This window comes from Terrilactibacillus laevilacticus, from assembly GCF_006517395.1.
GTDB lineage: Bacteria > Bacillota > Bacilli > Bacillales > Sporolactobacillaceae > Terrilactibacillus > Terrilactibacillus laevilacticus.
The window spans coordinates 346,029-403,699 of record NZ_VDCY01000002.1; the positions used below are offsets into that span (position 1 = coordinate 346,029).

49 protein-coding genes (2 of these 49 cut by a window edge) are annotated in these 57,671 nt (G+C 36.6%); 17 read left to right on the forward strand and 32 right to left on the reverse strand.

All coding sequences use genetic code 11. From position 1 onward, the window contains the following. The 12 genes from FG390_RS04610 to FG390_RS04665 all read right to left on the reverse strand — a co-directional run. Positions 1-84, reverse strand: partial view of an SDR family NAD(P)-dependent oxidoreductase gene (locus FG390_RS04610; protein ID WP_141189855.1) — the beginning only. Its footprint begins 687 nt before the window's first position; only the first 84 of its 771 coding nucleotides appear in the window; its start codon is at positions 82-84; its stop codon lies beyond the left edge, outside the window. Between the two features lie 30 nt (positions 85-114). Next, entirely contained in the window at positions 115-885 is a 771-nt protein-coding gene (locus FG390_RS04615) for an ABC transporter ATP-binding protein (RefSeq protein WP_141189856.1), read from the reverse strand. A gap of 33 nt (positions 886-918) precedes the next feature. After that, entirely contained in the window at positions 919-1,683 is a 765-nt protein-coding gene (locus FG390_RS04620) for an ABC transporter permease (protein ID WP_141189857.1), read from the reverse strand. Positions 1,684-1,800: 117 nt separating this feature from the next. After that, a complete protein-coding gene (locus tag FG390_RS04625; RefSeq protein WP_181406374.1) occupies positions 1,801-2,772 on the reverse strand; it encodes an ABC transporter substrate-binding protein in 972 nt (323 codons plus the stop codon). Between the two features lie 70 nt (positions 2,773-2,842). Beyond that, positions 2,843-4,159, reverse strand: a complete 1,317-nt coding sequence (hisD, locus tag FG390_RS04630; RefSeq protein WP_141189859.1) for a histidinol dehydrogenase — start codon at positions 4,157-4,159, stop codon at positions 2,843-2,845. 149 nt (positions 4,160-4,308) lie between these two features. Further along, entirely contained in the window at positions 4,309-5,295 is a 987-nt protein-coding gene (locus tag FG390_RS04635; protein ID WP_141189860.1) for a zinc-dependent alcohol dehydrogenase, read from the reverse strand. Positions 5,296-5,757: 462 nt separating this feature from the next. Next, positions 5,758-7,833 (reverse strand): catalase, encoded by a 2,076-nt coding sequence (locus FG390_RS04640; protein WP_141189861.1) that lies wholly within the window; start codon positions 7,831-7,833, stop codon positions 5,758-5,760. A gap of 182 nt (positions 7,834-8,015) precedes the next feature. Continuing rightward, complete coding sequence (locus tag FG390_RS04645; RefSeq protein WP_141189862.1) at positions 8,016-9,023, reverse strand: aldo/keto reductase; 1,008 nt, start codon at positions 9,021-9,023, stop codon at positions 8,016-8,018. Between the two features lie 329 nt (positions 9,024-9,352). After that, positions 9,353-9,832 carry a DUF697 domain-containing protein gene (locus FG390_RS04650; RefSeq protein WP_141189863.1) on the reverse strand — a complete coding sequence of 160 codons (480 nt, stop codon included), beginning with the start codon at positions 9,830-9,832 and terminating at the stop codon, positions 9,353-9,355. A 245-nt stretch (positions 9,833-10,077) separates the two neighbouring features. Then, positions 10,078-11,145, reverse strand: coding sequence for a dual-specificity RNA methyltransferase RlmN (gene rlmN, locus FG390_RS04655; protein ID WP_141189864.1), 1,068 nt, complete (start codon positions 11,143-11,145; stop codon positions 10,078-10,080). Between the two features lie 109 nt (positions 11,146-11,254). Continuing rightward, a complete protein-coding gene (locus FG390_RS04660; RefSeq protein WP_141189865.1) occupies positions 11,255-12,307 on the reverse strand; it encodes an AI-2E family transporter in 1,053 nt (350 codons plus the stop codon). A gap of 407 nt (positions 12,308-12,714) precedes the next feature. Beyond that, on the reverse strand, positions 12,715-13,680 hold the full coding sequence (locus tag FG390_RS04665; RefSeq protein WP_141189866.1) for a sugar-binding transcriptional regulator: 966 nt from the start codon (positions 13,678-13,680) through the stop codon (positions 12,715-12,717). A gap of 227 nt (positions 13,681-13,907) precedes the next feature. Here FG390_RS04665 and rpiA point away from each other — a divergent pair, with 227 nt between their 5' ends. Then, a complete protein-coding gene (gene rpiA / locus FG390_RS04670) occupies positions 13,908-14,609 on the forward strand; it encodes a ribose 5-phosphate isomerase A (protein ID WP_219995044.1) in 702 nt (233 codons plus the stop codon). Further along, a complete protein-coding gene (locus FG390_RS04675; RefSeq protein WP_141189867.1) occupies positions 14,602-15,570 on the forward strand; it encodes a Gfo/Idh/MocA family protein in 969 nt (322 codons plus the stop codon). The genes rpiA and FG390_RS04675 overlap by 8 nt, the downstream gene beginning before the upstream one ends. A gap of 396 nt (positions 15,571-15,966) precedes the next feature. Here FG390_RS04675 and FG390_RS04680 read toward each other — a convergent pair whose 3' ends face one another. The 8 genes from FG390_RS04680 to FG390_RS04715 form a co-directional block, all read right to left on the reverse strand. Then, the gene (locus FG390_RS04680) at positions 15,967-17,310 is read right to left on the reverse strand and encodes a C1 family peptidase (RefSeq protein WP_141189868.1); all 1,344 of its coding nucleotides are present in this window, start codon (positions 17,308-17,310) and stop codon (positions 15,967-15,969) included. Between the two features lie 142 nt (positions 17,311-17,452). Continuing rightward, positions 17,453-18,265, reverse strand: coding sequence for a sugar-phosphatase (gene yidA, locus FG390_RS04685; protein WP_141189869.1), 813 nt, complete (start codon positions 18,263-18,265; stop codon positions 17,453-17,455). 458 nt (positions 18,266-18,723) lie between these two features. After that, a complete protein-coding gene (locus tag FG390_RS04690) occupies positions 18,724-20,358 on the reverse strand; it encodes an NAD-dependent malic enzyme (protein WP_141189870.1) in 1,635 nt (544 codons plus the stop codon). A 216-nt stretch (positions 20,359-20,574) separates the two neighbouring features. Beyond that, the gene (locus tag FG390_RS04695) at positions 20,575-21,594 is read right to left on the reverse strand and encodes an NAD(P)-dependent oxidoreductase (protein ID WP_141189871.1); all 1,020 of its coding nucleotides are present in this window, start codon (positions 21,592-21,594) and stop codon (positions 20,575-20,577) included. Positions 21,595-22,043: 449 nt separating this feature from the next. After that, positions 22,044-23,924 (reverse strand): molecular chaperone HtpG, encoded by a 1,881-nt coding sequence (gene htpG, locus FG390_RS04700; RefSeq protein ID WP_141189872.1) that lies wholly within the window; start codon positions 23,922-23,924, stop codon positions 22,044-22,046. Positions 23,925-24,090: 166 nt separating this feature from the next. Next, entirely contained in the window at positions 24,091-24,696 is a 606-nt protein-coding gene (locus tag FG390_RS04705; RefSeq protein WP_141189873.1) for a response regulator transcription factor, read from the reverse strand. A 402-nt stretch (positions 24,697-25,098) separates the two neighbouring features. Further along, a complete protein-coding gene (locus FG390_RS04710) occupies positions 25,099-25,761 on the reverse strand; it encodes a response regulator transcription factor (protein ID WP_141189874.1) in 663 nt (220 codons plus the stop codon). Further along, on the reverse strand, positions 25,758-26,951 hold the full coding sequence (locus FG390_RS04715; RefSeq protein ID WP_181406375.1) for a sensor histidine kinase: 1,194 nt from the start codon (positions 26,949-26,951) through the stop codon (positions 25,758-25,760). The genes FG390_RS04710 and FG390_RS04715 overlap by 4 nt, the downstream gene beginning before the upstream one ends. Before the next feature lie 723 nt (positions 26,952-27,674). On the opposite strand from FG390_RS04715, the gene FG390_RS04720 reads away from it, so the two are divergent. The 4 genes from FG390_RS04720 to FG390_RS04735 all read left to right on the forward strand — a co-directional run bounded on the left by FG390_RS04720 (position 27,675) and on the right by FG390_RS04735 (position 33,076). Beyond that, positions 27,675-28,094, forward strand: a complete 420-nt coding sequence (locus FG390_RS04720) for a hypothetical protein (RefSeq protein WP_141189876.1) — start codon at positions 27,675-27,677, stop codon at positions 28,092-28,094. A gap of 19 nt (positions 28,095-28,113) precedes the next feature. After that, positions 28,114-29,037: an ABC transporter ATP-binding protein gene (locus tag FG390_RS04725; RefSeq protein WP_141189877.1), complete on the forward strand. Its 924-nt coding sequence runs from the start codon at positions 28,114-28,116 to the stop codon at positions 29,035-29,037. Further along, positions 29,030-29,980 (forward strand): ABC transporter permease, encoded by a 951-nt coding sequence (locus FG390_RS04730; protein WP_141189878.1) that lies wholly within the window; start codon positions 29,030-29,032, stop codon positions 29,978-29,980. The genes FG390_RS04725 and FG390_RS04730 overlap by 8 nt, the downstream gene beginning before the upstream one ends. A 63-nt stretch (positions 29,981-30,043) precedes the next feature. Next, complete coding sequence (locus tag FG390_RS04735; protein ID WP_141189879.1) at positions 30,044-33,076, forward strand: efflux RND transporter permease subunit; 3,033 nt, start codon at positions 30,044-30,046, stop codon at positions 33,074-33,076. 98 nt (positions 33,077-33,174) lie between these two features. Here the strand turns inward: FG390_RS04735 and FG390_RS04740 are convergent, their stop codons facing one another. The 3 genes from FG390_RS04740 to FG390_RS04750 all read right to left on the reverse strand — a co-directional run bounded on the left by FG390_RS04740 (position 33,175) and on the right by FG390_RS04750 (position 35,594). After that, a complete protein-coding gene (locus FG390_RS04740; protein ID WP_309147173.1) occupies positions 33,175-33,936 on the reverse strand; it encodes an SDR family NAD(P)-dependent oxidoreductase in 762 nt (253 codons plus the stop codon). A 98-nt stretch (positions 33,937-34,034) separates the two neighbouring features. Next, a complete protein-coding gene (locus tag FG390_RS04745) occupies positions 34,035-34,871 on the reverse strand; it encodes an alpha/beta fold hydrolase (RefSeq protein WP_258311556.1) in 837 nt (278 codons plus the stop codon). 315 nt (positions 34,872-35,186) lie between these two features. Beyond that, positions 35,187-35,594, reverse strand: coding sequence for a universal stress protein (locus FG390_RS04750; RefSeq protein WP_141189881.1), 408 nt, complete (start codon positions 35,592-35,594; stop codon positions 35,187-35,189). 319 nt (positions 35,595-35,913) lie between these two features. Between FG390_RS04750 and FG390_RS04755 the strand changes: the two genes are divergently transcribed. From FG390_RS04755 to FG390_RS04765, 3 genes are all read left to right on the forward strand, one after another. Then, on the forward strand, positions 35,914-37,371 hold the full coding sequence (locus tag FG390_RS04755; protein ID WP_258311565.1) for a sugar porter family MFS transporter: 1,458 nt from the start codon (positions 35,914-35,916) through the stop codon (positions 37,369-37,371). A 481-nt stretch (positions 37,372-37,852) separates the two neighbouring features. Then, a complete protein-coding gene (locus FG390_RS04760) occupies positions 37,853-38,251 on the forward strand; it encodes a hypothetical protein (RefSeq protein ID WP_141189883.1) in 399 nt (132 codons plus the stop codon). Between the two features lie 5 nt (positions 38,252-38,256). After that, a complete protein-coding gene (locus FG390_RS04765; protein ID WP_141189884.1) occupies positions 38,257-39,534 on the forward strand; it encodes an ammonium transporter in 1,278 nt (425 codons plus the stop codon). A 74-nt stretch (positions 39,535-39,608) separates the two neighbouring features. Here the strand turns inward: FG390_RS04765 and FG390_RS04770 are convergent, their stop codons facing one another. From FG390_RS04770 to FG390_RS04790, 5 genes are all read right to left on the reverse strand, one after another. Beyond that, complete coding sequence (locus FG390_RS04770) at positions 39,609-39,974, reverse strand: hypothetical protein (RefSeq protein ID WP_141189885.1); 366 nt, start codon at positions 39,972-39,974, stop codon at positions 39,609-39,611. Next, entirely contained in the window at positions 39,955-41,127 is a 1,173-nt protein-coding gene (locus FG390_RS04775) for a ParM/StbA family protein (protein WP_141189886.1), read from the reverse strand. Before FG390_RS04775 ends, FG390_RS04770 begins: the two co-directional genes overlap by 20 nt. A gap of 288 nt (positions 41,128-41,415) precedes the next feature. Then, positions 41,416-42,027, reverse strand: coding sequence for a class I SAM-dependent methyltransferase (locus FG390_RS04780; protein ID WP_141189887.1), 612 nt, complete (start codon positions 42,025-42,027; stop codon positions 41,416-41,418). A 68-nt stretch (positions 42,028-42,095) separates the two neighbouring features. Next, positions 42,096-44,477, reverse strand: coding sequence for a heavy metal translocating P-type ATPase (locus FG390_RS04785; RefSeq protein ID WP_141189888.1), 2,382 nt, complete (start codon positions 44,475-44,477; stop codon positions 42,096-42,098). Positions 44,478-44,499: 22 nt separating this feature from the next. Further along, entirely contained in the window at positions 44,500-44,877 is a 378-nt protein-coding gene (locus FG390_RS04790; RefSeq protein WP_141189889.1) for an ArsR/SmtB family transcription factor, read from the reverse strand. 434 nt (positions 44,878-45,311) lie between these two features. Here FG390_RS04790 and FG390_RS04795 point away from each other — a divergent pair, with 434 nt between their 5' ends. Further along, a complete protein-coding gene (locus FG390_RS04795; protein WP_141189890.1) occupies positions 45,312-46,637 on the forward strand; it encodes a hemolysin family protein in 1,326 nt (441 codons plus the stop codon). Positions 46,638-46,656: 19 nt separating this feature from the next. Here the strand turns inward: FG390_RS04795 and FG390_RS15720 are convergent, their stop codons facing one another. The 3 genes from FG390_RS15720 to FG390_RS04805 form a co-directional block, all read right to left on the reverse strand. Continuing rightward, a complete protein-coding gene (locus FG390_RS15720; protein WP_181406376.1) occupies positions 46,657-46,827 on the reverse strand; it encodes a hypothetical protein in 171 nt (56 codons plus the stop codon). 149 nt (positions 46,828-46,976) lie between these two features. Then, complete coding sequence (locus FG390_RS04800) at positions 46,977-48,179, reverse strand: MFS transporter (RefSeq protein WP_141189891.1); 1,203 nt, start codon at positions 48,177-48,179, stop codon at positions 46,977-46,979. A gap of 26 nt (positions 48,180-48,205) precedes the next feature. Then, positions 48,206-48,787 carry a TetR/AcrR family transcriptional regulator gene (locus FG390_RS04805; RefSeq protein ID WP_141189892.1) on the reverse strand — a complete coding sequence of 194 codons (582 nt, stop codon included), beginning with the start codon at positions 48,785-48,787 and terminating at the stop codon, positions 48,206-48,208. 391 nt (positions 48,788-49,178) lie between these two features. Between FG390_RS04805 and FG390_RS04810 the strand changes: the two genes are divergently transcribed. The 7 genes from FG390_RS04810 to guaC all read left to right on the forward strand — a co-directional run bounded on the left by FG390_RS04810 (position 49,179) and on the right by guaC (position 56,676). Then, the gene (locus FG390_RS04810) at positions 49,179-49,403 is read left to right on the forward strand and encodes a YozQ family protein (protein ID WP_141189893.1); all 225 of its coding nucleotides are present in this window, start codon (positions 49,179-49,181) and stop codon (positions 49,401-49,403) included. 165 nt (positions 49,404-49,568) lie between these two features. Further along, on the forward strand, positions 49,569-49,925 hold the full coding sequence (locus FG390_RS04815) for a DUF2512 family protein (protein ID WP_141189894.1): 357 nt from the start codon (positions 49,569-49,571) through the stop codon (positions 49,923-49,925). A gap of 453 nt (positions 49,926-50,378) precedes the next feature. After that, a complete protein-coding gene (locus FG390_RS04820) occupies positions 50,379-51,809 on the forward strand; it encodes an FAD/NAD(P)-binding protein (protein ID WP_141189895.1) in 1,431 nt (476 codons plus the stop codon). A 274-nt stretch (positions 51,810-52,083) separates the two neighbouring features. Further along, entirely contained in the window at positions 52,084-53,268 is a 1,185-nt protein-coding gene (locus tag FG390_RS04825; RefSeq protein WP_141189896.1) for a NupC/NupG family nucleoside CNT transporter, read from the forward strand. Positions 53,269-53,531: 263 nt separating this feature from the next. Then, a complete protein-coding gene (locus FG390_RS04830; protein ID WP_141189897.1) occupies positions 53,532-54,161 on the forward strand; it encodes a DUF421 domain-containing protein in 630 nt (209 codons plus the stop codon). Positions 54,162-54,397: 236 nt separating this feature from the next. After that, entirely contained in the window at positions 54,398-55,408 is a 1,011-nt protein-coding gene (locus tag FG390_RS04835) for an SDR family oxidoreductase (protein ID WP_373681526.1), read from the forward strand. Positions 55,409-55,692: 284 nt separating this feature from the next. Further along, positions 55,693-56,676 (forward strand): GMP reductase, encoded by a 984-nt coding sequence (gene guaC / locus FG390_RS04840; protein WP_141189898.1) that lies wholly within the window; start codon positions 55,693-55,695, stop codon positions 56,674-56,676. Positions 56,677-56,736: 60 nt separating this feature from the next. On the opposite strand, the gene FG390_RS04845 is transcribed toward guaC, so the two are convergent. After that, a protein-coding gene (locus tag FG390_RS04845; protein ID WP_141189899.1) for a sucrose-specific PTS transporter subunit IIBC crosses the window boundary here: on the reverse strand, positions 56,737-57,671 show its 3' portion. The gene runs 1,033 nt beyond the window's last position; the window shows 935 of its 1,968 coding nt (coding positions 1,034-1,968); the start codon falls outside the window, past its right edge; it ends in the stop codon at positions 56,737-56,739.

Sequence of the window (57,671 nt, forward strand, 5' to 3'; positions counted from 1 at the left end):
ATAGCCACGCCCTAAGCCTTTTCCAGCACCGGTAATCACAGCTACTTTACCTTTTAAATGAAATAATTCATCTATATTGATGATTTTCGCCTCCTTTCTATCTCACAATTTCTATCATTTCTTTTGACTCTGTAACTCTACTAAAATTTCTCTTTTGTACTTTAGAAATTCTTCCGAAAGCTGGACATTCCAATCCCTTGGTTTGGGTAAGTCAATCTTGATTTCTTTAGCTATTCTTCCAGGTTTAGCTGACATGACATATACACGATCTGAAAGATAGATAGCTTCATCGACATCATGGGTGACGAACAAAACGCTTGATCTCGCCTCTGTGAATACTTTAAGTACTAAATCTTGCATTTCTTTTCTCGTTTGAGCATCTAAAGCACCAAACGGTTCATCCATTAACAAAAGATTTGGTTTATAGACGAGCGCACGGGCGATAGCGACCCGTTGTTGCATCCCACCAGACATTTGAGATGGATAGGCATCCTCAAATCCTTTTAATCCAACTAACTCTAGAAAATGGAAAGCCAATTCCTTTTTCTCCTGTTTTGATTTTGTTTTATCCTTTTTTAAAGCAAAGGCCACATTTTCCCATGCGTGCAACCACGGGAGAAGACTATACTGCTGGAAAACAACTCCACGATCTCTGCCGGGTTTAGAAATTTCTTGATCTCTTAATAAGATTTGGCCCTCACTTACCTTATCCAGCCCAGCTACTAATCGTAGTAACGTTGATTTCCCACAGCCGGATGGTCCTAATAAAGAAACAAATTCATGCTCTCCAATATTAAGATTGATATGATCCAAGGCTAAAAATGACTTTTTCTTATGAGAAAATTCTTTAACGACACTCTGTGCTACTAATTCGTTTACTGCCATAAAAACAACCTCCTATAGATTTACCCTAGTTAGCTAGTTACTTATCTTTTCCCGTTCTCTCCATGGAAACATGATTTTTGCTAGATAACTAAACAGTAAATCTGTCACTAGCCCAAGGATTCCAATCACAAGAATGCCTAATATGATGGTCTCTGTTGATAAATATCTTTGTGCCTGCATAATGCGAAAACCAAGTCCTGATGAGGCTGCGACGAGCTCGGCAACAACTAAATATGTCCACGCCCATCCCCAAATCGTCCGTAGTGTATCCCAAATACTTGGAAGAGCGGCTCTAAAAATAATGTCTTTGATAATTTCGAACTTGTTAAGGCCTAATGTTAACCCTACTTCAACAACAGATTTCTTCACCGTTTTACAATTATCAGCAATCATAATGACGGCTTGAAAGAACACACCTAAGAATATAATAAAAAACTTTTGCAAATCAGATGTTCCAAACCATAAGATTGAAAGTGGAATAAAGGCTACAGCCGGCATATAACGGATAAAACCAACCAATGGTTCCCAAAAAGCATTCCAATACTTAGAGGTTCCCATTAAGACACCAATTGGAAGCGCAAAGATGGTTGAAAGAAGAAATCCCATTAAGATCCGGTAAAAACTCATCTCTATATCTAGAAATAGCGTTCCATCATCTAGTTGTTTTTTTGCTTCTAATAACACTTGCGTTGGTGTTGGTAAAAATAAAGCGTCGACAAGACCTGAATAGGTAACAATAGCCCAAGCCCCAAACACAAGCAAAATTCCGGAAGCAGAAATTAATCTTAGCTTACCCATGACACCCTCCATCTGTTATTTAATAGGGTAATCCTTACCCTTAGCTTTGGTAACGGGTTCATTCAGATAGAGAAAAACTCATCTGATCTACCGAAGTTTCAACGGACTGAAACCCCTTTACTTAATAGAAAGGATATTTTGCACGTTAACATCGTTTTTGAACTTTTCTTGAGAAGTAAGAATCTCTTTGATTTTCTCAATGTTTTTGGCTAATTCACCCGAATCCATTAATTGTTTTTGTTCATCGATACTGAAAAATTTAATACCATCTAAAATTGGCGGTAAATCTTCAACCGTGCTACCTGTTCCTTTAGCAACAATTTCATTACCTTTATCCGGATTTTCTTTCCAATAATCTAATGCTTCATCCCAAATTTTTTCTAATTTGTCTTGTACTTTAGGATTGTCTTTTAAGAAAGAGGTTTTGACAACAGTCATATCACTTATTAAACCTGGAGCATCAGATCCAGAATAGATGGAATGAATATCTTTATTTTTATTTTTTATTTCACTAATGTAAGGCTCATAGGTTACTGCTGCATCGACTTTATTTGAAGCAAGGGCAATTCCTGCATCTGCAGCCGAAGATAATACGATTTTGAAATCTTTAGAAGTTAAGTTATTGTCTTTCAACGCTTGTTTAAAGAGTAAGTCAGATGTCGTTCCTTCTTCATAAGCAACTTTCTTTCCTTTTAGATCTGCAAATGATTTATACTTTCCTGTCGTGATCATCGCATCTGCTTTTGTTGATTCATCCAAAAATACAATAGATTTAATATCTAATCCATTCTGACCTGCCATTCTTAATGCTGTGTGAGATGCAATATTGGCTAATTGAATATCATCTGAAGCAAAGGCAGCATTTAAATCTGCATCTTGTTTAAAAGATACCAATTTAACATTGATTTTATATTTCTTAAAAAGTCCTTGATCTTCAGCAATATACCATGGTGCATAGCCTGTCCAAGGTAAGAGTCCCATTTTATACGTGGGCATATCCCCACCAGAACTATTTCCTTTAGAATTACATCCTGCCAGCATGGTCAGCACTATACTTAACATTACGATAATCCCCACTAATTTTTTCATTAATATATCCCCCATATTTTATATTTTTATTAGATTAACGGTCTGCATAATTGAAAAGCAGATTCATTAATTAATTTCGTTCTCTTAACGCCTTAGCATGCGTTTCAAAGCCTTCAATATCCGCAAACTTTGCTGCATAATCTTTTATCGTATGAAAGCCGCTTTTTGTCACATAACCTATTGAACTACGTTTCAAGAAATCATGAATAGACACAGCTGAAATCGTTTTAGCATATTGCCCAGTTGGCAAAGTATGGTTAGGTCCTACTACAAAATTGAATAATGACGTTGCCGAATAATCTCCGAGTAAGATTTCGCCTGCATTTTTGATTTCATTTAATATTTCAAATGGCTTTTCAACCATCAGCTCGATGTGTTCAGGTGCATACTCATTAGCAAAACGAATGGACTCTTCTAAATTATCAGTAATAATAATCCCACCATAATTTGTTAAGACAGTTTCTACAAATTGCCTTCTGATGTCACTTTCCAAAGATGCTATTAAATGATAAACCTGTTCTTCGACCTGATCTGCTATATCTTTACAATGGGTAACCAATAAAGCGGCACTATCTGGACCATGTTCTGCTTCAATTAATAGATCTAAGGCTGCCTTCTTAGGATCTGCATGCTCATCTGCAAGAATAATCGATTCACTAGGACCCGCTGGAACACCTGAATCAATGTATTCCCTGAGAAATAGCTTAGCTGCCGTAACAAACGAACTCCCCGGTCCAATAACCTTTGAACATTTCGGAATCGTTTCCGTTCCAAATGCAACAGCCGCAATGGATTGGGCTCCGCCTGCTTTATAGACTTCATGAATATTTAAAATATCAGCGGCATATAGAATAGCTGGGTCCACTTTCCCTTCTTTGTTTGGTGGCGTTATAACGATAATTTTTTCAACTCCGGCGACAGTCGCAGGTGTTCCTAGCATAAGAAGAACGGATGGGAAACTACCTTTTCCACCAGGTACATAACATGCGACATCGGATATTGGTGTCACTTTTTCACCAGCCATGACTCCCTTTTCCATTTCCATCATCCACATTGGTTCAGGTTTCTGGGCTTCATGAAATCGACGGATGTTATGAGTGGCATATTCAATAACCTTCTTCGTTTCTTCATCTAACAGTTGCTTAGCCTCTAGAAATTCTTCTTCACTAACAGCAATTTGGTCTTTTTGAAGTTTTACACGATCAAATTTTTCAGTGAATTCTATTATGGCTTTATCGCCTTCATTTCTCACAGCTTCACAAACAGGTTCAATTAATTTTATTTGTTCCGATATATCAAAACTAGCTCTATCAAGAATCTTAGTCTTCATTTCTTCTGATGTTAGATTCCAAATAAGTTTATTTATTTTTATTTTATTAAGTACCATTTTGTCGTTTCCCTTTCCATTCATCGGATATTTTCAAACTAGTCTTTGTTGCTTTATAACTCTGCCACTTTATTGTACCAAAATATCGACATTTTTTTTATAGTTTTCTTTGAATAGACCATCTTTGTCTTATTTCTTTAAACAATCATTTAAAATTCAAATAAAATTTTAACGTCATTTTTAATCGGGAGCATCAAACTTTCAAATATTTCAGGACCGTCTTCGACATGAATGATCTGAGTAATTAAAGGCTTAATATTGATGTGATTCTTATCGATAAGTTGGCAGGCTTGTTTGAGTTCATTAAATGTATACGCACTGCTGCCTATGATGTTTAATTCTTTATAAATAATAGGATTTACATCTATCGTTAGCTCGTCTTCATACAACGCAACAACTAACATGGTACCTTTCGCTTTTAATACTTGAAGGGCCGTATTGTAACAAACACCTACGCCTGATGTTTCAATCGCTTTATCGAAAGTTTCCTGCCCTTCTACTTGATTTAATGTTTGATCTGCTCCTAGTTGCGAACAGTATTTCAATCTGTCTTCTGATATATCAACAACAGTGACTGAATGGACTTGAAATACTTGTTTTAGTAGCAATAGGATAAGCATGCCAATCGTTCCTGCTCCAAAAATAACAATATGATCATCTTGATGGATATCCGTTTGCTTTAAAACATGGAGTGCAACAGCCAATGGTTCGGATAAAGCGAGTTCCTCTAACTGATGACTCTGCTTCACTTTGATTAATTTATTTATTGGAATGGTCAGATACTCTGCGAAACAACCTGGCACCGCTTCTCCAATAAAACTAAGATTCTCACAACATTGAAAGTCGCCTTCTTTACAAGGTAAGCAAGTCATACAGTATACACGTGGATCACCGACAACAATATCTCCAACTGAAAATTCACTATTTGGCTCAATGTCAGCAATTTGACCAACAAATTCATGACCCATTGTTTCTGGTAAATGTTTTACAAACATCCCTTTTCGATAAATATGCAAATCAGATCCACAAATTCCTGCATACAAGACTTTAATCAAGGCTTCGTTCTTATGCAGAATCGGTTGCTCTATATACTCAACTTTTATATCGCGAATGCCATAATTACGTAATGCTTTCATTCTCTTCACCTCTCTTCTATTTGAATTTATCTTTAATTCTTAACTCTGTGAACATAGGTTGAGCGAAAGATTATAGATAACTGAACATGCTAAGCAAGGAGTAAAAATATAAAAATCAAAAAGGAGGCCATACCAAAAATGGTACAACCCCCTAAAATAAACTAATTTGATCACTATGGGTCTTATGTTATTTTGTTGTCTTTTCCCTTCATACTTCACTAGTCTTGCACTAATATACTAATTGAGATTGCTTTTTTATTGAACCTCTTATGACTAAATTCACGAGATTTTCGATTTAATTTGATAATATTTTATTTTCTAAATATTTTCAATAAAAATGTTAGGTTTTCTTACACATTTTTTTATCCTACATTAAAGAGTAGTAACCCCCCACTGTAGGTTCACTTAAGAGTGATTAAAAAACGTATTCTAAATTATATCTAGAATACGTTTTTTGGAAATTTACATTTGTCTTGTCCAGTGGCGATGTTCTTGAATAGCCTTCAAAAATTCTTCGTTAAATTCACTAATATTGCTATTACTCTTTGTTGTTATCACACCAGGTTGATTTATCGGTAATCCAATCGTTTCTAATAAGCCAACTGCTTCACCAACTGCTCCAATGGTCTTATAATGTTTAAAAGCTTCATGAATAAAGTCTTCAACTTCTTTTTGAGCAATCAATTTCTTTACTGACTTTGAAGAGCCAGCGATATAAATGGCGTCAAAAAGAACAGAATCACTTGTTAATAAAGTATAACTAACATCCAATTCTTGACCATCTTCATTTCTCAAAACTCCTAGACGACTACTGACGATTTGGGGTATAATTCCTGCCGAATTTAAGGCATCAAGTACTTCCTTAAGTTCCAGACTATTAAATCCATCTTCCACTAATATTGCGACCTTACTGGACTTTGCTGATTTTATTTTTGATTCTTGGCTTAATGCTGGAGAACTCATAGTTACAGTGGATACATTAACCTTTTCAGGCATCTTTGCGCCAATACTTATAGCTAATTTTTGTGCCAACTCAAGGTCGACATGGCTGATTAAATTCACGACTTGTTGTTGAACACTCTTGCTTTTTACTTTTCCTACTTCAAATTGGAAAGCAGCGATAATGTGTTCCTTCTCTACGTCCGTCATGCTATTCCAAAACATTTTGGCTTGAGAAAAGTAATCGCTAAAACTATCGCTTCGCGCCCGAACTTTTCGTCCTTCTACTTTTTCTTGATAGTGAACATACCCGCCCTCTTCTGCAGTTGCCCCTTCTGGCGCATTATTTTGGAGTGAATTTTTGTGATATGAAATAGGACTCTTATTGATTGTCATCCTATGGTAGCCATCATTTTGATTATTATGAAATGGGCAAACAGGTCGATTAATAGGTATTTCATGGAAGTTAGGGCCGCCTAGACGTATCAATTGTGTATCTGTGTATGAAAATAAGCGCCCTTGAAGTAATGGATCATTTGAAAAATCGATACCAGGAACAACATTTCCAGGATGAAAAGCCACTTGTTCAGTTTCTGCAAAATAATTATCTGGATTTCGATTGAGGGTCATTTTACCAATAATTTTAACCGGAATAACTTCTTCTGGCCACAGCTTTGTTGGGTCCAATATATCAAAATCAAAACGAAATTCTTCCTCTTCTTCTATCATCTGAACACCAAGCTCAAACTCGACTGCTTGTCCCATTTCAATCGCTTCATATAGATCACGACGGTGAAAATCAGGGTCTTTACCTGCTATTTTTTGAGCTTCATCCCATACGAGAGATCTCACGCCTAATTTTGGTTTCCAATGAAATTTAACAAAACGTGATTTCCCCTCTTTATTCACAAAACGAAACGTATGTACTCCAAAACCTTCCATCATTCGATAACTTCTGGGAATAGCCCTATCAGACATGGCCCACATGACCATATGAGCGGATTCTGGATTATTGGCGACAAAATCCCAAAACGTATCATGTGCCGTCTGAGCTTGTGGTATTTCATTATTTGGTTCAGGCTTAAATGAATGAACAAGGTCTGGAAACTTAATCGCATCTTGGATAAAGAATACTGGAATATTATTACCAACTAAATCATAATTTCCTTCCTCAGTATAAAATTTCGTCGCAAATCCACGAACATCCCTCACAGTATCCCCAGATCCTCTGGAACCAGCAACTGTAGAAAAACGGACGAACACAGGTGTTTTCACGGTAGGATCTTGAAGAAATTTCGCTTTTGTAAATTCAACCATTGATTCATAGACTTGGAAATATCCATGGACACCATATCCGCGAGCGTGTACGACGCGTTCTGGAATCCTTTCATGATCAAAATGCATAATTTTTTCTCTTAGATAAAAATCTTCTAATAACGATGGACCTCGTTTTCCTGCCTTTAGCGAATTTTCATCATCAGATACTTTAAGACCTTGATTCGTCGTCATTTTTTGACCATTATTGTCTACGGTAAAAGAATCTAATTGTTTCTTCTTGCTTGTTTCTTCAACTGGTTTACTTTCTTGTTCTTTGCTCATCTTGTTTCCTCCTTTTCGCCTTTGTTCCAAGCAATCGTAGAAATCCGTCATTAAACCCGCCTTAACGGGCAGCAAGACTCCACTGATGGAAGTTTCACTTTATCTTATATTTTCTCCCTTACCCTTCATCTTTTTATCTAAAACATGAGACTCTACCTTATTTATAGTAGAGTCTCTTTCGATCAAACATTGACTTGTTCTTTGGTTGGAGGAGCCATAAAGGTTGGTCTTCCAATCGGTTCTTCAATATATTTATTTAAAATTTTATCAATATCTTCCATATCTTCTTCCGTAAGAATCCAATCATCAATTTGATTTGGAGTCTCAAGTTGATCCGGATGACGCACACCTCTTAAAGCGATGCCCGTTACTGATTTATCAAGTACCCAGCGAACAGCCAAATCGATCACAGGACGATTAAAACGTTCTTTGGCAAATGTTTTTAATTCGTCAACTGTAGCTAAATATTGACTAAAATGAGGTTCTTGAAATTTAGGATCTTGCTCTTTTCTCATATCACCCTGATTAAACTTTCTACTCTTTGTCATTTTACCGGATAACAAACCGCGACAAATACTGCTATATAGAAAAGGTGTGATGTTATTTTGAATGCAATAAGGAATAATTTGTTTTTCTGCATCTCGCTCAAACATGTTATATGGTGGTTCAGCTACATGAAGAGGGGCGACTTTTTTAAATTGCTCCATTTGCTCGACACTAAAATTACTGACGCCTATCGCTCTAATTTTACCGGCATCATATAACTCTTTCATTGCTTCAGCCGTTTCCTCAATCGGAACTAATGGATCAGGCCAGTGTACAATGTAAACATCAAGATAGTCGGTCCCTAGACGAGTTAGCGTGTCATTAATTTCAGATGTTATTCTTTCTTTTGAGCCATCTCGAAAGATCGGTCCTTTTTTCCAGTTTAGTCCTGGTTTTCCTGCGATTAATACTTTATCTCTGTTCCCCGTCTCTTTCAGCGCTTTTCCGATTAATTCTTCAGAATGTCCTTTTCCGTAGTCAGCCGCTGTATCGATGAGATTAATGCCTTGACCGAGTGCTGCATGGATGGTCCTTATGGAATCATAATCATCAGAACCACCCCAGGAGGAACCACCGATCGGCCAACCTCCGAAACCTATGCGAGAAGCTTTCATATCCGTGTCAGAAATATTAATGTATTCCATTCATTTACACTCCTATCTTTTTATATTTCTGATTTACGAGGTCTACGGTATTCTATTGTCTTTAATACACTACCACGTGTGTTGTTGAATGAAACACATATTGGTATTTGTATCCTTTTAAAAAAGAGTGAAAGTTAACTTTACTGAAGAAGAGATGGAGGATGGAAGGCACGTTGGTTAATCTCTAGGTTAGATGATGGACCCATTTGACGAAATAAGTTATAAAAAGAACCCTTATGCCGGATTCCAAAACAGAATCCAAACAAAGGATTTTTTCTCACTTATCTTCAGCGTTTGTTATCTTTATATTTAAAATTGGTATCGAGGTATTAAACTGCACGATCCTTTTCTTCAATCATCCGTCTACATATTTCATAACATTCATCAATATGAGCATTCCCAAGGTATTTCATAGCTGCAAAGCTGATACTTGCTGAAATAGCTTGTCCAGCTATGGGTACATATTTCGTCACCTGTTTAACCGCGACACGCTTCCCAATTTTCTTTAATAACATGCTAACGGTTTTCTTTGTAATTAACTTGCCTGCTAACTGACTTCCTGCAGAAGTGATGATCACCATGATTTGCGCCTTAACCGATGCATCTAATTTACCTATTTGTTCAGGAGATAAGCCAAATTTACGATTAATTTTATTCAATAAATTCATCATAAGCGCCATATCCGCTCCAACATCCACAGCAGGCAAGGGCACCACAGCCGCAACAGCTGAAATAGACGCACGTTTATTAACTATTTTTGTACACTCATTTTTTATTTCTTCTAGTTCCTTGATCGTTCGTGGTAACATAACCTTCCACCTTTTGAAGTTGAAGTTTATCCTTCTTTAACTATCCTTTCGTTTATATTCCTTATCCTTTATTTTTTAAACCCTATTTATTCTTGTCTTGTCTAATTTCTATTGAGATCTTTTTCAACTCGTAACTTTCATTTTCAATAAAAAAAAACATATCCAAAATGTTTCTTAGATATGTTTTCACCTCTATTTATCCCACCTTAACGGGCAGTAAAGACCCCCCTGATGGAAGTTTCACTTTATCTTGCTTTTTCTTTTTTTATTTGTTTACTTCTCAATTGACCGCATGCGGCATCAATATCTGTACCATGTTCTTTACGTACCACGCAGTTAATGCCTTTCTTCTGAAGTGTTTCATAGAATGTTTGAATGGCTTCTGGTGTACTTCGTTGATATTGGTCATGCTCAAATACAGGGTTATAAGGAATTAAATTTACATAGGCAAGATGCCGTTTGTTCGCCAGTAGTTTGGCAAGCTGCAAGGCTTCTTCTTTATGATCATTGACATCTTTTAATAAAATATATTCAAATGTAATTCGACGATTTGTTTTCTGTAAATAATAATCGATCGCTTGCATCAATTTGGCCAATGGAAAGGCCTTATTGATTTTCATTATCCGTGTGCGAAGTTCATCATTTGGTGCATGTAAGGAAATGGCTAGATTCACTTGTAAATTGAGATCCGCAAACTCATATATTTTATGAGCAAGTCCACTTGTTGACACGGTGATATGTCTCGCTCCAATAGCTAGCCCTTGCTGAGAATTAATGATGTTCAAGAAATCAACGAGATGATCAAAATTATCAAATGGCTCGCCAATTCCCATGACGACCACATGACTTACCCGCTCTTCTTTTCCTTCTTGATCAAAATGATATTGGACATTCATAATTTGTTCGACAATTTCACCGCTTGTTAGATCACGGTTCTTTTTCAATAATCCGCTTGCACAAAAGGTACAGCCGATATTACATCCTACTTGCGTCGTTACACAAACAGATAAGCCATATTTTTGTCTCATCAGCACCGTTTCAATTAAATTACCATCCTGCAATTGGAATAGAAACTTGATTGTACCGTCGGCTGATTCCTGTTTGATTTGTTGCTTCAATGTATGCAATACAAAGTGATCTTCCAAAAGTTGAATACACGCTTTGTTAACATTATTCATATCTGAGAAGGCTGTCACTCGTTTAACGTAGATCCAGTCCCATATTTGCTTTGCCCGAAACGCTTTCTGTCCATGTTCGACTAGCCAATTGGTTAATTTATCAAACGTTAATCCGTAAATGGATTCTTTATTCATTCAGTAACCTCATTTCATTTAGTGCATTAATTCTATACTACTCAAAATAAAGCATGGTCGCAACATATACGGACAATAACCCACAATTAACCACATATATTAGAAGAATCTATTCCTTTTGTCGCCTAAGCCTGATCTTCTTCGCTGGCCTTTTATAGTTTACACCAAGAACATCTATAAGGAAGACAAAGACTGGAATACCTACAATCAATCCCCATATACCAAAGAAATGTTCTGAGAAAATGAGAATGACAAACGTATAAAAGACTGGTAAATCTGTCTTTGAAGACATCAGTTTCGGATTCAATATATAAGCTTCAAGAGCATGTACAATGAGGATCGTTAATACCATGTAAACAACATCTTTAAATCCGCCTATAGTATAACCAATAATGCATAGAGGTATTAACGAGATCACAACACCAGCAACAGGTATTAAACTAAGGACAAATACCATAATTATTAAACTAAATAATTGCGGGAAATGCAAAAACCATAGTACGATAGCTGTCACAGCCGTATTGACAATGGCAATAAGAAACTGCGCTTCAAGCACTTTCCCAAACGTCCCAACAAAACGCGAGCCAAAGAAAGCAAGTTCATCATACAGAAATCCAATCTTACTATCCTTAAATCCTCTTGAAAACTGTATGAGCCTTTCTTTTTCCAGGGAAAAGAATAAACTTAATAATAGGGCAAGGAAGAAACTAATAACAAGTGAGCCAAACTGCGAAAAAGAAGATAGAATAATTTTAAGGCTCGATTTCAAATAAGCATCAACATGGTATTCTTGAAGTTTGTCAACAGCCAAGTTGACCAAATTTAAAATGCCAGAATGACTGGTGTGTTTAAAATAATCCACCGTCTGATTATATAATTGTAACGTTTGCTTGGTAATAATCGGTAAATAAATGGTAACAGCAATGTAAATACCTAAAACTATTAATAAATATAAGATCACAACCACTAGTTTTCTTGGTATATTGATTGTACGATGAACGACCGTTTCCAATCTGTCAATTAAGAATGTGAAAATAAACGTTAGTAAAATTAAATCAATTAAACTCCTTAATAGAAACAATATGAAAATGAGTAAAGCAAAAATAAGCAACCGCCTTATGCCACTTTGATGTTTCTGTATATACTTAACTAACACATCCATAAAATCTTAATCTCCGTTTCTATTTTGGCATATTTACTAGATCAAAAGACTTACTATGTATTCAAATAGGACTTATTAAAAAATCATATGTGAATCTTTAAAACCTCTATGTAATTTTATTATTTCCTAATATAATAATTTTAACATAATTTTCTCTATTCATTTAGAAAATTATTATTAGTGCGTGTTCAAAAAGGTGACAAATTAGAAGCAAGAAGATCAAGGCGGCGCTGTTTTGAGGACCGGAAAAACGAGCGGGCGTCGAGATACGTAGCTTATCATTTGGTGACTTTTTGAACAACCTCTATTAGGATGATTTAGTTTTACGGAGTAACATATTATAATTAGTTTAATCCATTTTCCATGATCGAGGTACGATTTGAAACAGGTGGGATTTACCACCTGTTTCATTTATCCTCTGTTTGATTAAGAATTTCCCTTGCCGTTTCTTCGGTCGTCACAAGTGTATTCATATATCGACCATTTAATGCACCAATGATGCCGGATACCTTTTCAGGTGATTCGGCTACACCAATCGAATAGCGCACCTTTTTGATTTGATTAAGATCCATAGCAATCGTTCGATCTGAGATACTTGTTTGAATCCTTTTCCCATTTATATCAAAAAATTGTGAACAAATATCTCCCGTGACATGACTTTTCTTTAATTTTCTGGTTGTTTCTCTTCCGTAAAAATTAAGCCATGTTGAAGTCTCTGATATTTCTAATGAACCAATACCAAATACGGCAATTGAAATATTTTTCCATACGTCAGCAAACATTTTAAAATAGTTGGATTCCATAATGGCATCGCGTATCTCCTTTTGTTCCATAACGGCAGGCACATCAATCATCAGTGATTTTCCATTTAGTTTTAAAGATGCTTGATAACAGATCGTATTCACGTGATACTGAGTATCTAACTTTCCTGCAGGACCTCCAATCAATGGAACACAAAGAATATTTTGTTTCTTATCCTGTAGTCTTAGTGCTTCAACAACAGCTGCCAAACTACTTCCCCATGAGAAACCAATCATATCATCTTCTCTATTAATTCGTTCTAACAGGCTCGCACATGCCTGTCCAATCGCATTCAAACGTAAATGTTTAGGTTGGTCGGAATCAATTGGTACAACAATTGCTTCCTTCAGGTCGAAACGCTTTTTTAGCTCATTCTCAATTGCCTCATTATTCCCTGCATCATAATTGATTATAATTTTGACAATGCCTTCTTCACGACTTTTTTTTAACATTCGGCTAATGGTCGTACGGTAAATTCCGAGCTCCTTAGATATTTGGCTTTGCGTCATGTCCTGTTCATAATACATGTGGGCAATTTTTATTAATAGCTTCTTTTCATTCGAATTTGTCATAAATGTTCTCTAACCTCGCAAGGATCATTTTTAAATATTCGTCTAATTACATGGTAAAAAATTAAGTTTAATATATTTTTTGACTTTTAACTCTTTTTTTCATTGACAGGTAATATCGGTGAAGGTATACTAAAGGCAATTATTAGCACATATTATATCACAAAGCACAATTGTGCAACCACTTTTGGCCTCGACCCATTCTTTTATATCCTAAAGGAGATGATGAGGTGAGAAACATAAAACAAGAATGTGCTCAAGCTGCATCAAAGTTAATAAGAGATCACTCCATTATTGGCTTAGGTGGAGGAAGTACGATAACTTATTTAATTCAATACATTAAGCAACAAAATTTGCACGTTAACATAGTGACACCTTCATTTACTACAAAATCTCTCTGCCTCAGAAACGGCTTAAATGTCTTACATACTAGTTTCATCGATCACATTGACATCGCATTTGATGGATGTGATGAGGTGGATAAGGATTTCAATGCCTTAAAAAGTGGTGGTGGCATTCATACAAAAGAGAAATTGATTGCTAATATGGCAAATGAGTATATCTTACTTGTAGATGAATCTAAATTTGTGAGCGCATTAACTTTTAAACAACCCATTGTGCTTGAAGTATTGGAAGATGCTTTAGAATATGTAAGTAAGACTATCATTGAACTTGGAGGAGAACCTAACTACAGAAAGAGTGCTGTGAAAGATGGAGTGACCATTAGTGATAACGGCCACTTATTAATTGATGCAACTTTCGATCATGTAGAAGATATTCCAAAACTCGAAGATCAATTAAATTCTATAAGCGGTGTCATTGATACCTCTCTTTTTACAAAAGTGATTACGAAAGTGATCGTTGCTAAGGAGGATGGCATTGAAGTGTATTCAAAAAACGATCAATCATATAGGGTGAAGATTCATGAATAAATTAAATTGGGCGATACTTGGACCAGGAAACATTGCAGCAGAATTCGCTAAAGCATTAAACGAAGTCAATGGAACGATCTATGCGGTTGGATCAAGGAAGCTAGATAAAGCAAAAGAATTCCAGAAAAAGTTTCACGTAGAAAAAGCCTTTGGTGACTATAATGACATGCTACAAGATCAAAATATTGATGTCGTATACATTTCGACTCCACATTCAAATCACTATGAATATATCATGAAAAGCTTACAAAGCAACAAGCATGTTCTCTGCGAAAAAGCTATTACAGTGAATGACAAGCAATTAAGTGAAATTGTACAATTAGCCGAAGAAAAAAAATTAGTTGTTGCCGAAGCCATGACCATTTATCATATGCCTTTATACAAAAAGTTACGTAAAATTCTCCAATCTAACAAATTAGGCAAAGTTAAAATGATTCAAGTCTCCTTTGGTAGTTTAAAAGAATATGATGTAAACAACCGTTTTTTCAATAAAGATCTTGCAGGCGGAGCTCTACTAGATATCGGTACTTATGCTCTTTCATTTACACGGTTCTTTTTGTCGCAAAAGCCACATGAAGTTTTAACCACTGTTAAGGAATTTGAAACTGGAGTAGATGAACAATCTGGCATTATTTTAAAAAACAAGGCTGACGAGATGGCTGTCATTTCACTAACAATGCGATCAAAAATGCCTAAAAGAGGTATTGTTGCTTGTGAAAAAGGCTATATCACGGTTGAAAACTTTCCTCGGGCTCAGGTTGCTACGATCGCCTATCCTGATGGTCATGTCGAAGTGATCGAAGCTGGTGATACGGAAAAGGCTCTTAATTATGAAATTATCGATATGCAAAATTATTTTTTAAATAAAAGTAGCGAAGAAACATTGGAACTCTCTGTTGACGTGATGGATATCATGAGTAACATTAGACATCAATGGGGGATAACCTATCCTTTTGAATAAATAATGATAAAAATGCGTGTTCAAAAAGGTGACAAATGAAAAGGGCTACTGCCTTAGTACGCTGGCATCCTGCCAGAACGAGAGTAACTAGCCCTTCCTGGGCGCCAGAGGATAAGAGGGGCGCAGTTCCTTAGGACACCGGCATTCCACATGATGTAGTAGCGTCAAGAGCCAGCCACAGGACGTGAGCGACTTTAGCTAGCGATCCTCTTGTATCCCCACTACATGAGGACCGGAAAAACGAGCGGGCGACGAGATTCGCACTAACATTTGGTGACTTTTTGAACAACCTCTAGAAAAAAGGCTGCCACTAATCAATAGAGTAATGGCAGCCTTTTGTTATGTGGAGAGCAAAGTCAGATGTCTTCCATGTTTTTGCTGTTAGACCTATACACTCTAATATCTCAACATAGCTAGGGACCCCATAGGATCCCATGGTTTGAGACTAATTGGTTCCTTTTCCAAAGCTTTTTTCAATTCTTCGGAAAGGTATTTTTTATGAATGACCACTTGATATGTATATTCATCCATCCAATTATCGCTCATAACAAAGTATCCTTTATTTCCCCATTTTTCTCCCCAACTATTTTCCACTTTCCAGCGGTTCGGTTTGTTATCAATCAGATTGACCCCTGTTAAGACCATGGCATGCGTTAAGGCACTACCCATATAATTGAGGCGATCCGACTTACTCATGCCTGATTTGAAACCAAAGGCTTTCTCATAATCATAAAGACTCGTATCCATAATCCCATGAACTTGACTAGAATATTTACCTACATCACAACCAAACCAGACGCTCTCATTGTCTTTAATCTGCTCGACAGCAAGCGTCTTCAATGTCTCCATATCAACATTTAAGTATTGAATCTTTTTACCCCCAACCACATTACCAAGGTATTGAACGGTATAAGTTTTACCGAATGGTTTATCTTCTGTTGGAGCGTTAATCACACTGACATAATCGTTCAAATTTACGCCAATATACTTATCATAAAATTCTTTTGGTGTGATATTTAAATCCCTATGAAACTTCTTATCGTCATTTCGATATTCAAAATCAAATGTTTTAGGAGGCTCACCTAAAGCATAGGCCAGAATTCGATAGATTTCGGACAACATATGATCCTTTGTCTTATCAAGTTCTCCCGGAGATCCTTTGCCGTTAACCAATTCTCTTAACTTCAATGCATCTTCTCTTAATCTTTCATTAAGTAAAGCGTTTAAACGCATTGACTTTTCACTTTGAAAAGTTTCTGGCATGGCTTGCTTTGGTACAACGCCATATTTTTCGATCAGAGAAACGAGCATATCCCATTGTCCACCATCTTGCTGAGGCGTTGCCAGCAAAAAAGAAACTAATCGGCCATCTAGCGGCTCTTGAGCGGTTTTTATGATACTTTCTAAAAAATAATTCGATTTCTCAAATTTATCCCAGAAATTCATATAATTTTGTGATAGCTCAAACTGTTTGATATTAAATCTTTCACTTATCTTGTGACGAAAGATATTAAGGGCTGCAAACATCCAGCATCGACCGCTTTGTTTTTGATTCGATACTTTTCCAGTTTCAATCTCGTGTGAAAAAACAGGGTTCATTGCAACGACAGCCTCTTTATTTTCAATAGATGCAAGTATCCCATTTTTCATGATGGTATCTTTAATAATTTGATTTTCTTTTTTTGATTGAATATGATCTGAATATTTTTGAACCATATCCATAGAAATTTCCTTAGACACAGAATTTCCCCCTCACCCATAATAAACTGATGTTAAAAAGCATGAAAACTTTGTTTTATACGTATGTGCCAAATTTGTTATTATCACAACCTAGAACCTCTTAAGGTGTGTTCTCGGCCGGTTCATAAATAACTCTAAATCCTTATCTAGATAAAACAAGTTCATGAATCGCGTGAGCTACCCCATTTTCATTATTAGAGCGCGTTTGGTAATTGGCGATGTCTTTGACTTCTGGAATGGCATTATTCATGGCAACCCCGCACCCAGCAAACTCAATCATACTCAGATCGTTCCCATTATCCCCCATGCATATGACTTCTTCTCTGTTTATACCTAAAGTTTCGGCTAATTTACGAACCGCATTTCCTTTACTTGCCGCAGGATTAAGCATTTCATAGAAATAAGGCGAACTCCTTACCATTGTATAGTGTTCACGTAACTCCTGAGGGATGGCTGCAATAACCTCATTTAGATGCTCGGGTTCATCAATAAACATGACTTTTGGTAAAAGGATATCTTCTGGAATTTCTTCTATGGCTCGGTAATGCAGAGGAACTTGCGTCATGTAGGATTCGAGTACTGTATACTTGCTGATATCTTTATTCGGTGTATACAAATTTGCAGAGTCAAAAAAATGCATATTTGTATGTAATTTTAAACTCAAATCATAAAAACGTTTTAAATCGCTATAACCTAAAGACAACTCACTAATAATTTCATTGGTGTATGTATGCTGCACAAGGGCACCATTATAGGCGATACAATAATCTCCTTCTTGATCCAATTCAAGATCTTTAAGATAACGATGAACCCCGCCAATCGGTCTCCCTGTACAAAGCACTATTTTAACACCTTTAGCTTTTGCTGCGTGCAAGGCTGAACGAACTTCGCTAGTGACTTCATGCTGATCATTTAATAACGTTCCATCCATATCTATGGCAATTAATTTATACATTATCACACTCTCCCGGCGTCTTTTGTAGAAATACGCTCCACAAAAAATAGTCTATTCATATTCATTTTACCTTATCTCTCGGCAAATATAAAAAAGAGTGTAAGGACACAGGTTAGACCCGTTAAACTTCAAGCCGTGCTGAGGTTTTCATCCCCAAATTATGTTGGAATTTTCTGACCGTTAAACGGGACAAATTTAACTACTTTCGTTCATCTAAAAGTGCGTGTTCAAAAAAGTGACAAACGAAAAGGGTTACTGGCTAAGTACGCTGGCATCCTGCAAGAAACGCCAGTACTAGCCCGGCCTGGGCGTCGGAGGCTAAGTGCGGCCGTGCAGTTCCCGAGGACCGGAAAAACAAGCGGGCGCTGAGGATTCGCAGCTTATCATTTGGTGACTTTTTAAAGCAACCTCTAAAAAAGCGGCGTATCCTGCGAAAAATACAGGGAGTACGCCGTAGTTTATAATGCCTTATATTCTGGAGTCCAAATCGCTTGATTTATGGCTTCATCAATATCGTCGATCTCCACTTGATGATGGCCTTCTCTTAGAGTTTCTTTTACCACCGCTTTTGCCACAAGTTTGGAAGTTTCATTCAACCTTCTAACGGATGGCAGCATGGGTGCACCTGGTTTTGAAACATCAATCACATCAGCTACAGCATGTGCGGCTGCCGATAGCATATTAGCCGTTACTCGAGTTGCTTTGGCTATCGCGATACCAAAACCAAGTCCAGGATAAAGGAGGGCATTATTAGCCTGTCCTATTTTGTAAAACACACCGTTATACTCCACTGGAGCTGATGGACTGCCTGTCACAACGAGAGCCTTCCCATCTGTCCATCGTATTAAATCGTTTGCTTTTGCTTCAGCTAATCTCGTTGGGTTCGATATTGGAAAAATAGCTGGACGTTCCGTATGTTTCGCCATCTCTTTTACGACTTCTTCTGTGAAAGCACCACTTACACCTGAAGCACCAATAAGCATCGTTGGTTTAACTTCTTTTACAATATGATAGAGATTACTCACGGTTTTTCCATCAAATTTTTCAGAGGACTGTGCAAATTTAACTTGTCCAGTGGTTAATCCTTCCATAATATCTATGACTAATCCATGTCGATCAACCATATAAAATTGCTTAATGGCTTCTGCTTCGCTAAGATCCGTTGACCGAACGATTTCTTCTACAAGTTGTTCTGCAATTCCTATCCCTGCCGTCCCTGCACCAAATATTAGAATCCGTTGATCTTGCAATGGAATGTGGGAAACTTTTATCGTAGCAAGCGCCGCTGCCACCATCATAATCCCTGTTCCTTGGATGTCATCATTAAATGTACAAATTCTATCATTGTATTTTTCCAAAATTCTCGCTGCATTACTGCGTCCAAAATCTTCCCAATGAAGCAGAGCTTTTGGAAAAACCTCTTGTACTTCATGAACAAATAGCTCAATAAAAGCATCATATTGTTCACCCTCAATACGTTTATGCCTATTCCCAAGATAGTGAGGATCATTTAATAAGGTATCATTATTTGTGCCAACATCTAAAACAACAGGTAAAATGTGTGAAGGATCAATGCCTGATGCTGCTGTATAGACAGCTAGTTTTCCAACTGAAATATTAACACCATTGACTCCCCAATCTCCTATTCCAAGAATCCCTTCTCCATCTGTTACGATAATAATATCAATATCGTTTGGTTCAGAGACAGCATTTAGCAATGCCTGGTGAATATCTTCAGGCCGATTGATGGACAGAAATACAGCATCCTTAGGCGTCGTGTAAGTTTGATTATATTGCATGACAGCATCACCGATCGTCGGTGTATAAATAATAGGAAGAAATTCTGATATATGTTTAGAAACAACATAATAAAAGAGTGTTCGATTCGTATCATATATCTGCATTAAAAACAAATGTTTTTCCATGTTATCAGCTTTTTGTTGAATTTGATCATATATTTGGTTTGCTTGTTCTTCAATCGTTTGAATCACAGGCGGAAGAAGACCTTGTAATTTATATTTCACTCTCTCTTCTTCTGTAAAACCCGTTCCTTTATTGTATAGCGGATCACTTAGTAAATACTTGCCTTCCATGCATTAGTCTCCTTTTTCCATCATAAACAGATCTATGTTAAAAAGTTATTCTACTACTTACTTAGACTAATCTTCCAATAAAACAACTATACTTTAATCTTGCATAATTTTCAAAATAGCATTCAACTGGTGCGAAAATTTGATTTAATCAAAAAATAAAAAAGGCATGCACCAACGTTTAAAACGCTAGTACATACCTTCATTGATTGTTGATTCTTATTTGCTTGTTTCAGGTAATTTTACTTCGTTTTTAAGTGTGCCTTTAGTTAAGACTTCATTGAAGTTTTCAAAGCTTGTTGCGATCATGTTTGAAACAGCTTCAGTCGTCATTGCGGCAACGTGTGGTGTAATTTGAACTTTTGGATATTGAGCAATAAGTTCTTTGATTGTTTCATCAGGGAATTCCTTGCCGTCAGAGAAGTTTTTACCGAAGAAGCGAGTTTCTTCAGTTAATACGTCTGCACCGAATCCTTCAAGTTTACCAGATTTGATCGCTTTTAATACAGCTGCCTCATCAACAACTTCACCACGTGCAGTGTTAACAAGAATAGCGCCATCTTTCATTTTGCTGATAAAGTCTTCACCAACAAAGTTTTCATTTTTACCTGGGAAATAAGGTAAATGCAAGCTTACAATATCTGATGCTGCTAATAGATCATCTAATTCCATAAATTCTACGAGTGCTTTTGCACGATCACTTTGGAATACATCATAACCTACAACTTTAGCACCTAAACCTTTGAAAAGTTCAGCTTCAACACAACCGATATTACCCATACCAATGATACCAATGGTACTTTTACGGATTTCTTTACTGAACATTGGTTCAGCAACTTCAAAGTTCAAATCTTTCGTTCTGTCCGTTGTGAATGTTGTATGTCTTGATAAAGCAAATGCAAGAGATACAGACAATTCAGCAATAGCGTTTGGTGAATATGCAGGGACACGAGCAACTTTAATACCATATTCAGCAGCAGCTTCTAGATCAATATGGTTGAATCCAGCTGTACGTGTAAAGACGTATTTAATGCCATAATCGTGGAATCTTTTAATGTTATCACGGTCGGCTATACAGTTTACAAACAACAAGACAGCGTCAAAGCCTTCTGCTAAATGACCATTGTCTTTCGTAAGTAATTCATGGACTAATGTTAATTCATAATCATATTTGTTTGATTCGTGATATAAGTGTTCTTCATAAGGTTCTACGCCGTAGCACAAAATTTTGAATGACATAAAAGTAACCTCCACATATTAATTTATTAAATTTTCAGGAAAACGATTTTATAAAACTTATGATTCATTGAACGATCACTGAAATAAACGCTTGTGATCTATTTCACAGGTTTATTATAGCACTCTATTTTCACTATAACGCCCATGAAAGTGTCCTTTTTGTGAACATATAAATTGTATTATTTCACTTTTATACATCATACCCAATGAAGCAATAAATATGCGGGTTTCAACAATAAAGTTAAATTTCATTCCTGGTTTTTCGAGAAGATATACATGGCCCTTTTTAGTATTTCGTTCTCTTCCCTTTTCCTTTTGATGTTTGGTGGTTGGCAAGACTTATTTTTATGTACCTATAAATAAAGTGCAGAACTTTGCATTTATCCTTTGCAAAGCTCTGCACTTTTATTCTGCCATTGAATATTATCCGACAAATTTGGGCGGCGCCCTCAAACCATAATTTTACATATGTCATTCGTAAATTCTACTGGATCATTGATTGGCAACCCTTCAATTAACAACGCTTGGTTGTATAACAGATTCGTATATAAACTCAATTTATCTTTGTCATTTTCAAAGGCTTCTTTTAATGAGTTAAATACTTCATGATGGACATTAATTTCTAATACCTTGTCCGCTTTAATATTTTGATTATCCGGCATTTGATTCAACACTTTTTCCATTTCGATAGAGACTTCACCTTCAGTCGATAAGCAGACGGGGTGTGATTTTAATCTTTTTGATACTTTGACGTTTTTTACCTTGCCTTGCAGTACATCTTTCATATAATCGAATAGATCTTTATTTTCCTTACTTTCCGTTTCTGTGTCTTTTTCATTTTCTTCAGCTTCAAAGCCTAAATCGCTACTTGATACGGATTTAAATTCTTTATCATCGTATTTTTGAAGCATACGGATGGCGAACTCATCTACGTCGTCGGTGAAATAAAGGATTTCATAACCCTTATCGGCTACAACCTCGGTCTGTGGTAACTTTTCAATACGTTCGTTAGATTCGCCAGCTGCGTAGTAAATGTATTTCTGATCTTCTGGCATTCTCGAGATATACTCTTTCAATGTTACATTTTTCTTTTCTGTAGAAGAATAGAACATTAACAGATCCTGTAAGACATCTTTATGAGTACCAAATTCACTATATACGCCATATTTTAACTGTCTGCCAAATGATTTATAAAAAGCTTCGTACTTATCTCGATCATCTTTAATTAGACTTTTTAATTGGCTGGCGATTTTTTTATTAATATTTTTTGCAATAAGCTTTAATTGGCGATCTTGTTGCAGCATTTCCCTTGAAATATTAAGCGATAAATCCTCGGAATCAACCATCCCTTTAACGAAGCTGAAATAATCAGGAAGAAGATCGGCACATTTTTCCATAATCAAGACGCCGTTAGAATAGAGCTCTAAGCCTTTTTCATATTCCTTCGTATAGTAATCAAATGGCATATTCTCCGGAATGAAAAGAATGGCATTGTATCTGACTGCCCCATCCACATTGATGTGAATATGTTTGAGTGGTTTGTCAAAACCGTAGCGTTTTTCTTTATAAAAATTCTCGTAGTCCTCATCTGTCAGTTCTTTTTTGTTTTTCTTCCAGATTGGAACCATACTATTAATCGTTTGTTCCTCAAGAACTTCTTCAAACTCATCTTCTTTATCCTTTTTAGGTTTCTGAACGGATACATTCATTTTAATTGGATAGCGGATAAAGTCGGAATATTTTTTGATAATTCCTTTTAAGCGGTATTCTTCTAAATACTCATCATAACTTTCATCTTCGGTATTTTCTTTGATTTTTAATGTGATTTCAGTCCCTACAGTCTCTTTTTCGCAAGGTTCAATGGTATAGCCCTCTGCCCCTGTTGACTGCCATTTGTAAGCTTCGTCACTTCCCAGTGCCTTACTAATCACCGTAACTTCATCAGCTACCATAAATGCAGCATAGAAACCAACACCAAATTGACCAATGATGTCATAACCATCTTTTAATTCAGTTTCTTTTTTAAAAGCTAAGGAGCCACTCTTCGCAATGGTTCCAAGGTTGTTTTCAAGATCTTCTTTTGTCATCCCGATCCCAGTATCTGAGATGGTCAATGTTCGGCTATCCTTGTTAGCCTCTATTTTTATGTAGTAGCTATCTTTATCAAAGCTTAACGAATCATCTGTCAACGCTTTGTAATAGATTTTATCAATCGCATCACTTGCATTAGAAATTAATTCTCTTAAAAAAATTTCACGATTGGAGTAAATAGAATGAATCATCATATCCAAAAGTCTTTTGGATTCGGCCTTAAATTGCTTTGTTTCCATTTGATGGTTCTCCTTTCATTATATATAAATATATCTTTATACTCTTCTATTTTAGCACTCTAACGACTTGAGTGCTAATCACTAATTTAATAACATATTTTAACTAATTGTGTCAATAGATAGACTTATAATTTAAGAAAGATCTAACTATAGAGAGCTGTATAAATCATTCGACAAAATTCGGGTGGTGACAGGCACCGAAAAAAAGACGGGATATGTAGAATCTCACCATAGCAGTGGACGTCAATAATTTTTTTGATATATCTTTAGGAGTTAAGCCTTTTGAAAGATCGGTTATGAGATCTTTTTCCTGACTAGTTAACCTAATTGAATCTTTTAATTTATCTTGATCATACGTTAACTTAAGAACTTTTGTGGCCATATCTTGAGGAATGAGAGTATCAAATTGATTAAGATTTTCGATTCCCTTGATAAGAATCTGTGGTTTCACGTCCCTAAGAATAAAGAAGTCGGCTCCTGCATGCAAAGCAAAGCGTACGTAAGCCTCTTCTTCAAAAGTAGTTAAAATTATAATTTTTTGTGAAGGATTTAACCTTTTGATGGCCGTTATCATCTTTAATCTGTCTGACATGGGCATTTTTATGTCTATAAGAATAACATCAGGCAAATGATCCTTAAAAGAGGTCATGACCTCTTTCTCATTATCGGAGACACCAATAACCGATATGTTTGACAAACTCTCCAGCACAATCTTTAGACTTTTTCGAATGAGCATCTCTTCTGCAATCAGATATACGCTTATATTGCTCATAAATAGCTAGTCCTTTCTAAATAAATAATGATGGTGACCATTTCATTGCCATAAAGTATAACAGAATTAGTTAAAGTGCGTGTTCAAAAAGGGAGCGAATTAGAAGCAAGAAGATCAAGGCGGCGCCGTTTTGAGGACCGGAATGTAGGTTTTTGCTACATGAGGACCGGAAAAACAAGCCAACGCCGAGATTCGCCGCTTATCATTTGTTGACTTTTTGAACAACCTCTTAAATCCATTAATTTTACTTTACTTTATTAGAGTCATCCATCCTAGTATCCAAAAGTCATAATTAAGTGATCATAAGTCATACATACATGCAGTTAAAAAGTAGGACTTTTAAATTTCAATCATTACATTCTGAATCTGAAAGTAATAAATGAACCCGAGTAACACTGAGGTTCATTTATTAGATATAATACTCTCATCAATTGCTTTCATAATGGCTGCTGAACGGTTTTTTACGTCTAATTTAGAATAAATACTTGAAATGTAGTTTTTTACTGTCCCTAAAGATAAAAACATTCTTTCTGCGATAACTTTATTTTGCAATCCTAAGGCTAAGTATTGCAACACTTTTAGTTCTTGTTGATTTAAATCGTACGTATTTTGATTTATTTGATCTTGTTTTTCTGATTCGTCTCTTTCATCACTAATATTTTGATAAACTTTTCTGGCAAGCTCTTGTGGGACAAGTGAGCCACCATGGTAAACGAGTTCAATCCCTTTAATCAAAAACTGCGGGTCGACGGCTTTTAAGATATAACCCTCTGCTCCTGCATTCATTGCATTGATCACATACGTAATATCCTGAAAGGTCGTTAGAATGATAACCTTAATATTCGGCCATCTATCTTTAATTATTTTTGTGGCATTAACACCATTCATGACAGGCATCTGAATATCCATTAAAACAAGATCTGGGGCTTTCGTTTCACAAAGGCGGATGCCTTCTTCCCCATTTTCTGCCAGACCGGTGACTTTGATGTCGGACATACTCTCTAACACAATCTTTAAGCTTTTCCGAATTAACTCTTGATCTTCAACAATACCTACAGAAATCATATCGTTATTTTCTTCTCCTTTATAATAGGTATTGTACATATCACTTTTGTACCTTTCCCCTGACTGGATTGAATGACTAAGTTTCCATGCAGGGAGGCTAATCTGTCCTTCATTGAGGATAACCCAAAACCTAATGAAATCTGATTTGATCCAATGCCATCATCTGATATTTCAAGTAAGAGTTGATCAGGGTTAAAAGTGAGTTTAATAGCAATATTTTGCGCCTGTCCATGACGTTTAGCATTTGTTAATGATTCCTGCAAACAACGGATAAGTGTTATTTTAATTCGGTTTCCTAAATCAAATTCCATTCCTTCTATATGTAAATCGGTATGAGTCCCAGTGTGTTTTATAAAATCATAGACTAAGTGTTTGATTGAATCGGTTAACGATAGGTTCTCTTGGTGAGGGGCTAATTGGTGTATGGTATGTCTAACATCATCTAAACCCTTTCTCGCCATATTAGAAATTTCCTTAATGTACGTTTCCGCTTCATTTTTATTCGATTTGATAAGAAATGGGAGGGCATCTAGGCTTGTAATGACTGACGTAAAGATATGACCAACTGTATCATGAAGATCTTGGGAAACACGATGTCTTTCTTCATTAATGGTCAGTTCTTCAATACGCTCCGAGTATTGCTCTAAAGTCTTATTTTTTTCTTGAATAGAGGCAATCAATTCTTTCATTTTGTAATTAATTCTGGCTACCCTACCGATTGAATAACCTAAGATATAAAAAATCGTTAAATTCACCAATTGCTCAACTAAACTGTAATTAAATATATGAATAAACCATGTACCTACCATAAACATAAAAACAATCAATGACGGTCCAACCCAAACTAAGGGTTTCAATTGACAAACGAAACCAATTGTTAGAATTGGAAGGTATAAAAAGTAATAAACGCCAATTGTGTGAAATTGATACATTAAATAGATAAATAAGCTGCCCGTTAATAGAAACTCTGCTGTTAGATAATAAGAGATCTTGATGCAGCCTGGGCGATAGTAAATATACGGAACGAGCAATAAAAGAACGAACCATATAAATAATAATATCCTATCCGAGGCATCTGAAAAAAGAGGAATAATTCCGCTAGCGCCATTGTAACAAACCCAAAGAAAACGAATATAAAAGAAAACACTATCTAACCAAGTCCATTTTCTATCTAACGTTTGACTCACCATTAGGCACCCCTTCACATTCATCTCACCTCATATTATCCTTTGCAAATTAAGTAGGTCAATATATATTTTAAAAAGGCGTAATTTTTCGTCTAATTTAACCTTTTATTAAAGAAAAGCTTGTTCTTCGTGATTATTCCGTTATAGTGTGTGTTCAAATAGGTGACAAATGAAAAGGGTTACTGGCTAAGTACGCTGGCATCCTGCCAGAACGAGAGTAACTAGCCCGTCCTGGGCGTCGGAAGGCTAAGAGCGGCACCGTTTTGAGGACCGGCATTCCACATGATGTGGTAGCTTCAGGCGCCAGCCACAGGACGTGAGCGATTTAGCCAACGACCCTCTTGTTTTTACTACATGAGGACCAGAAAAACAAGCGGGCGTCGAGATTCGCAGCTTATCATTTGGTGACTTTTTTAACATCCTCTTATAGTGACCTTTATTTAGCTAAAGGTCACTTTTATATATGACTTCTCCTCATTATATTTAGATATGCACCGTCTTGAACGATCCTTAATAACTCTCTATAAGTGCGTGTTCAAAAAGGTGATAAATTAGAAGCAAGAAGATCAAGGCGGCGCTGTTTTGAGGACCGGAATGTAGGTTTTTACTACATGAGGACCGGAAAAACGAGCCAACGCCGAGATTCGTAGCTTATCATTTGTTGACTTTTTGAACAACCTCTATAAACAGCACTGCCTTCAAACAGTACCTACAAAGGAGGAACCATTGATTTTGAAGCAACTGACCATTTTATGTTTTTTAACTCTTTTTCCATTGCTATCCGGTTGCTCAGATAGTGGCTATCTAGCCTCCAAAGCCGAAGACCTTGGAAATTCGATTGATTACTTAATGGGCTCCATGCACTCTCTTGAGAAACAAGAGTCATTATCTTCTTCCGACCAAAGGAAAATAGTTAAGGATATCGATCAGGTTCATCGCTCAATATCGTCTTTCAAGGATGTGAATGCACCTTGGATACTCAAAAAAACGAAAAAATACGCTAATGAGAAACTTACTACAAAAGATAAAAAGTTAGTGAAAATTAGAGAAAAAGCAGAAAGAGGTGAAGCAACAATTAAAGATGTTCGGAAAGTGATTGATGAAATGGAAGATGATTTTGATTTAAAGCTTTTTAATAAAAAATAAACCTGTAAGGAATGATGATATGAATCAACCTGTGATAAAGCTGGAGCATGTCTCCAAAACGATTGGCAAGAAAACAATCATAGATGATCTATCCTTTGATATATATGGTGGTGAGGTTTTTGGCTTTCTTGGACCAAATGGTGCTGGTAAAACCACAACGATCCGTATGATCGTCGGTTTGATGAAATTAAGTAAAGGAAATATCACCATCCACGGTCATAGCATTAAGACACAATATAAAGATGCCATTAAACATGTAGGCGCAATTGTTGAAAATCCTGAGATGTATAAATATTTATCTGGATATCAAAACCTCATCCATTATGGACGTATGATCAGTGGCATTACAAAAGAAAGAATAATGGAAATTGTCGAAGTTGTAGGTCTTGCTGAACGAATTCATGACAAGGTCAAACGTTATTCACTTGGCATGCGTCAACGGCTTGGACTTGCGCAAGGCCTCCTTCACAAGCCGTCTGTCCTTATTTTGGATGAACCAACAAATGGTCTCGATCCTGCTGGTATTCGTGAAATACGTCATTATATACGGAAACTTGCTCAGGAAGAAGGCATCGCTGTTATCGTTTCGAGTCATCTTCTTTCTGAAATGGAATTGATGTGTGACCGTATTGGTATTATTCAACAAGGAAAATTAGTTGGGGTCGAAACGGTTCGGGATTTTGTTCAATCAGATGAAACGATGCAGGTTCAGTTTACCGTAGATCAGCCATCAAAGGCCTCACAGATTATCATGGAGACCCTTTCTCTAAGACACATTAAACATAACGAAACAATCATTGAATTAAAGATTAAGAGAGATGATATTCCTTTAGTCTGTGAATCATTAGTTCATGCTGGAATTAAACTTTATGCCATTACATCAGTAGCTAAAACATTAGAAGATAAGTTTCTTGAAGTGACAGGGGGATCCGGTATTGCTTAAATTTTTTAATCTTATCCAAAATGAAAATATGAAAATATATCGCAAAGGCTCAACAAAAGTCATGATTTTAATCTTACTCACGCTTGTCGTCACAGTCGGGCTCATTTTTAAATTTGGTACTAAAGACAAACCAATCACATCGGAGTGGAAACAAGAACTGATCGCTGAAAACCAACAATACCAAAAACAAGTCGAGCAATCGAATAGTGGTCCCGAGAAAAAGTACTATCAAAAAGAAATCGCGAAAAATGAGTATCGAATCGACCATAACGTGAAACCTGTTAGCGGTAAAAACATTTGGAATTTTACAAATGAAATGACAGGAATGACTCAGCTTATCATCATCTTTACGATCATTGTTGTTTCGACGAGTATTTCAAGTGAATTTACGTGGGGAACGATTAAACTATTGCTCATTCGACCTGTTTCAAGAACAACGATCCTACTAGCTAAATATGTTTCTTCTCTCATCTATTCGATTTTCATGATTTTACTATTATTTGCTTTCTCTTGGTTCATTGGTGGCATTCTATTTGGTTTTGGAGGTGCAGACATTCTAAACCTTCAATATGTCAATGGGCATGTTCAGGAAATAAATTGGGTTCTTTATGAGTTTAAACAGTATGGATTACTCTGTGTTCAATTAATCGTCATGGTCACATTGGCAGCTAGTATCGCTTCCATTTTCCGAAACAGTTCTCTTGCCATTGGTTTATCCATTTTTCTAACGATGGCTGGTTCTATTATCATTCAATTTTTAAGTCAGTTTGAATGGGTCAAATATGTTCTGTTCGTCAATATGGACTTAAATCAATATATTGACGGGATTCCATTCCGCGAAGACATGACCATGGGTTTTTCTCTATCAGTACTTGCTGTCTATTATTTGATTTTTGCTATTTTCGGTTGGCTATTCTTTACAAAAAGAGATGTAGCCTCTTAATCGAGTTATAGATTAATAGAAAACTATTAAACAACTTTTATAGTTGAAGGGAGTAACTAATCAGTGGGATCCTGGATTAAATTTTCACTAAAGAATGCAGCAGTTATTATCATTGCAATGATTTTTATTACGGTAGGCGGCTTATATTCTATAAAAGCCATGAAAATGGAAGCTATGCCAAATATTGATGTTCCTTATTTGGTCGTATCTATCCCATATGAAGGCGCAACACCTGAACAAGCCTTAGAAGACATTGGCAAACCTCTTGAACAATCACTTTCTAATATTAATAAACTTAAAAATTTATACATTGAATCTCATAGTAATGTGGCCGTGGCAATCCTTGAATTTGATATGGATAAAAAAATGGAGGATGCGGAGAAAGACGTCACTACGTCTATTGCTTCAACAAACCTTCCAGATGGAGCAGGAAAGCCTCAAATACAAAAACAAGGCCCAGCTGCTATGCCAGTCTTTACTTTTTCTGTATCTGCTAAAGACGTCAGTTCATCCGATTTAACCCAGTTTGTGAACGAAGAACTCAAACCTACAATGGCACAAGTCGATGGTGTTGGTTCAATCGACATCTATGGCGATACTGACAAACAAATTAATATCACCCTTGATTCAAAAAAAATGAAACAAAAAGGAATCACCTATGATGCGGTTAAGCAAACCATTCAAGCAAATAACTTCTCGTTTCCTGCTGGTCAAGTCGATATAAATCGTAAAACATTAAATGTTCAATCAGATTATAAACTACAATCATTAGAAGACGTAAAAGCTATTGAACTCCTCGGTCAAGGGCCATCTGGTGTTCAAAAAGCTAAACTCTCTGATATTGCGAAAGTAATGTATGGTAGTAAAAAAGAGACGGTCTATACACGTTTAAACCAAAAACCCGCTATCCTTGTCGGACTTAAAGCACAAACGGGTGCCAATACGGTTGATATTGTCTCCGGAGCTAAGAAAAAGCTATCCGACCTCGATCTGCCTAAAGGCTACGAGATCACGCCGTTATCCGATAATGCAAAAGACATTAAACACTCTGTATACAGCATGCTTCGCGAAGTGCTACTTGGAACTCTCTTTGCTGTTATCGTGACTTTTGTCTTCTTACGTAACATTCGAGCAACCATTGTGGCCGTCTTATCGATTCCGCTTTCGATACTTGCTGCCATGATAACAATGAAGTTTCTAGATTACAGCTTAAACATGATGACTCTTGCAGGTATTGCGGTTGCTGTCGGAAGGGTCATTGATGATTCAATTGTTGTGATTGAAAATATTTATCGCCGAACATCAACAAGTATTCAGCGAAGTGAACAAATGGTCTTAACTGCAGCTAAAGAAGTTGGCGGTGCAGTTACGTCGTCTACCTTAACGACCATTGCTGTATTTGGACCTTTGTCCTTTGTTCCAGGTGTTATTGGTAAATTTTTTGCACCATTCGGTATCACTGTCATTGTCGCACTTGCTTTCTCATTAATAGTTTCAATGACGATTGTGCCTCTTTTAGCCAAATTCTTCTTATTAAAGATCAAACATAAAGAGCAAAAAGAATCTTCTCTACACAAGTTCTACAAAGGAACTTTAAACGTAGCCTTGCGCCATAAAGCGATAACGATTATTTTTAGTATCATTGTTCTCGTCGGATCTTTTGCTCTAGTTCCAGCTATACCGAAAAACTTTATGCCGGCTGATAAGGCAACTTCGTATAAGTTAACAGCCGATCTTCCCATCGGATCGTCTCTATCAGAAACAAATAAGTTAGCTGAACATTTGGAAACGATCATTCAAAATGAAAAGCATGTGAAATATATACAAACCTATGTAAAAGGTGAAGCGATTAATCTCACCATTGACTTAAACAAAAGCATTACAGTCAATCAAAGTAAGTCTTTTGAAAAGCAAGTTCGAAATCAATTAAAATCCATTGATAAAGATACTCGTGTTTCTTTCACGCCAGTAGATATCACAGGTGGAGACAATAGCTTTGCATTAATCGTAGATGGCAGCAATAAAGAGTCACTAGCCGAAGCCGGAGATAAAATTGTCAAGGAGCTAAAAGGGATTAACGGTCTTTCTAATATCAAAACCAATCTATCAGGTGTAGAACCTCAATTGAAATTGGACATTGATGGTGAAAAAGCTGCAGACAAAGGATTGAACCCAATCGCGATTGCATCCTTTATTAGAAGTGTCGTTGCTGGAGAAAATGTGACTAACGCTCAAATGAATGGAAAAACAACGTCCGTTCAACTCGAACTCAGCCATGACCCTATTCATTCAATCAAAAATCTTTCAGATCTTTCGATGACAAATAGTATGGGACAACAAATAAAAATTTCAGATGTGGCGACCTTTAATGAAAAACCAGGTCCGTCAGGTTTGTATCGACTCAATCAACAAGAGTATGTTGAAGTGTCTGGTCGATTTACAACAGACAATGTATCCGGCGTTCAAGCCGAAATTGACAAACACATGAAGTCGATCAAACTTCCGGCGGGTGTCAAAACACATTCCGAAGGATCCGCTCAAATGATGAATGAAGGAACAAATAATATGATGATTGCCATGGGCATCGCTGTTGTTCTCGTTTTCATTGTCATGTTAATCACGTTTGGTAATTTACTCGCACCCGTTGCGATTCTCACATCCTTGCCATTTATCTTTACTGGCGGCTTACTTGGACTCTTTTTGACAAAAAAAGCACTTGGAATGCCTGCTCTCGTTGGTTTTCTCATGTTGATTGGTATCGTTGTCACGAACGCCATTGTTCTTATGGACCGAGCTATTCAAAACGAGAAGAAAGGAATGCAATTAACGAGCGCTTTACTGGAAGCTGGTGTTACACGACTTCGTCCAATATTGATGACTGCTTTAGCAACGATTGGCGCCCTCTTACCTCTTGCTTTATCAACAGAAGGTGGATTGATATCAAATGCTCTAGCGATTGTCGTTATCTCTGGTCTACTCACATCAACGCTTTTAACACTCGTCATTGTTCCTACGGTGTATCACATTTTGAAATCAACAAAACAACGCTTATCAAGAAGAAATAAAAAGAATGACCAAAAAGAAGTGAGTGCCTAAACTAAAAACCGAGGATGATTCCTCGGTTTTTTATTAATATTGATCAATACAATTTTGGCCTTTCGTATAATGAAAGGCCTAAGCTTATGTATGTACCTTTATTTACTTAGTATAAATTTTGTCATTTTAGCTACAAGCTTTCTTGGTAAAAAGCTTGATGCCAAAGCCCCCACCTTGTTAAGCCCACCTGTTATGACCACTGTTTTCCCGCTCATTAAGGCATTGTAGCCTTTTTTAGCAACCCAGCTAGCATCTACAGGACGACTAAATAGTTTTGAACCTTCAATATTAGCCGCTTGTCCAAAATTTGTTTTTGTAGGGCCAGGGCAAAGAACCGTTACTGTTACAGAACGATCGGAAAGCTCTTCAGCTAGAGCCTCTGAAAACGAGAGAACATAGGCTTTTGTCGCAAAATAGATCGCCATTAAAGGCCCTGGTTGAAATGCAGCGGTACTGGCCACATTCAGAATCTTACCTTTATTTTCGATTAATGATGGCAAAAAGTAGTGTGTTAATTCAGTTAGTGCTCTTATATTTAACTGAATCATTTGGCTTTGTTTTTGGATATCTAATTCAATAAATTCTCCGAACAGCCCAAAACCAGCATTATTAATAAGGATATCAATCCGAATGGATGCCTTCTCAACTATTTCGTATACCTCTTTTGCTGCACCGATTTGACTTAAATCCTTCGAGATAATCGTCACATTTATGTCTTGGTAAGATTGTTTGATATCTTCTAGTTTTTTTTGATTTCTGGCTACAAGCACTAGATTATAACCCTTACTTGAAAATAGTTTAACAAACTCATAACCTATCCCGCTTGTTGCTCCTGTAATAAGGACTGTATTATTCATCATAACCTCATTCATTTTGACGTTTTTATTATCTTTTTAACTGCATCAACGACCTTTTCTGGAGCTTCAAAGGAGACAAAGTGCCCTATACCTGATGCCTTTTAAGAGACCTCTATTTGGTCCTTCTCTTTATAGCGAACACCATCATACCTTTTTAACGGTCTTTCCTCAATAAAATCCATGATCATTTCGTTGAAGATATCTTTTCTCATCGTACTCAATGGATCGAACGCATCTTTGAACAGAGCGAGTGTACTATTTGGAATATTTTCAAATAAGATTTCAGAGCCTTTTCTTTCGTCTACCCCAACAACCTTTCTATCTCCTCCCATAACTAGAGTAGGAGCAGAAATATGCTTTAATTCAGAAGTATGATTAGGGAAATGATGAGCCTTAGCCATGATAAGCGTCTTCTTATCAATACTAAACGAGTCATCTAAAATTTTTTTAGTGTATTCATCATTCTTATAGACTTTCATCATTAAGTTGAGTAACGTTTTATAAGACAATCTTTTAAAAATAAATATGGACAATTTTAGAACCCACCCAGAAACAAGTGTTGGTATTTCACTATATCCATTCGATAAAATCAAATGCTTGATATAATGGCTATACTTAATGGCAAATAATTGAGCTGTTACTGATCCTTGAGATAAACCGACGATATTAATTTTCTTAATTCCTAATTCATCAAGAAAATATTTTACATCTTCAGCCATTAGATAAGGATCAAACACATCATTTGGAAATACTCTAGACGTACCGCCATGACCTCTCAAATCCATCATGATCATTTTATGTTTTTTAGGAAAATACTCCATTTGAGGAGCCCACATCTTCCAACTACCTCCTAATCCATGTAGGAATAAAATAGGCTCCCCTTCTCCTCTTACTTCATAATGTATATTAATTCCATTAGTAAATACATCTGGCATCATCTTACCCTCCTTTTAGCAAAATCAAGAATCATCTTTCATCAATTGCTACATCCACGAAGGCATCACCATGTTTTTCTGGAATCAAACTCCGGAATATGGGACTTAATATTAAGGACCCTTTCCATTATTGGTTAAAATAATTTATAAAATTCAGACATATTAGTTATTCTATTTTTGATTGATAAATCCCTCTTTTTTATTGGAAAGTTTTATGAACCAACTGAGAACACTCGCGACTTCAGTCGTAAGAGGTTCAATCGTAAACTATAATAAAAGAGCAGTCTCTTTAAAACAGCTCCAATCACCCTGCATAGGTTATTTAATAATCAGAACGGGACATTTCACTCGTTTAGCCACTTTATGACTGACACTTCCTAACACCATTTCCTGCAATGAATTTAAACCACGACTACCAACAATGACAAGATCAAATTGTCGACTATTAGCATAGGTTACAATCGTTGGTCCTGGCTCACCATGCTCTATCTTTATGTCATATGAAACATGAGCCTTTTTAAAGGCACTTTCTACTTCCTTCAATCTTTTTTCTCTTTCTTCTTTCAGATCGGGATTCAAAACTTCGGATTTTACTTTCGAAAGATCTATAACGTGAATGATTTTTACACTCGCATTCGAATTTAGAGATGCCATTTGAATGGCATGTTTTGCTGCTCTTTTCGCATTCTCTGAACCATCTACAGCAAGCAAGATTTTCTCATACACTTAAATCTCTCCCTCACTTTTATTCACCTTTCTATATCTATCCAATATCATTATATCGCATCTATTTCATTTTTTCGTAAAAATAAACTGAAATTTTCATAATGTGCCTAATTTTATAATTAAACGTCATGATAAGGGGTTTTTCGCATAGGTTAGTATATAAGGAGGTTTTTTATTGCTACTATCTGTTATTACTTCAATAATTTGTCTAGATTATTCATAATTAATGACCATGTCGTTGGTCATATTTGACAAATTGTCGGAAATGACAGACAATTAAATCAAAAGGAGGAGAAATGATATCAGAAATAATAAAAAAATAAATACGACAAAGCAGGTAGATGCCGACTCGGACACGGATAGGCGACTTGGGCATAAAGGTTACTTACGTATGATTACGTTAGTCTCGACTTTCGGAGGGCTTCTCTTCGGTTACGACACTGGCGTCATTAACGGAGCATTACCTTATATGGCTCAAGCCGATCAGCTTAATCTCAACTCTTTTACTGAAGGACTTGTTGCAAGTTCGCTCCTATTTGGTGCTGCTTTCGGAGCTGTTTTTAGTGGCAGGTTAGCCGATAAAAAAGGGCGACGAAAGGTCATCTTATACCTTGCCATCTTGTTTCTAGTCACAACTCTTGGCTGTACTTTTGCGCCAAATGTTCCTGTGATGGTTGGTTTTAGATTTCTACTCGGGTTAGCTGTTGGCGGTGCCTCAGTTACCGTTCCAACATTTTTAGCTGAAATCTCGCCAATGGAACGTAGGGGCCAAATAGTTTCACAGAATGAGTTAATGATTGTAACGGGACAGCTTTTGGCCTATATATTCAACGCGATCATTGGTAATACACTCGATGGTAATAACCACGTCTGGCGTTACATGTTGGTCATCGCCACCTTGCCAGCTATTTTCTTGTGGATAGGCATGTATATCGTTCCAGAAAGCCCACGTTGGTATGCCTCTAAAGGTAAGATGGGCGCAGCACTACGTGTACTTCGAAAAGTGCGCCAGGAAAAAAGTGCTAAAGCAGAGATCATTAAAATTAAGGAATCCATTAATGAAGAATCTAAAATAGTGAAGGTGACATTAAGGGATCTAAATGAACCATGGATACGACGTATTCTTTTTCTAGGAATTGGTATCGCCATTGTACAGCAAATTACTGGTGTAAACTCCATTATGTATTATGGAACAAAAATCCTTCGGGATGCTGGTTTTACTACAAAAGTTGCTCTTATTGGTAATATTGCCAATGGTGTTATTTCAGTTGTTGCCGTTCTTATTGGCATTCTACTGTTAGGTAAAGTTGGTCGTCGTCCAATGTTATTAGTTGGTTTCATTGGAACAACGTTATCTCACTTACTGATTGGTATTTTTTCTCTCACTTTGGATGGAACCACCATTTTACCATATGTTGTTCTTTCACTTACTGTTCTATTCCTTGGTTTCCAGCAAGGAGCGATTGCTCCAGTCACATGGCTCATGCTATCCGAAATCTTCCCTCAAAAACTTAGAGGTCTTGGAATGGGAGTATGTGTTTTCTGTCTATGGACAACGAACTTTCTCATTGGTTTGGTTTTCCCGATACTACTCGATAAGATTGGATTATCCACAACGTTCTTCGTTTTCTTTGTGTTAAGTTTAGGGGCTTTTGTATTTGTAAAAAAATATTTACCAGAAACCCATGGACGCACATTAGAACAAGTGGAGAATTATTTCCGTCGTGCACATAAAAATCGAATTGTCCGGAAAGCCAAGGTCAACGAAAGCAGTTAACAATATCGCTGATATGATTTATGAATAATACTATCTAAAGGAGCTGTAAATCAGCTCCTTTTTTCTGTCTCATTCTTTTAGCCTCGCATCGTCCTTCGATCAAATCTACTCTCCATTAACCTTATCTCATTCTTGTCTTTGTATCTATAAGTGCGTGTTCAAAAAGGTGGCAAATTAGAAGCAAGAAGATCAAGGCGGCGCTGTTTTGAGGACCGGAATGTAGGTTTTTGCTACATGAGGACCGGAAAAACAAGCCAACGCCGAGATTCGTAGCTTATCATTTGGTGACTTTTTGAACAACCTCTATAAGTATTAAAGTAAGATTCATAAATTTGGCGAGCTAATACCTATGCTTTTCAACACTAATTTTTATTTTAAAAAATCTAAAAGTTAGACAAATTGTAAAATTAACTAATTGACTGGCAGGTTATTTACCACTATAATGTTAGTAAATCTGACATAGAACTTTGAGGTGTCGAAAATGATCTTGCATAAAGACTTAGATACTCATTATCAAAGACCTGTTATTAGTCATTTGGCATTATTAGAACATATTAAAATGTCGAAGAAACAGGAAATAGAAGATATTAAAAACAAAATCAGTCAATATCAAAATAAGAAAAAGGCTGAAGAAGCTTTTTATAATACCTTATCGCCCATTAGGAAATTTTTCGCTGGCCGACCACCATGCCATCATCTTGCCGTAGAGCATATCGTCCATGTGAAAGAACGGAGCAAACAAATTGATGCTTTGAACCAACAAATTTTAGAGTTAGATCGTGCGATTAAACTTCTTAGCAACGGGGCATCTTTAAACCATATTGAATTTTCTAGCAAAATAGATGAAGAAATAAGATTATATACTAAATCGGAGGATTAACATCAATGGCCATAAACACACTTAGTTCCGGTTTGAATACGATTTGGGTTGTATTAACCGCTGCCATGATTATTCTTATGGAAGGCGGTTTTGCACTTTTAGAAGCTGGGTTTGTTCGACATAAGAACAATGTTAATATCATCATGAAAGTGTTTGTTGATATTACGATTGGTACTCTATGCTTTTATGTGATAGGTTTTGGTTTTATGTATGGTCATAACTTTCTTGGAATCATAGGTACCAATGGGTTTATGATGCTTGGAAATCTGACACATTTAGATCTACCCATCTCTTTAGACACGTTCTGGCTTTTCCAGGCTGCATTTGTTATTGCAGTGATTTCAATCGTTTCTGGTGCAGTAGCGGAACGTATTAACTTTCGAGCTTATATTCTTTTTGCGATTCTTATGACGGCTTTAATTTATCCAATTGCTGGACACTGGGTATGGGGCGGTGGTTGGCTCGGTCAATTGGGTATGATGGATTTTGCCGGTTCTGCCGTTATTCATGCCCTAGGCGGGTTTTCTGCTTTAGCTGCAGCTATATTTATTGGCCCAAGAAAAGGAAAATTTACACCTCAAGGGACAAGTTCAATCGCCTTACCTAGCAATCTACCACTAGCTTCAGTTGGAGCGTTTCTTCTATGGTTCGGATGGTTTGGATTTAATGCAGGGAGTACGTTAAGTGCCACTGATGCTCGAATTGGTCACATCGCTATTGTCACAATGCTCTCGGCAGCATCAGGCGGAGCAACAACATTACTTTATACTCTATTTCGATATAATCGATCTGACGCTGGTGCAGTCATCAATGGCTCGTTGGCAGGATTAGTGGGGATAACAGCAGGCTGTGCCTTCGTGAGTGATCCATTCGCCATCCTTATAGGGGCTATCTCAGGCCTACTGATGATATTCGCTACAAATTTATTAGAATCAAATCAAATTGACGATCCTGTCGGTGCTTTCCCAGTTCATGCTGCATCAGGGGTTTGGGGAACGATAGCCGTTGGGTTATTCTCATCAGATGGTGGTCTTTTAACTGATGGGCATTGGCACCTATTAGGAGTACAACTTTTGGGCTTAATCGTGTTATGTACATGGGGATTTGTTGTAACTTGGTTAGGCTTATCAGTTATTAAATGTTGGATACCTGTTCGATCAACTGAAGAAGAAGAAGAAATAGGATTAGATGTGAGCTACCACGGGGCCATAGCGGCATATCATGAGCGTGAATTTATTGAATACGAAGAAAATGATTATCCTATCAGAAAGGATAATCATTAAAGGAAAAATATGTTCTTTGTCTAATTAAATTTTTTCGACAAATTTCGGGTGATGACACTAGATCGCGCCTAATTCTAAGCAAAGTCATCGTCGAGATTTTCAATCGATGCCCATTTTTCTTCTGTTTTACTGGATTCCGATTCATCGATCAATTCTTCTTCGTCTTTTGTCGGTGATGGTGCAGGTGGTGATGTAACGTTTTCCGGAGCTTCCATTGAACGATTTTCTGCAGAAAGATCAAAGTTAATCTTTCTTGGCATTACTTCTGATACATCAATGTTTCCTGTATGTCTATACAGTTGTCGTGTTGCATATAAGAAAAAGCTTGATAGGTCTGATTGTTTATTGATCCAATCGATAAATTCGGGTGTAATATCGCGGCTTAAATAGATATTTATACGATCGCCTTGTTTGTATTCTTTATTTCGATTTCGTGCCATTTGGAGTAACACCTAAAGCTCTTTCTTTTTGTTGATCATAGCGTGGTGAACAAGTATAAACGAGTAAGCCGCGTGCATTTACAAAGATTGGGTTAGAAAGGAATGTAACGTTTGTCATACGTCCTTTTTGCTTCAAAATTGTTATTAAATAGCTTTTCAAAACAACAGCACCCCCACCATAAATGAACACATACGGATCATCTTTCAAATCATCAATTTTGTTAATGATGACGCTGCTAATTTGGTTTGCTAGTTGGAGAAGAGCTGTTTTCGATGCTTCAATTAAGTCATTATGACGTGGATGTTCAGGATTAAAGTAGATTTCATTAAATTCAACCATGCTATCAATAGATTTACGAGGATTTCCACGATTCCAACGCTTAACAATGTCAAGGATCGTTTGTTTCACACCGTAATTCAATCCTTCAGAAAGCTTCGGATTGAATTTCACCCCTTCTGTGACCACGATTTCGGTTGTTCCTGAGCCAATGTCAAAGTGAAGCAATGTTTTGTCACTAAAATCAACTTTCATTAATTTTTCCCCGACTTCAACTTTTCTTTCAGAAAGTTTTCCGGTTTCATCAAATACAACACCCCATGCAGCAGCTGCACCTTCGGGAAGGCATTTACAAAAGTCTATCTTGATTGTCACTTTTACATTGCGGCCAGATGGATGATGAAATGTAACTTCATGGGTTCCCATATATCGGTTTGCATTTGCTTGTGCAGATTCTTTTGTTATGGTGCTGACTGGCAATGCGACTGATAAATCATATGTCACTTCAATTTTGTCCTTATCATATTCGGATTTCATTGCATGTATGGCCAATCCAGCAAGTGTCACGATGGCTGGGATTTCATCCTTTGATTTATCCGATTTTTTTTCGAGTTCTGTTGCTTGGAGATTGTCAGTTAATACTTTTTCCCCTATGACGTAGCGAAAATTATTAAATCTTAAAGTTTTGGAATTTATTGTCATATCAATATTGTTAATTAATTCATCTGCTGGAATGTCTTCCAGATCCATCAATTCAGTTGTTTCCCCTAAGTATAAAGAGTACACCGTTGGAATTGTAATTGGTTTAGCGCCTTTTACCCAAAGTTTTAACCCATTATTTCCTGCATCTGCTCCCGCTTTTAAAATATTTGTCATTATTGAATCACTCCTTAATAGAATTTATTGTTTTCCTTTGCTTGTCTTTATTATACATCCTTTTTCAATACATTGGAAATATATTTTATGTAAATTGTGCGCACATTAGGTGCAGAAATGTTTTTGTGTTGAAATTGTATTTCTTTATGTGCTCAATGTATATAAATTGTGCGCATATTAGGCGTATAAATGTTTTTGTGTTGAAATTGTGTTTCTTTTATGCGTTCTATGTGTGTAGGTTGTGCGTACATTAAAATATCAAAATATCGGGTGGTAATAGGCACCTAATTAGTTCGTTTGCTGTAAGAGGATGATTCTATAATTTCCTTTCAAAATAGAACGTTCATCAGATATCGTATGCAGGGGCAAATTGGTTTGAATATCACTAAATTTACGATTAATATCCGTACCTAAAAATGATGTTACTCTATTTACAAACTTTCTACTGAGTTTGGGAGATGAATCTTCATTTAAAAATTTATCAAAGACAAGAATGACACCGTCTTTCTTTACGACTCGAATAGATTCAGCTAATGCCTGTTTTGGATTTTCAACAACACTTAAAATCAAATTCAATACCACAATATCAAACGAATGGTCATTAAACTCTAGCTGTTCAGCATTCATTTGTTTAAGAAAAACAGTATGGTTACGTCCTTTTTGTTTTGCCTTTGCCAACATATTTAGAGAGAGATCTATACCCGTAATTGCAATATTTTCAGGTAATAAGGGGATATCAAGCCCCGTTCCAACACCAACTAATAATACTTTTTGACCCTCTTGATATTCAATCTTTGAAAAAGCCTTTTTTCTTGCACGATGAAACCAACGATTGCGCATGATCTTATCATATATCACGGATAAAAGTTTATACTTAATCTGATTTGTCGCATTTTTCATCTGTTTCTCCCGTTATTTGAAAACCAAACATATAATGAAATAAGACATCATATGTTTGGTTTATGATGTTATATATTTTTAGTTTGCAAGACTCGCATAGCATTGAGAACCGCTAATAAGGTGACACCGACATCGGAAAAAACAGCTTCCCACATTGTCGCAATACCAAAGGCACCGAGCAAGAGGAAAATAACTTTTACACCTAAAGCAAATAATATGTTTTGCCATACAATGCCACGTGTACGTTTGGCAATCTTAATGGCTGTCGCAATTTTTGATGGTTCATCTGTCATGATCACAACGTCAGCTGCCTCTATGGCGGCATCCGAACCTAATCCTCCCATGGCTATACCAACATCAGCCCTAGCTAATACAGGGGTATCGTTAATCCCATCACCAACAAAAATGAGCTTTTCTTTTGATATCTTTCGTTCATCTAATTTTTCTATTTCTTCAACTTTCTGATGAGGTAATAATTCGGCGTGTATCTCATCCAAGCCAAGCTCATGGCCAACAGCCTTCCCCACTGTTTTTGAATCTCCTGTTAACATCACCGTTTTCTTGATACCTAAAGATTTTAATTGTTGCACTGCTTTTGCAGCATCTTCTTTGACTTCATCTGAAATAACAATATAACCCCCATATTGCCCGTCAATGGCAACATGGACAAGGGTACCCACGACATCTTTTTGTTCAAATGAAATGTCTTCTTTTTTCATCAGTTTGGCATTACCAGCCAAAATCGTTTTTCCATCCACTTTGACTTCGATTCCATGTCCTGAAATTTCATTGTAATCTTGAATACGGTTATTATTGATCTCTTTTTTATACGCCTTACGTATCGAAAGGGCAATCGGATGATTAGAATGAACTTCTGCAAATGCCGCATATTCTAAAAGCTCATCCTTTGTTAAGCCATTAGAAGGATTGATACTTGTGACCTCAAAAATCCCTTTTGTTAATGTCCCTGTTTTATCAAAAACAACATATTTCACATCATTTAGGGCTTCGAGGTAATTACTCCCTTTCACGAGAATACCTCTTTTAGACGCACCACCAACCCCACCAAAAAAGCCAAGAGGGATTGAAACCACTAAGGCACATGGACAAGAGATGACGAGGAATACCAATGCCCGATAAATCCATTCAGAGAATGTTGCCCCTTGTAGAATAAGTGGTGGAATAAAAGCAAGTATAGCAGCTGTAATGACCACAACGGGTGTATAATAACGAGCAAATTTCGTAATAAAATTTTCTGTCGGTGCTTTTCTACTGCTTGCGTTTTGTACGAGATCTAAAATTTTAGCAACAGTGGATTCACTGTATGATTTCGTCACTTCAATGGTTAAGAGCCCATTTTTATTAATGAATCCACTAAGAACATCGCTTCCAACCTCTATTTCTCTTGGGACGGATTCCCCAGTTAAAGCTGATGTATCAACCATTGAGCTTCCTTCAATGACTTTTCCATCTAAAGGTACTTTTTCCCCAGGCTTAATGATAATCACGTCACCAACATTTACATCTTCTGGTGAGACTTTCTTCGTTTCTTGACCAACTTTGAGGTGAGCGTAGTCAGGACGTATATCCATAAGGGCACTAATCGATTTCCGTGATCGGTTTACTGCAACACCTTGGAAGAGTTCACCGACTTGATAAAACAGCATAACAGCGACACCTTCAGGAAACTGTCCGACAGCAAAAGCACCTATCGTAGCGATCGCCATTAAAAAGTTCTCATCGAAAACTTGTCCTCTAGTCATATTTCTTATCGCTCGATAGACAATGTCACCACCGACAATTAAATAGGCAATAAGAAAGAGGCTAAGCTCCGGAATGAATGGAAGATTTGAAAAAACTGCCACCGCAGTTAAAACACCGCCAACACCTAAACGTATTAGTAATCTTTTTATCTTGTTGTTTCTATGATCATGATTGTTGTGTTCATTATCTTGTACTTTATGATGCGTTTCTAAAGTCACATTGACCTCAGGTTCAATACGTTTAACGATTTTTTTGACATCTGCCACTAGGTCGTCTATTTTCACCGTTCCTGTGGGTTCAATAATCAGTTTTTTAGATACAAAGTCTACAGTCGAAGATTTTATACCTGATAACAAACTTACTTCTTTTTCTATTTTGGCTGCACAATTAGCACAATCCAATCCATTTATAGATAGGTGAGTCATCCCTGACTTCGTACCAATTTGTTTTTCTTTAACTTCGATATGGGGTTCTAATGTCTTCACGAGTTTCTTGGCTTCTGTTACGATTCCATCTTCACGACCTTGTTCTGTTTCCATGGTTAATGTCTTTGTCATGAAGTTAACCGAACAAGTTGATACCCCGTTTAGTTCACTAACGCCTTTTTCAATCTTGGCTGCACAATTGGCACAATCCAGCCCATCCAATAAAAGTTCTTTTTTTACTTTCGTTTCTATAGCATCCATGTCATCACCTCCATGTCATTCATTATTCTTGAACATGATCGAAGGCTTGCACAAAGATCTGCATAACATGTCGATCCGCAAGTGAATAATAGACGACCTTACCTTCCTTTCTGTTCTTAACCAATTTCGCTTGTTTAAGTAAACGTAATTGATGAGAGATGGCTGATTGTGTCATACCAAGTAGATAAGCCAGGTCACAGACACACATTTCTGATTGATAGAGAGCATGGAGGAGCCTAATTCTTGTGCGGTCTCCAAACATTTTAAATAACTCAGCCATATTATCTAGATTAGTTTCATCTGACATGTGCTCACTTACTTTTTGAATGATGTCTTTATGGATAACCGTTTGACTGCACGTTTCCTCACAAGTATTAGGCACGATATTTTCTTTTATCATATAAGTACACCTCTTTAATATATTATATGAGCAAGTATTCAAATGTTAAGTGTAATACTATTATATACCGGTTATTATAAGATGTGAATATTTATAACTATTCATTTTTGGTTCCACATTCTTGATAAAATTTCATGTGTCCTGAATTAAGAAGAAAGAAAATTCACTAGTAAAAAAAGTCTAAACCCCTTGTTCTATTGGACAAAGGGCTTTAGTTCAAAGATAAGAAACTATCACTTTTCGAGTTAGATAGTTGTCAGGATCTACAAGGGATTTTCATCCTCCTTCTGATACTTAATGTTACAGTGTAATGTTTAGTCGACAAAGTACCGAAGCTAAAAACAAATGATTAATATGCTATACTTAAACCTAAGTAATTTTAAAAAAATTTAGGAGGTGGCCTCCTTTCCCTATTATCGGGAAAAGGAAACTAATTGGATCTGACAAAAATATTAATTATCTTTATTTTAATAGCATTAACAGCTTTTTTTGTGGCAGCCGAGTTTGCCATCGTTAAGGTTAGACGTTCAAAAATAGAACAACTCGTAGCAGAAGGAAACAAACGTGCTTTGGCTGCACAAAAAGTAATCACTCATCTTGATGAATATTTATCGGCATGTCAATTAGGAATTACAGTTACAGCCATGGGATTAGGTTGGTTAGGAGAACCTACAATAGAAAGATTATTACATCCCTTATTTAACCTTCTAAACTTCAATGGTTCTGTTTCTTCTATATTATCCTTTGGAGTTGCTTTTTTTATCATGACATATCTGCATGTTGTTGTCGGAGAATTAGCCCCCAAAACATTAGCCATTCAACAAGCTGAGAAAGTTACGTTGCTTTTTTCAACTCCTCTTATTTGGTTTTACAAAATCATGTTTCCGTTCATACGTTTATTAAATGGATCTTCTCGCATGTTAACCAAATTTTTTGGATTAAAACAAGCTTCTGAACATGAAAAAGCACACTCAGAAGAAGAATTACGTCTCCTTCTTTCTGAAAGTTATGAACGTGGAGAAATTAATCAAGCTGAGTTTAAATATGTAAATAATATATTTGAATTTGATGATCGTGTGGCAAAAGAAATTATGGTGCCAAGAACTGAGATCGTCACCGTTTCAGATGATGATACAATCGAAGATCTTCTTAAAATTGTGAAGTCAGAACAATATACACGCTACCCCGTTACTTCCAATAATAATAAAGATGAAATTATAGGTTTAATTAACGTCAAAGAAGTATTAACAGATTTTGCTTACGAGCAACGTTTGATAAATAGAGCAATTAATTCTTACCTAAAACCAGTTATTCAAGTCATTGAAACCATGCCAATTCACGATTTATTAATAAAAATGCAAAAACAACGTATTCAAATGGCCATTTTAATGGATGAATATGGCGGAACATCTGGGCTTGTAACGGTTGAAGATATATTAGAAGAAATTGTTGGAGAAATTCAAGATGAGTTCGATGCCAATGAAGTAACAATGATACAAAAAATAAATAGTGAACATTATTTATTAGACTCAAAAGTGCTTATTGATGAGGTTAATGAACTATTAGGTACGAACATTGATAGCTCAGATATGGATACGATTGGTGGGTGGATATTAACGGAAAATTATGATATTCAAGTTGGCGAAAGTATTCAAATAGATGCATTCAATTTTAAAATTATTGCCAGGGAAGAACACCATATCAAACGTATTGAAGTGTCCAAAGTTCATGAACATGCTGAATCCAAAATAAACAAATAAATAGTGATGGTAAAAAGTCTCAAAATATATTTTTGAGACTTTTCCCCTTTACGACCATACTAATAGCACTTTTTTGTGTAAACCAAGTTGCAAACTCCAAGGAGAAATAATAATACTCTATCCAACCATCGAGCATAAATAAAATAGCAATCCATGTTGTCAACATGCCATATTTATTTGTTTCTTCCATTCTTTTGCCCCTATGCTCTTTCCAACGAGAGTTGTCGTATTGTAACTCCTGTTCAGTGTCATCAAATAACCTTTTATTCATATAACCAATGCAAGATTCTTGATGTATCCTAAATTATTTAATTATCTAGCTTACAAGGAAATCTAACTTTAATATTCATCTGAGTTTTCTGCCAATTGTTTTTCTCTCCAGATAACTGTAATACTAAGGCCAATGACCATAATGACAGCAGCGAAAAGATACGGATAGTGGATGTTTACGTCAAATAGTATTCCGCCCATTGCTGGCCCAACGATATTACCTAAGCTCGTGTAGGTTGAGTTCATTCCAGCAACAAACCCTTGCTCTTTCCCGGCAACTTTCGATAAAAATGTTGTCAATGCTGGACGAAGCAAGTCAAAAGCGAGGAAGATGAAACAAGTTACCGCCAGTATTGCCAAAAAGCTAGAGACCACGGTGGACACCACTGCCAATATTGCACCTGTAATTAAACATATTTGGATCAGTTTCTTTTCACCGAGTATATCTACCATTCTTCCAAACATAAATATTTGCACAACAACGCCGAAGATTGAACTTATTGTAATAATGGCGGCAATATCCTGCGACGTGTAGCCGAATTTATGATCAGAAAATAAGCTAAAAATAGTTTCATAGGCTGATAAACCGAAAGCGAGTACAAATACAATGATAAATGCAATAAAGTAAAGCGGGTTAAGTGACCTCTTTAAATCGCTTACAAAGTTTGGCTTTGTATGAGCAGAGATTTCGGTAAGCAGTTCCTTTGTTAGCGGCTCTTTTAATATAAATAGTGATGAAATGCATGCTAAAAAGGCAATAAATGCCGCAAAGAAGAAGGGCATGCGTACACTGTATTCTGCAATAAAACCGCCGATGCCAGGTCCTATAATAAAGCCCGTGCTAATGGCGGCAGAAATATAGCCCATCGCTTTTGACCGTTCCTGAACTGATGTAATATCTGCAACATATGCCGTAACGCCTGGCATAATAAAGGCAGCGCTAAAACCCCCTAGAACCCTTGATATATAAAGCACCGATACATTCGTTCCTAAACCAAAGATGAGTTCAGAAACACCAAAAAGGAATAAGCCGGTTATTATGGTTTTCTTTCTGCCGTAACGGTCAACCCAACGTCCTGCGAGTGGTGACATAAGTAGTTGTGCCACTGCAAATACGGCAACAAGGTAGCCCATCGTTTTTCCTGATAAATGCATGATATTCATAAAAGACGGCATAACGGGCATGATAAGACCAATTCCTAGAAATGCAATGAATAGATTGCTTAGAAGAATAATAAAGACCATCTTTTGGTCTTTGATGTTTTTCTTCATATATCAACACCTTTTTCTATAGAGAATCATGGATGTGAAATTCCTCTCCAAAATACTGTCCAAGAAGCTTCTAGTTTATCTTTTAGCCGTTTCTCATCATTGCCGTATACAAGTTCTAGCATAATAGAATCGACTATTCCGAGAAAGGCGAGGGTCGGCGTTTTTGCTACCTCTTCGACGATGACTTTAGCATCGATCCAATCCTGAAATTTACTTTCGAGTATCGCCTGTACTTTCTCCTCAATATCGAATACTTCCTTGTCGATTGCCTCTGCAAGATGAGCTGGCGGAAAAAAAGACATACGTAGCCAAAACTTTAACTGCTCATTTTTTTGGAAAAGATCGATGACCAATTGTAAAAATCCATATAAATCTTTTTCTGGATTTCGCGAATCAATTTTACTGAAATATTCGAGTTTTGAAGATAGATCAGCCTCTTTCGCATCACGTAAAACTTGCAGAAAAAGATCATCCTTTCCTTTAAAATGAGCGTAAATAGATTGCTTTTTTATGCCGACTTCTTCAGCTATTTGAGAGAGGGAGGCTCCTTCATAACCATGAATTGTAAAATATTTTAACCCTGCCTTCTTAATTTCGTTGCTTTTCAATAAAACCACCTCTAAATCTAACGAACGTTCGTTAGTTATACTAGCAAATTAAATAAATATAAGCAAGTGAGAAAATCGGTAACTTTTCGTTCATCTTTCTTATGAGATAAATTACTGCTTTGTCAGTGCCGTCGAGTCTATCATGTGGCATGCCTAAAATGTTTTTCATTTGGGACACTTGTTTTTTGATTAAATGTCGGTGGTTGGTCGGATTCAATACAATTCATCCAATTCCAAACCAACATCTGCGAGTAAATTTGAAAACAAAATTTGAGTAAATTGGTGATATTTAAATAAAAGAACCAAACATTAATTTGAAACTTGGCGAACATAATTTGAGTAATACTGGTGATAATTAAAAGAAACTGTATTAAAATAGGAGGGTTTTTTGTTGAATTTAGACAATCAAAAGGAAACAAAGAGTTCTGAAGTTGCGAAAAAATCATACGACGTAAATGACTATAAGAGTCATTCTGAATTAGAAAAAGGATTGGCAACCACTCATGAGCAGGTTAATGATACGTTTGTAGAAGGTACCATTGACGGTATTATGGAAGATGTTGACGGAAAGGATATTCCTTTAAAACGTAAAGGTTTGAATAAAGGGAGTGTTTAAGTACGACTTCTTTTTAATTTAAGTAACCTATAAAGAGTGCATTAACTTGATTATCCTAAAACCGGTTTTTCTTTCAATTTCCACACCTTATCCCTAGCCCATTTCGATGGAGAATATATTTTTTCGTTTTGGGATAACCTAATCTGCAAGTAAGGGAGGTATAAATTGACTAGTTTTTTATTAAAAATCATCGCTTGTCCAGTTGCAGTTATTATTTCAATGTATTTATTTCCTGGCGTCAACTATGATTTTATCGGGCAAGCCATCATTGTCGGGTTAGTCCTTGCCGTTGTCGGTGTAGCTATGGAATATGCTCTATTAAAACGAGGCACTTTATGGATCAGCGTAGGAGCCGATTTTGTCGCATCTGTTCTGATTGTCTATTTTCTTTCCAATATGATGTGGGGAGATACAGTTACGTTCTTTGGAGCCATTCTCATCGGACTTTTACTTGGTGTAGTTGAATACTTTAGTCACAGATACCTGATTTCTACTGGTAAAACCCAAAAGTCCCCATCTTGATGATTCAAATTAGACCAGTGTACAAATAAAACTATCTCATTATATGATGTGTTTGTTCCTATTCCCGTGCTTTTTATAATCTCCTAAGATCCTCAACACCGACCAATTACTGAAAACCTCATCACTGATCACTTCTCTTGACTTCAGTCATGGGGAGTGGTCAGTTTTTTCTTTCCCATGGGTTGTACGATTCACAAAAGAAGACTCTTGATATATATCCATCTTTGAATTAGTGATATTTAACAATCATAAATAGGAAGTTTAGTTACATTATACATATAATCAAATGACTGAAAAATGTTAAAATATAGACACAACCAAATATGTCAATTGTGCCTTCAATCTTTTATGGAAGATCATCGTTAATCTTCAAATGTATATAATAGGAATCCTTTTTATAAAAGAGTGCAAAAACATTTCTAAGAATCATGTTCGGCGAAAGGAATGACAACCATGAGTTTAGAAGCTTTGAATAAACGAGTAAAAACCGATCTTTCCTATCTCGCTTTTGGGGGACCAGACTGGGTACGTCCTGTAGATCATCCAAATGGGCACGTCTACGATGTAATCATTGTCGGTGGCGGTCAAAGTGGTTTAGGAACCGCTTTCGGTTTGTTACGTGAACGCATATCCAATATCCTTGTCATTGATGAAAATAAAGAAGGTTTAGAAGGTCCTTGGGAAACTTATGCTCGTATGGTCACACTTCGAACACCAAAACAACTCACTTCGATTGATCAAGGTATACCTTCCCTCACTTTCCGTTCTTGGTGGGAAGCTCAAGTTGGAGCTGAAGGCTGGGAAGCCATTGACAAAATTCCACGAGGCGATTGGATGAACTATCTCAGATGGTATCGTCAAGTTCTAGGCCTTCCTGTTATTAATGAGGTAAAACTTAAGCTGATCGAACCAACAGAAGAAGGTATTCATCGACTTCATATCGAAGGGGCTGGAGCACCATCCAAGACCTTGTTAGCACGAAAAGTCGTCTTAGCTACCGGTATTCAAGGTGGAGGTGAATGGCATGTTCCAACCATGATTTCAGAAAAGTGTCCCCGTCATCTCTATGCCCACACATCGGAAGCCATTGATTTCGAGGCATTAAAAGGCAAAAAGGTCGCTGTATTAGGCGGTGGAGCTTCCGCTTTTGACAATGCCAATTTTGCTCTTACAGAAGGTGCAACTGAAGCTCATGTCTTTCTCCGCCGGAAAGAAATGCCTCGGATTAATCCCATTAGACAAATGGAATCATCCGGAATGATTGAACACTTTCATGTGTTATCAGATGCGGATAAGTATGCTGCGATGTCTCATTTCTTTAAGCATAATCAACCACCGACGAATGATACCTTCGGTCGTGCGTCTCAATGGCCGGGCTTCCATTTACACTTAGCCTCTCCTTGGCTTGATGTTGAAGCAACCAGTGAAGGAGCTGCTGTGGTGACGACACCACAAGGAAAATTCACTTTTGATTTTCTTATTATTAGCACCGGTCTTTTGACTGACCCGGCTCTAAGACCAGAGCTCTCACTTGTCGAAAGTCATATTGCTAGGTGGGGCGACCGTTATCGTGCACCAGAAGAGGTATTCAATCCTGTCCTTGATGCACACCCTTATCTCAGCCCTGGCTTTGCTTTCTTAAGTCGTGATGAAGAAGGGAAAAAACTCTTACATGGACTATTTGCATTCAACTATTCAGCTTTGATTAGCTGTGGTCTTTCTGCTTCGGCGCTATCAGGTATGCGGTTTGCTATTCCGAGACTTGCGTCAGCTATTGCTGAGGAACTCTTCCTTGATGATCGAGAAAAAAATCTGATAGACTACTTTGACTATGATGAAGTTGAATTTGTTGGTGAGTGGCCGAAAGTCACAAGTAAATTATAATTTTATAAAAACTCATAATGCACCAGTGTTTTATAGAAACACTGGTTTCTTTATGTCAATTTTTCTTTTATCAATGGTTGTACTATGAAAATTCTATCTAAGCGGGTGCCTTTTTCATAATTATTCTGTTTAATCAATGACAAATTGCAAAGGAATTATCCGTATGCTAGGATAAAAAATTGACTGAACTCATTTTTTCATATCTCCTAATAAAATAATTTTGGACAAAAAAGGGAAAACATAGAAAAGAAGGAGTTCTTTATAAGGAGGAATCATGAATTATTTAATAGGAATTATCGGTTTATTCGTTACATTGTTTTTAGCTTGGCTCGTTAGTAACAACAAAAGAAGGATTAAAATTCGTCCCATCATCGTGATGATCATCATCCAATTTCTTCTTGGATTTATATTATTGAGAACTGATGCAGGTAATTGGTTGATTAAAGGCATAGCCAATGGATTTGGAGAACTTTTGAAATTTGCGGGACAAGGGGTTGATTTTGTTTTTGGCGGGTTGGTCAATAACCAACAAATGTCCTTTTTTATGAGTGTCCTGCTACCTATCATTTTTATTTCTGCCCTAATTGGCATCCTACAACATTGGAGAATCCTGCCTATTATTATCAGCAGTATCGGTTATGTTTTAAGTAAAATCAATGGCATGGGAAAACTTGAATCATACAATGGTGTGGCTTCAGCGATTTTGGGACAATCTGAGGTATTCATTTCAGTTAAAAGACAGCTCGGAAAATTGCCTTCACATCGCCTCTACACATTATGTGCATCAGCCATGTCAACTGTTTCTATGTCCATTGTTGGGTCTTATATGGTTTTGATAAAACCTGAGTATGTTGTCACGGCGATAGTTTTAAATCTATTTGGAGGATTTATTATTGCTTCCATTATTAATCCATATACAGTCTCAAAAGAAGAAGACGAAATTAAAATAGAAGAAAATGAAAAGAAACAATCCTTCTTTGAAGTTCTTGGTGAATATATTATGGATGGTTTCAGAGTGGCCTTTACTGTTGCTGCGATGCTGATCGGATTTGTTGCAATTATTGCCATGATTAATGCTTTATTCAATGCAATATTCGGCATCACTTTTCAAGAAGTCATGGGATACATCTTTGCTCCCATTGCCTTCTTAATGGGGGTACCTTGGAATAGCGCTGTTGATGCAGGAAGTATTATGGCGACCAAACTGGTTACTAATGAATTTGTCGCCATGACAAATTTATCACAAGGCCATTTTCACTTCTCTGAGAGAACAAATGCCATTGTTTCTGTCTTTCTTGTTTCATTTGCCAATTTTTCATCTATTGGCATTATCGCAGGAGCTGTAAAAAGTTTAAATGCAGAAAAAGGAAACGTGGTAGCAAGGTTTGGCCTCAAGCTGGTTTATGGGGCTACATTAGTGAGTTTCTTAACGGCTATAATGGTTGGCTTAATTTATTAACAATCCCCTCGCATGATTTTAATAAAATAAAAATAATTTAAACGGCTTTAACTCTATATTCCATAGGGTTCAAGTCGTTTAGTTTTGGTATTTATCTTAATTGTCAAATTGGATGTATTTACAGATTGGCTTAAATGAAATTCATCCTTTCAAACTTCTTCAGGAAACGACCCTCTTTTTTAATACAAATTATAAATTCATTGAGAATAGCAAAGAATAATAAAAAAAGTGAGTTAAATAAAGTACGAGAAAGGCGTAAAACTATGGAATCTTATATATTAATTACCATTAAATTGTCACTAGGTTTCTTATGTTTAATCCTTTTTATGAATTTATCTGGTAAAGGAAATTTGGCACCAATGTCTGCTGCCGATCAAATTCAAAATTATGTATTAGGTGGTATCGTAGGTGGTATTATCTATAGCCCCCAAATCACAATTGTACAATTTGTTATTGTCCTATTTATTTGGGCATTCCTCAATTGGTTTATTCGCTTCTTAAAACTCAAAAATAGATTCATTAAACGGTTCATCGATGGAGAACGTATCATTGTTGTGAGAAATGGGAAAGTCATCCCTGAAAATTTTATGAAAGCAAAATTATCCACTCAAACCTTTACCACCATGCTACGAATGAAGGAAATCAGTTCGGTCAGTTCTTTAAAAAAAGCACAAATAGAACAAAATGGCCAGTTAACCGTTATTAAAACGGATGATGAAGATCAATCATACATGGTCATCTCTGATGGTGAAATCTATGAAGAGGGATTAGAAGATATCGGGAAAGATGAAGACTGGCTTCATGCACAGATTAAAAAGCAGGGTATCGAGAAAGTGGAAGATATCTTTTTTGCGGAGTATCACAAAAATAAGTTACGCCTCTTTACATATTAAATTTAAGCATTTCAAATCGAGAACAAAATCCATTTATCTGCATCTTTTCATATAAATGGGGTAATTACTAGAAAGTCAGGATATAAAAAAATCATAGATAGTGAAAAAATCATAGATAGTGAAAAAATAAGGAGGAGCTCACTATGGATGATAAATCAATCAGACTGGACGAAAAAGTCATCGCTCTAAAAAATTCCACATCAGAGAATTTGAAAAAGTTAAAAGATCAAAGAAAGATGATGACCTTAAAAAAATTAGAAGATCAAGTCATCGTTATTACAGGGGCGTCAAGTGGAATAGGTCTTGTCACGGCAAGGATGGCCGCTTCAAAAGGAGCCAAAGTTGTCGCTGCGGCGAGAAATGAAGAAGCACTTAAACAATTAGTGAAGGAGTTAAATGGAAAGGGCTGCTCAGCTATCTGGGTCAAAGCAGATGTTGGTCGCGAAGAAGATGTAAACAAAATTGCAAAAGCAGCAATAAATGAATTTGGACGTTTTGATACATGGGTGAACAATGCAGGAATCTCGATTTTTGGCCAAGCGATGGATGTGACGATTGATGATATGAAACGGATGTATGATACCAACTTTTGGGGTGTTGTATACGGAACTAGAGCTGCCGTAAAGCACTTTAAAGAAAGAGGAGTCCCTGGTGCCCTCATTAATATTGGTAGCTTTTTTGGAGATAGAGGAACGGTTATCCAATCGACTTATGCTTCCGCCAAGTTTGCTTTACATGGATGGACAGAAAGTATCAGAATGGAATTAGAAAAGGAAAACACCCCCGTATCCGTTACACTTATTCATCCGGGAAGAATCGATACGCCATATAATGAACACGCAAGAAGTTATTTAAATAAGCAGCCAGCGCATTATATGTCAATGATTTATCCGCCTGAAGCCGTAGCTGAAGCCATTCTATTTTGTGCAGAGCATCCAAAAAGGGATATGTATGTAGGTTCTCAAGCTAAATTTTTAGCCATGCTTGGACGTTTTGCTCCGCGATTTACAGATAAATTCATGGAGCTTACGATGTACCGTACCCAACATAGTGACGAGCCTTCAAATCCTCCTGAGGAAAGCGCGTTGTACCATGCTGGCTATGGGCTACATGAAAGAGGAACGAATAAAGGGTGGATGAGAAAACGGAGTCTGTATGTTAAAGCAACAGAGAATCCAGTGCTGTCAACCCTTGCACTTGCTGGTATTGGTGCTTCACTGTGGGCTATGACTAAACGAAAAAGTTAAGATAATGTGTTAATTTATTAATCTTGCTCCTTTATAAATAAGCACGAAAAACGAATTTTAGTGAAAAACGTCATTTTAAACGTGACGTTTTTTATTTGATCATTTCTTCTTTTATTGAGCAAATTAAAAGAGATTAATTAACCTTTAAGTGCGTGTTCAAAAGTCACTTTAACGTACATAAATATGAAAAACTTTGACATCCTGATAAAGATCATGTAAAGTACCTATGTACGAACAATTATATCAAACACCATTAATAATATTCGTTTTTAGGAGAATAAATCATGGATAATGTATTTGATTATGAAGATATTCAATTAATTCCCGCAAAATGTATTGTAAATAGCCGTTCTGAATGTGATACAACCGTAACCTTAGGAAAATATACGTTTAAATTACCCGTTGTTCCAGCCAATATGCAAACGATAATTGATGAAAAAATCGCTCTCTATTTAGCCGAAAATGGTTACTTCTATATCATGCATCGTTTTCAACCTGAAAAACGGATTGATTTTATTAAAAATATGCAAGAACGCGGATTATTCGCGTCGATTAGTGTTGGCGTTAAAGCTGAGGAATACGAATTTATTGAGCAATTAGCCGGTGATAATCTACTACCCGAATATATTACGATCGACATAGCCCATGGACACTCTAATGCGGTCATTCAAATGATCCAGCATATCAAAAGGCTTTTACCAGATAGTTTTGTTATAGCTGGGAATGTCGGAACGCCTGAAGCAGTGAGAGAATTGGAATATGCTGGTGCCGATGCGACAAAAGTTGGCATAGGTCCTGGAAAGGTCTGCATTACGAAGATTAAAACTGGATTTGGAACGGGTGGATGGCAACTTGCGGCTCTGCGTTGGTGTGCCAAAGCAGCAAGTAAACCCATTATTGCTGACGGAGGAATTCGCACTCATGGTGATATCGCAAAGTCCGTCCGTTTCGGAGCTACAATGGTCATGATTGGCTCATTATTTGCTGGACATGAAGAATCTCCGGGAGAAACCATTGAAAAAGACGGAAAGCTCTATAAAGAATATTTCGGATCAGCATCAGAATTTCAAAAAGGCGAACGAAAAAATGTAGAAGGTAAAAAAATGTACGTTGAACATAAAGGTGCCTTGCAAGATACGTTAACAGAAATGGAGCAAGACTTACAATCCTCTATTTCGTACGCTGGTGGAACTAAGTTGGAAGCTATCCGTAATGTTGACTATGTGATCGTTAAAAATTCGATTTTTAATGGTGACCGCGTTTACTAATAAGAGATTAGGATGAGCAAGCTTTTCGTGAGAGGCTTGCTCATCTTTTATATTGATTTTTTAGGCCATTACCTCTAATAATTTATGCTCTACTGTCACACGACCAAGCGCAGTTCTCTCTACAGAAGCATAATCTTCTGTGTTTGTGATGACAACAATGACCGTTGGATCATACCCCATTTTTCTAATTTTATCTAAATCAAAATGACATAACTTATCACCTTTATTGACCCATTGATGTTTCTCTACAAATCTTTCAAAATAAGCCCCATTTAAATTGACTGTATCAATCCCTATATGGATAAGTATTTCAGCACCACGTTCTGTTTTTAAGCTGAATGCATGATTCGTACTAAATGTTACGGTAATAAGCCCATCGCATGGTGCAATGACATCGCCATCTGATGGAATAATGGCAGCTCCTGTTCCAAGAAATTCATGCGAAAATACTTTATCATTTACATCCTTAATGCTAATTGATTCACCGGAGATTGGGGCATAGATATATTCATCTTGAACTGTCTCAATCTGAGCAATATGTTCTACTAGATCTTGTCCTTCTTTTGCTGCTGCTACATATTCATTCATATTTTCAAACATTGGTTCCTGTTCATGAGCAACAGCACGTTTACCATAAAAAAGCGTTAACGTAAAAGCTACAACAAAACTGACGATTAAACTGATCAGAAATGGGACAATGGATGTTGAATTGACACAAATTAAGCCAAGGATACTTGGAGGTCCCATCGTGTTAGCTAAAACATGAAATAAGCCAATAAAGATAGAGGCAATTCCTGACCCTATCATGGCACAAAAGAAAGGGTATTTGAGCTTTAAATTAACGCCAAAAATGGCCGGCTCTGTTATACCTAATAATGCAGTAATACTTGAAGATGAGGCTAAACTTTTTTGGTTCTTATTTTTGGTAATAAAAACGACTGCAAGACAAGCCGCGCCTTGCGCTATGTTTGCCACTGAAGCAATTGGCAATACAA

Excerpts from the sequence above, each read along its gene's own strand:
- FG390_RS04615 (WP_141189856.1), bottom strand. The coding sequence starts at position 885 with ATGGCAGTAAACGAATTAGTAGCACAGAGTGTCGTTAAAGAATTTTCT.
- FG390_RS04620 (WP_141189857.1), bottom strand. The coding sequence starts at position 1,683 with ATGGGTAAGCTAAGATTAATTTCTGCTTCCGGAATTTTGCTTGTGTTT.
- FG390_RS04625 (WP_181406374.1), bottom strand. The coding sequence starts at position 2,772 with ATGAAAAAATTAGTGGGGATTATCGTAATGTTAAGTATAGTGCTGACC.
- hisD (WP_141189859.1), bottom strand. The coding sequence starts at position 4,159 with ATGGTACTTAATAAAATAAAAATAAATAAACTTATTTGGAATCTAACA.
- FG390_RS04635 (WP_141189860.1), bottom strand. The coding sequence starts at position 5,295 with ATGAAAGCATTACGTAATTATGGCATTCGCGATATAAAAGTTGAGTAT.
- FG390_RS04640 (WP_141189861.1), bottom strand. The coding sequence starts at position 7,833 with ATGAGCAAAGAACAAGAAAGTAAACCAGTTGAAGAAACAAGCAAGAAG.
- FG390_RS04645 (WP_141189862.1), bottom strand. The coding sequence starts at position 9,023 with ATGGAATACATTAATATTTCTGACACGGATATGAAAGCTTCTCGCATA.
- FG390_RS04650 (WP_141189863.1), bottom strand. The coding sequence starts at position 9,832 with ATGTTACCACGAACGATCAAGGAACTAGAAGAAATAAAAAATGAGTGT.
- rlmN (WP_141189864.1), bottom strand. The coding sequence starts at position 11,145 with ATGAATAAAGAATCCATTTACGGATTAACGTTTGATAAATTAACCAAT.
- FG390_RS04660 (WP_141189865.1), bottom strand. The coding sequence starts at position 12,307 with ATGGATGTGTTAGTTAAGTATATACAGAAACATCAAAGTGGCATAAGG.
- FG390_RS04665 (WP_141189866.1), bottom strand. The coding sequence starts at position 13,680 with ATGACAAATTCGAATGAAAAGAAGCTATTAATAAAAATTGCCCACATG.
- FG390_RS04675 (WP_141189867.1), top strand. The coding sequence starts at position 14,602 with ATGAATAAATTAAATTGGGCGATACTTGGACCAGGAAACATTGCAGCA.
- yidA (WP_141189869.1), bottom strand. The coding sequence starts at position 18,265 with ATGTATAAATTAATTGCCATAGATATGGATGGAACGTTATTAAATGAT.
- FG390_RS04690 (WP_141189870.1), bottom strand. The coding sequence starts at position 20,358 with ATGGAAGGCAAGTATTTACTAAGTGATCCGCTATACAATAAAGGAACG.
- FG390_RS04695 (WP_141189871.1), bottom strand. The coding sequence starts at position 21,594 with ATGTCATTCAAAATTTTGTGCTACGGCGTAGAACCTTATGAAGAACAC.
- htpG (WP_141189872.1), bottom strand. The coding sequence starts at position 23,924 with ATGGAAACAAAGCAATTTAAGGCCGAATCCAAAAGACTTTTGGATATG.
- FG390_RS04705 (WP_141189873.1), bottom strand. The coding sequence starts at position 24,696 with ATGAGCAATATAAGCGTATATCTGATTGCAGAAGAGATGCTCATTCGA.
- FG390_RS04710 (WP_141189874.1), bottom strand. The coding sequence starts at position 25,761 with ATGATTTCTGTAGGTATTGTTGAAGATCAAGAGTTAATTCGGAAAAGC.
- FG390_RS04715 (WP_181406375.1), bottom strand. The coding sequence starts at position 26,951 with ATGGTGAGTCAAACGTTAGATAGAAAATGGACTTGGTTAGATAGTGTT.
- FG390_RS04725 (WP_141189877.1), top strand. The coding sequence starts at position 28,114 with ATGAATCAACCTGTGATAAAGCTGGAGCATGTCTCCAAAACGATTGGC.
- FG390_RS04740 (WP_309147173.1), bottom strand. The coding sequence starts at position 33,936 with ATGATGAATAATACAGTCCTTATTACAGGAGCAACAAGCGGGATAGGT.
- FG390_RS04745 (WP_258311556.1), bottom strand. The coding sequence starts at position 34,871 with ATGATGCCAGATGTATTTACTAATGGAATTAATATACATTATGAAGTA.
- FG390_RS04760 (WP_141189883.1), top strand. The coding sequence starts at position 37,853 with ATGATCTTGCATAAAGACTTAGATACTCATTATCAAAGACCTGTTATT.
- FG390_RS04765 (WP_141189884.1), top strand. The coding sequence starts at position 38,257 with ATGGCCATAAACACACTTAGTTCCGGTTTGAATACGATTTGGGTTGTA.
- FG390_RS04770 (WP_141189885.1), bottom strand. The coding sequence starts at position 39,974 with ATGGCACGAAATCGAAATAAAGAATACAAACAAGGCGATCGTATAAAT.
- FG390_RS04775 (WP_141189886.1), bottom strand. The coding sequence starts at position 41,127 with ATGACAAATATTTTAAAAGCGGGAGCAGATGCAGGAAATAATGGGTTA.
- FG390_RS04780 (WP_141189887.1), bottom strand. The coding sequence starts at position 42,027 with ATGAAAAATGCGACAAATCAGATTAAGTATAAACTTTTATCCGTGATA.
- FG390_RS04785 (WP_141189888.1), bottom strand. The coding sequence starts at position 44,477 with ATGGATGCTATAGAAACGAAAGTAAAAAAAGAACTTTTATTGGATGGG.
- FG390_RS04790 (WP_141189889.1), bottom strand. The coding sequence starts at position 44,877 with ATGATAAAAGAAAATATCGTGCCTAATACTTGTGAGGAAACGTGCAGT.
- FG390_RS15720 (WP_181406376.1), bottom strand. The coding sequence starts at position 46,827 with ATGGAAGAAACAAATAAATATGGCATGTTGACAACATGGATTGCTATT.
- FG390_RS04800 (WP_141189891.1), bottom strand. The coding sequence starts at position 48,179 with ATGAAGAAAAACATCAAAGACCAAAAGATGGTCTTTATTATTCTTCTA.
- FG390_RS04820 (WP_141189895.1), top strand. The coding sequence starts at position 50,379 with ATGAGTTTAGAAGCTTTGAATAAACGAGTAAAAACCGATCTTTCCTAT.
- FG390_RS04825 (WP_141189896.1), top strand. The coding sequence starts at position 52,084 with ATGAATTATTTAATAGGAATTATCGGTTTATTCGTTACATTGTTTTTA.
- FG390_RS04830 (WP_141189897.1), top strand. The coding sequence starts at position 53,532 with ATGGAATCTTATATATTAATTACCATTAAATTGTCACTAGGTTTCTTA.
- FG390_RS04835 (WP_373681526.1), top strand. The coding sequence starts at position 54,398 with ATGATGACCTTAAAAAAATTAGAAGATCAAGTCATCGTTATTACAGGG.
- guaC (WP_141189898.1), top strand. The coding sequence starts at position 55,693 with ATGGATAATGTATTTGATTATGAAGATATTCAATTAATTCCCGCAAAA.